The sequence below is a fragment of the Streptomyces sp. NPDC021224 genome (genome assembly GCF_044332905.1).
GTDB lineage: Bacteria > Actinomycetota > Actinomycetes > Streptomycetales > Streptomycetaceae > Actinacidiphila.
Genome location: NZ_JBIRPW010000018.1, coordinates 1 through 56,584, shown reverse-complemented (window position 1 = coordinate 56,584; position 56,584 = coordinate 1). Strand labels below are relative to the sequence as shown.

Sequence of the window (56,584 nt, the reverse complement as noted above, 5' to 3'; positions counted from 1 at the left end):
CCTGGCGACCAGGTCGTGGAGGGCGTCGCTCTTGGGGCCCGCGCTCTCGATGCCGTAGTCGTTGATGAAGAGCTCGGCCTTCGGGTCCGCCTCGTGGGCCCAGGTGAAGGCGTCCTCGATGTAGCCGGGGCCGAGCTTTTGCAGCCACATGTCGCTGCGGTAGGAGCCGTCGTCCGCGAAGGCCTCGTTGACGACGTCCCACTGCCAGATCCGGCCCTTGAAGTGGGTGACCTCGCCGGTGATGTGGTCGTGCAGGATCCGGCGCAGCTCGTCGGCGCCGAAGTCCCCGTGGCTCAGCCAGGAGGGGAGCTGCTGGTACCAGACCAGCGCGTGCCCGCGGACCAGCTGCCCGTGCGCCTCGGCGTACGCCACCAGCGCGTCGGCGCGCGTGTAGTCGTAGCTGCCCCGGGACGGCTCGACGGCCTCCCACTTCATCACGTTCTCCGGCGTGACCGAGGAGAACTCGCTGCCGACCCTGGCCGCGTAGCCCGGCTCGCCCGCCAGCGCGTCGGCGTCGACGGCCGTACCGACGCGGATGCCCGCCTGCTGCGCCAGGACCCGCAGCGGCGGCCCGGCCGCGGTGGCCGCCGGTGACCCCCCGGCGTCGTCGCCCGACCCGGACACCAGGTGCGGCAGGGCGACGGCCAGCACGCCGGCCGTGACCGCGGCGACCGCGCCGGTCACGACGGCGCGGGTCATTCTCCTCATGGGGGTCCTTCGGGCAGGCGGAACGGCGGTGCGCGGGCGGAACGTCTCTCCGAATGTTTCGGAGTCGATCACGCAACTTGCGGACGCAACTTATGGCCTGCTCCCCGGCCGGTCAATATCCCGGACACACCCCTTTTCCGCCGGTCCCCGCGCCGGTACGTCCCGCCGCCCGCTCAGTCCAGGCCGCGGGCCTGCCGGAAGCGGGCCAGACCGTCCGGCAGCTCGACCAGCCGCTCCGGATACCCCTTGCGGTCGGCGGCCGGAAGTTTCCAGGGCTCGTGCACCGCCGGCCCGTCCACCGCGGCCAGCTCCGGCACCCAGCGGCGGACGTAGCCGCCGTCCGGGTCGTAACGGCGGGCCTGGAGCAGCGGGTTGAGGACCCGGTTCGGCCGGGAGTCCGTACCCGTGCCCGCCACCCACTGCCAGTTGAGCTGGTTGTTGGCCACGTCGCCGTCCACCAGCAGGTCCAGGAAGTGCGTCGCGCCCACCCGCCAGTCCACGTACAGCGTCTTCGTCAGGAAGCTCGCGACCAGCAGCCGCGCCCGGTTGTGCATCCAGCCCTCCGCGCGCAGCTGGCGCATCCCGGCGTCCACCACCGGATAGCCGGTCGCGCCCTCCCGCCAGGCCTGCGCGTCCGCCTCGGCCGCCCGGCCGGTACGCCACCGGTCGTTCCGGGTGCGGTAGTCGGCCGCCGACACCTGCGGGCGGACGGCGAGCAGCTGCCGGTTGAAGTCCCGCCAGCACAGCTGCCGGACGAACGCGTCCGCGCCCGGACCGCCCGCCGCCCGCGCCCGGTGCACCGTCTCGACCGCCGACAGCGTCCCGAAGTGCAGATGCGGCGACAGCCGCGAGGTGCGGTCGCCCGCCAGGTCGTCCTGCCCGGTCGCGTAGTCCGCCAGCCCGCCGCGCAGCCACCCCGTCAGCCGCCGCCGGGCCGCCCGCTCACCGCCCTCCGCCGGGCCCGCGGGCACCTCGGGCAGCGCCGCCGAGCCCACCTCCTCCGGCACCGGCACCCGGCGCGGCGCGGGCAGCGTCTCCCGCAGCCGGTAGCCGGACCAGTGCCGGAAGTAGGGGGTGAAGACGGCGAAGTGGTCCGAGTTCTGCGGGGTCAGCGCACCCGGCGGCACCGCGGTGACGACCGTGTCGTGCACGTGCAGCCGGCGCCCGTCCGCCGCCAGCGCCCGCCGCAGCCGGTCCTCCCGGCGCTGCCCGAAACCGCTGTCGGCCGCCGCCAGGTGCACCTCGGCCGCGTCGCACTCGGCGGCCACCGCGCACACCTCGTGCGCCGGGTCGCCCTCGCGCAGCACCAGCCGCCCGCCGCGCTCGCGCAGCCCCGCGTCCAGATCGGCCAGGCACGCCGCGAGGAAGGCCGTCCGGTGCGGGACCGCGAAACCGGCCCGCTCCACCGCCGGGTCCCGCACGAACAGCGGCACCACCTCGTCGGCCGCCGCCAGCGCCGCCCGCAGCGGCGGATGGTCGTGCAGCCGCAGATCACCCGTGAAGAGCACCACCGCGCGCCTCATCCGTCCCCGCCTCCCGCCTTCTCCTGCGCGGCCGAACGCTCCGCCGCCCGCGCGATGTTGCGTGCCATGCCGCCGAAGACGGCGGCGTGGAAGGGCGCGACCCCCCACCAGTACGCGTGGCCCAGCAGCCCGCGCGGCAGGAACACGGCCCGCTGCCGGTAGCGGGTGCGCCCCTCGGCGTCCCGGTCCGCGGACATCTCCAGCCACGCCAGGCCCGGCAGCCGCATCTCGGCCCGCAGTCGCAGCAGCCGCCCGCGCTCGATCTCCTCGACCCGCCAGAAGTCCAGCGAGTCGCCGACCCGCAGCCGGTGCGCGTCCCGCCGCCCGCGCCGCAGCCCGACCCCGCCGAACAGCCGGTCGACCAGCCCGCGCACCGCCCACGCCACACCGAGCGAGTACCAGCCGTGCTCGCCGCCGATGCCCTCGATCACCCGCCACAGCGCTTCGGGACTCGCGTCGACCGGCGCCTGCCGCCGGTCGGTGTAGAGGCTGCCGCCCGCCCAGTCCGGATCCGTCGGCAGCGGGTCGCTGGGCGCGCCGGGAACGGCCGCCGAGGACCAGCGGGTGTCCACCTGCGCCTCGCGCACCCGGCGCAGCGCCAGGGTCAGCGCGCGGTCCACCCCGACCGGGCCGTCCGGCGGGTCCGGGACGTAGGTCCTGATGTCGTGCTCGTGGCAGACCACCTCGTGCCGCAGCGACTCCGCCAGCGGCCGCGCCACCCCCGCCGGGACGGGGGTGACCAGGCCGATCCACAGGCCGGACAGCCGCGGGGTGAGCACCGGAACGGGCAGGATCAGCCGCTTGGGCAGGCCTGCGACCGCCGCGTAGCGCTGCATCAGGTCCCGGTAGCTGAGCACGTCGGGACCGCCCACGTCGAAGCCCCGGCTGACGTCCGCTGGCATCGCGGCGCTGCCGACGAGCAGCCGCAGCACGTCCCGCACCGCCACCGGTTGCAGCCGGGTGCGCACCCAGCTCGGGGTGACCATCACCGGCAGCCGCTCGGTGAGGTAGCGCAGCATCTCGAACGACGCCGAGCCCGAGCCGATGATGACCGCCGCCCGCAGCACCGTCGTCGGCACCCCCGAGGCCAGCAGTACGTCGCCGACCTCGGCGCGCGAGCGCAGATGCGGTGACAGCTCGGCGCGCGGCACCCCGCTCGGGGTGAGGCCGCCGAGGTAGACGACGCGCCGTACTCCGGCCGCCCGCGCCCGCTCGCCGAAGATCCGGGCCGCCCGGCGGTCGGTCGCCTCGAAGTCCCGCCCGCTGCCGAGCGAGTGCACCAGGTAGTACGCGACGTCGGCGCCCGCCATCGCGGCCGCGACCGCTGCCTCGTCCGTCACGTCCCCGGCGACCACCTCGGCGCGGTCCGCCCACGGCTGGTCGCGCAGCTTGACCGGCGTGCGGGCCAGGCAGCGCACCCGGTAGCCCGCGGCCAGCAGTTCGGGGACCAGCCGGCCGCCGATGTAGCCGGTCGCGCCCGTCACCAGGCACAGCCGCCCGGCGCCGGGCCCGGTACCCGCCTCCGCGTCCCGGCCCGTTCCCGTTTGCGCGTCCTGGCCGGTACCCGCACCCGTCTCCGCGTCCCGGTCCGCTCCCGGACCCGCCGGCGCGACGCCCACGTCCGCTCCCGCCTCACGTCGTCGCGGTCGCCGCCGCGCTGTCGGCCCCAGCACACCACGCCGGGCCCGCCGCCGCAGGTCGCTGCGGCGGCAGGTCACCCGAAGCGAGCAACGGCGCGCCCGGCGGAACGGGCGACGGGGAGGCGGGGGGCGGGAGACGGGGGGCGGGGCGTGATGGGCCCGGCTCACACCTCCAGGTCGTTCTCGATGGACTTGAGCTGGTGCCGGGCCATCGCGAGGTTCGCCCGGCCGCGGTCCAGCGCCAGGTAGAGGAACAGCCCGGACTTGCCGCGGCCGTGCAGCAGCCGGATCAGGTGGTACTGCGAGCCCAGGGTGATGAGGATGTCCTCGATCTCGTCCTTGAGGCCGAGCATCTCCATGGTGCGGGCCTTGGCGCGGACCACGTCGGTGTTGCCCGCCGCCGCGACGCTCAGGTCGAGGTCCTTGCCGCCGCCGAGCGTGCCCAGCGCCATGCCGCTGGTGTAGTCGACGAGCGCCACGCCTATGACGCCCTCGATCGAGGTCATCGCGTCCTTGAGGGCGGTTTCGGTGTTGGCCATGATCTTCCTGCTTCCCTTCGACGGTGTGTCAGGTGCTTGCGGTGGGTGGGGGGTCTTCGGTTCCGGGGGCCTGCCCGGCGGCGCCCCGGCTCCCGCGCGGCCTTCCCGGGCGCGCGGCCGGGCGGCCCGGCTCCCGCGCGCCGCCCGCGGCCGCTGCTCGCCGGTCACGGCGCGCCGCCGCCGTCGGCCGGTGCCGCGGTGCCGTCCAGCAGCGCGGCCACCCGGGCGCCGCTGCGGCGGGCCTCCAGGTGGAGCCGGCCGACGTTGGTGTGTGTCCCGGCCAGGAGCAGCAGCACGGCGTCGCGTCCGGCCGGGTAGAGCGCGACGCAGCCGTCGCCGCTGCGGATCAGCAGTTCGCGGAAGGACTCCTGGCCCGCCGCGTCGGTCAGCCGCAGCCCCACGCCGAGGGCGGCGGCGCTCAGGGCCGCGAAGCCCTCGGCCTGCCGGCCGGGCGCGTCGGCGGCGAGCAGCAGGCCGTCGGCGGTCGCGGCGACCGCGCCGGTCAGGTCCGGCAACCGGGCCCGCAGGCCTTCCAACTCGGTACGTATCGCGGCTTCCTGGGCCATCGACCTTCTCCTCTCGGCACGCAGGGCACGCCGCTGCAGCACGCGCTTCACCACCGCGCCCCCCTCACATCCGCTCCAGGGCGACCAGCAGCCGGCGCAGCAGCGCCGCGTCCGGGGTGTCGCCGATGCTGTGCACCCACGCGGGCGCCCGGCCGGGCGGCCGGCTTCCCGCGCGGGGCGTCTCCACCAGGCCGAGCGCTGCCAGCCGGCGGACCTCCACCAGCGCGTGGAAGGCGGGCCGCCCCAGCAGCGCCGCGATGGCCGACGGGGTCCGCACCCCGTCGGCGAGGTCCAGCACCGCGGCCTGACCGCGCGGCAGGTACGGCGGGCGGGCGCCTTCCGCGCGGGCCGCGGGTGCGGGCACCACGGGCGCCGCGTCCAGTTCCGGGTGCGGCCACAGCCGCTCCAGCAGCCGGTGCCGCCGCCGTACCTCGGCCTCCACCGCGGCCACCGGCAGCCCGCCGGGCGCACCGAACCAGTGCCGTACCCCGTGCCGGAAGCGGGTCGGGCCCGCGGCCGGTCCGAGGACGAACCAGGCCGCGTCGTGCAGGGCGCCGAGCCGGCTGATCTCCAGCTCGCCCGCCGCGATCCGGCCGCGTTCGACCAGCCGCCGTCCCACCGCGCCCTCCGCCCCGGCCTCGGCCACCGCCTCCCGCCAGGTCTCCGGGCCGAGCCGCCCGCCCGCGGTGAGCAGCACCTCGATGCCGGGCGCCGCCGGGCTCTCGGCGTGCACCACCGCGCCGTCGGCGAGGTAGAGCGCGCCGGTGTCGCGTAACAGCACGCCGGTCGCGCGCTGTCCGGCGAGCCGGGCGAGCATGGGGGAGTGGCCCGCCTCCCCGCCGCCGCCCGCACCGCGGGCCGTCATGCCACGACCAGCTCCCCGGCGAGTTCCCGCATCCTGCGCAGCGCGAGCGCCAGGTTGGCCTGCGTCCGGTCGAGCCAGACGTAGAGGAAGACCCCGCCCTCGTACGGGGCGTCGAGGAAGCGGATGAGGTGGTAGCCGGTGCGGGTGAGCACCACCGCCTCCTCGGCGGCGGGGCCGGGGCCGGTGTCGCCCGCGGTGAAGACCGGGTGCTCCGCGGTGGCCCGGGCGTAGGCGGCGGTCTCGGCCGCGACGGTCTCGTGGTCGCCCGCCGCCGCCTCGCCGATCACCCCGAGCGCCAGCCCGCTGATCCACTCCACCAGGGCGGCGCCGCGCGCGCCCGGCAGCGCCATCGCCCGCAGCAGGCACTCGTCGATCCCGGACACACGACTCCCCTCGACGCACGCTGCCGCGCGACCGCCTGTCCGGCGGTGACGAGCACGTTACGCACAGTGCCGCCCGTTCCGGGGAGTTCTGGCATTTTCCTGCGGTACATGCGGGCAGCGGGCTTAAGATGCCCCGGACCTGACCGGGGCGGCGCACCCGTACGGCCGCCGCGCACGGGCCGGCGCGCCGTCAGGAGCGGTGCCCCAGCGCGCTGACGCCCAGGTCGAGCAGGCCGTCGAGGACGAGATCGACGCCGACGGCGGCCAGCAGCAGCCCGAGCAGCCGGGCCACCAGCTCGACGACGGTGTGGTGGGTGCGCTGGAGCAGCGGGCCGAGCAGCAGCACACACGCCAGGTCCACCGCGATGACGGTGATGAAGGCCGCGACCACGGTGCCGCGCCAGCCCCAGTCGGTGCGCTCGGCGGTCTCGATGAGCAGACCCGTCATCGCCAGCGGGCTGACCACGTACGGCATCAGCAGCTGCCGCAGCCCGCTGGTCAGGTCCGGCCCGTCGTCGCCCGGCCCCTCGGGCACCGTGTGCAGCCCGAGGACCAGGCCGACCGCGTAGAGGAAGAAGATGATCCCGCCGGCCAGCGCCAGCGCGGGTGTCGAGATGTGGAACAGCTCCAGCAGCCACGGAGACGACAGGCCGGTGGCCACGCCGATCAGCACCGCGCCCGCGGACGACACCAGCGCGATGACGCGCAGATCCCGCCGCGGGTGGTGCTGGGCGAGCCCGGCGAAGGCGAGCAGGACCTTGGGCGGCCCGATCACGGAGAAGAACGTGATGAAGGCGGCGGAGTACGTCAGGCTGATCATAACCGGCATCATGCGCAACAACGGGCCGCATAAAGGGTATTGACGCCTGTGCGTTCGAAGCTTCGGCCGCACGGCAGTATCGTTGCCCAGGGCAAGCAGGATCTGGAGAGAGAGACCCTATGAGCGCCCAAGCAGATGCCGCGCAGACCGGTACGGCCGCACCTCCGACAGGCTACTCGCACCGGCAGATCATGATCATCCTGTCGGGCCTGCTGCTGGCGATGTTCCTCGCCGCACTCGACCAGACGGTGGTCTCCACCGCCATCTACAAGATCGGTGAGAGCCTCAACGGACTGACCGCGCAGGCCTGGGTGACCACCGCCTTCCTCATCACCTCCACCATCGCCACCCCGCTCTACGGCAAGCTGTCCGACCAGTACGGCCGCAAGCCGTTCTTCCTCTTCGCGATATCCGTCTTCATCGTCGGCTCCGCGCTGTGCATGCTCTCCACGTCCATGTACATGCTCGCGGCCTTCCGGGCCTTCCAGGGCATCGGCGCGGGCGGTCTGTTCTCGCTGGCCTTCGCGATCATCGGCGACATCATCCCGCCGCGCGAACGCGCCAAGTACCAGGGCTACTTCATGGCGGTCTTCGGCACCTCCAGCGTGCTCGGACCCGTGATCGGCGGCTCCCTCGCCGGCCAGGACTCGCTGCTCGGCATCGACGGCTGGCGCTGGATCTTCCTGGTCAACGTGCCGATCGGGATCGCCGCGCTCGTCGTCGTCGCCAAGGTGCTGCACATCAAGCAGGACAAGCGCCCGCACAAGGTCGACTCCTTCGGCGCCACCGCCCTCGTCGTCGCGCTGGTGCCGCTGCTGATCGTCGCCGAGCAGGGCCGCGAGTGGGGCTGGGGCAGCGGCCGTTCGCTCGGCTGCTACGTCATCGGCGCCGTCGGCGTGGTCTGCTTCCTGCTCGCCGAGCGCCGCGCGGGCGAGGAGGCGCTGCTGCCGCTGCGGCTCTTCCGCAACGGCGTCTTCGCGCTGGGCTCCGCCCAGTCCGCGATCATCGGCATCGGGATGTTCGGCGGCATCACCCTGATCCCGTTCTACCTCCAGCTGGTCAAGGGCAACTCGCCCACCAAGGCCGGCCTGCTGATGCTGCCGCTGGTGCTGGGCATCATGGTCTTCTCGGCCGTCTCCGGCATCATCACCTCGCGCACCGGCCGCTACAAGATCTTCCCCGTCATCGGCTGCGCCCTGCTCGTCGCGGGCATGCTGATGCTCTGGCAGATCGACGCCGACAGCAGCCTTCTGTACGCGGACGGGGCGATGTTCCTGATCGGCGCGGGCCTCGGCCTGAACTTCCAGACCATCGTGCTGGCCATGCAGAACGCCGTCCCGCCGCAGGACATCGGCGTGGCGACGTCCTCGACGACGTTCTTCCGGCAGATGGGCGGCACCCTCGGCGTCGCCGTCTTCCTGTCCATCGTCTACTCGGTCGTCCCCGGCAAGATCAGCTCCGCCTTCGCCGCCGCCCGCGGCACGCACGACTTCCAGCAGGCCGCGGCCGCGCACCCCGACCAGCTCAAGACGCTGACCAGCGGCGGCTCCGACCGCCTCAACGACACGTCGTTCCTGAACCACTTCGACCCGGTGCTAGGCCACCCCTTCAAGGTGGGCTTCACCGACGCCATGAACGTCGCCTTCCTGGCCTGCGGCGGCGTCCTGGTGATCGCGATGCTGCTGTCCACCCTGCTCAAGGAGGTCCCGCTGCGGACCACCGGAGCGGCCTTCGAGAAGCGTGACGAGCCGGAGCCCGGCGCCGACGAGGCGACCACCGGGGCGGGCGGTGCCGACGGGCCGGCCGCGTAGCGGCGAACACGGCGCGAGGCCGTGGGATCCGAACGGGCCGCCGCCCCGCGGGGCGGCGGCCGGGTGGTCGTCGTGGGCGTGGACGACTCCGACTCCTCCTGGCGCGCCGTCGCCTACGCCGTCGGCCTGGCCCGCCGCCAGGACGCGCTGCTCGTGCTCGTCCACGTACTGCCGCAGCACGCATCCGCGATGTTCGGCGGCGTGGCCTGGATGCTCGCCACCGACGACGTCACACTCGCCGCACACCTGCGCGACCGCATCGCCCTCGGCCTCGGACCCGCCCCCGGACTGCCCGCGCCCCGCTGGGAGTTCCAGCTGCTGCGGTCGGCGAGCGTCGCCGCGGGCCTGGCGGCGACGGCGGACGAGCTGCGCGCCGACACCGTCGTCATCGGCACGTCCCGCGGACTGCGCCACCGGCTGTTCGGCTCGCCGGGCGTCCGCCTCGTCAGAACCCGCCGCTGGCCGGTGATCGTGGTGCCGTGAGCGGCCCCCGGGGGCGCCGCCGCGGGCCGCGCGCCCGGTCGGTGCGCTGGTCGCGGGGCGGGGCGGATGCGCGGGACGTGTGTCGCACCCCGTGACAGCCGGGGCCACGGTTGCTTGAATGCGGGAGGCGCCCGGCCTGCCGCGGCGCCGCCGCTGTCCGCCGACCGCTGGAGCGTCCGCCGTGCAGATGTCCCGCCGTACCCTGCTCTCGACGCTCCCCGCCGGGGCGCTGCTGGCCCTCGCCGGGCGGATACCCGCCGCGTCCGCCGCCGACCCGGACGACGCCGCCCGCGTCGTCGCCAACGCCACCGCCGTCTTCTGCGGCACCGCGGACTCCAACGCCCGCCCCGAGGTGGCCGGCAAGCTCGCCGCGATCCAGTCCGCCGCCACCTCGCACCTCGCCGCCATGGACGCCGCGGGCAGCGGCGAGCTCTTCCACGGCGTGGACCTCGGCACCAGCGACCCGCATCTGAGCACCTCCTTCCAGTACCTCTACGAGATCGCCGTCGCCACCCGCGCCCCCGGCTCCGCGCTGCTCGCCGACACCGCCGTGCAGCAACGCGTCATCGACGGCCTGACCTGGCTCTACGACCACTACTACGGCGACCAGTCGGCCGGCTACTACGGCAACTGGTTCACCTGGGAGATCGGCATCTCCACCTACGCCAGCCGCACCCTGGTGCTGCTCGGCGACACCCTCGCCGCCACCGCGCCCGCGCTGACCGCCACCTATGTCGCCGCGATGGACGCGTACCTGCGCAACGGCAAGAACGGCGACGTCGACCTCGACTCGCGCTTCCACACCGGCGCCAACCTCGCCGACATCACCACCAACCGCGTCCTGCAGGGCGCCGCGCTCGGCGACGCCGCCCGTATCACCAAGGCCGTCACCGACCAGCTCACGGTCTACGCCACCGTCGACCCGTACGCGCTCCGGCACGGCGTCACCGACGGCTTCTACGCGGACGGCTCCTTCCTCCAGCACTCCTCCGTCGCCTACACCGGCTCCTACGGCACCGGGCTGCTCACCCGCGTCACGCAGACCGTCAAACTCCTCGACGGCACCGGCTACGCCCCCGACGGCGGCGGCCTCGCCGACATCGCCGCCGGATGGGTCGCCGACAGCTTCGCGCCGCTGATCGTCGAAGGCTGGATGACCGAGGCGGTCAAGGGCCGCGCCGTCTCCCGGACCGGCACCGGATACGCCGACACCGCCCCCGTCATCGAGGCCGTCACCGACCTGTCCGGCCACGCCACCGGCGAGCGCGCCACCGCCCTCGCCTCGTACGTCAAGCACCTGCGGCAGGTCACCCGGGCGGCGCCCGACCCGGCCGGCTTCGTCTCCCCGGTCAGCGTCGCCGCCTACGCCGCGATCCTCGCCGACCCCGGAGTGCCCGCACGCGACATCAACCCCGCCGCGCTGCACAGCGCCTACCCCGCCATGGACCGCAGCGTCCACCGACGCCCCGGCTGGACCTTCGTGCTCGCCCGCAGCTCCGCGCGCATCAGCGGCTACGAGTACATGAGCGGCGAGAACCTGCTGCCCTGGCACCAGGGCGCCGGCGCCCACTACCTCTACCTCGCCGGGCAGGACCAGACCGCGGCCTTCGGCGTCGACTACTTCACCACCGTGCCGCCCGACCGGCTCGCCGGCGTCACCGCCCCCGACGAACCCCGGCTCAGCGTCCCCGAGCTGTACGGCACCCAGTGGTACGACAACCCCGCCGCCGGATTCACCTCCTCCTCGGAGTCCCAGAACACCTACGTCTACTTCCCGCGCGGCACCAACACCCACTCCGGCGGCGCCGCCCTCGGCCCCTACGGCAGCGCCGCCATGGTCTACGCGCCCGACGCGGCCTGGACCGCAGCGCAGGCGGGCCTGCTCCCCGACGGCTTCACCGCCTACCGCGCCGCCGACGCCACCAGGTCCTGGTTCATGCTCGACGACGAGATCGTGGTGCTCTCCGCCGGGGTCGGCGACCGCGCCGGGCGCGCCGTCACCACGACCGCCGACGCGCGCATCGCCGGGGCGTCCGCCGCGATCGCCCTCACCGGCCGCACCCGCGACGGCGCCCCCGTCACCGGGCCCGGCACCGCGCCGCTGGCGTGGCTGCGGTACGCCGACACCACGCAGGGCACCGCGGTCGGCTACGCCCTCCTCGGCCCGCACCGGCCCGACGCCACGGTGGGACTCGACACCGTCACCCGCAGCCGCCGCTCCGTGCGGCTGACCAACCCCGACACGGCCGTCACCAAGCAGGTCTTCACCCTCACCTTCCACCAGGCCGCGGGCGCCCCGCACACGGCCTTCGCGTACGCCGTCCTCCCCGGCGCGAGCGAGTCCCGGCTGCGGGCGTACGCCGCGGGCGGGCCCGTCTCGGTGCTCGCCAACACCACCGCCGTCCAGGCCGTACGCCACGCCGGACTCGGCCTGCTCGGCGTCAACACCTTCACACCGGGCCGGCACCGGACCGGACGCCTCACCGTCGACGGGGCGGCCTGCGTGCTGGTGCGCGAGGCGCGCGACGGGACGGTGGAGGTGGCCGTCGCCGACCCCACCACCACCCGGGACACGGTGACCGTCCACCTCGCCGGCCGCCCCCTGCGCCCCGTCGCCCCGTCCCCCGGCATCACCGCCCGCGCGGGGGTGGGCGGCACGACGCTGCGGGTGACGACCCGCCACACGTACGGGGCGTCCCTGAGCATGACCTTGCGGTGACCTCGCCGGAGGGGGTGCGCCCCGGGCTGCCCCGGGAGGTGCGTTTCGCGGCCCCACGGCAGCGGACGGTTGCGCGCGCGGTTCCCCGCGCCCCCGAAACGCTCGCCCGTTGCCGCGCGGAGGGGCTCTCGCGTACCGCGCGCAGGGCAACACACCAGGGGCGCGTGCAGGGCCTCCGAGGCGGGATTTCTGGGGGAGAACCGTGCGCGCGACCACCCACGCACCGCATGGTTGCGGGGGCGCCCCGCGGGCCGGGCCCGGGAACCGGAGGAGTTGAGGGGGCGTCACCCCGGGTGGAGGTGACAGGAATGAGCGGACCCCATTTCCTCGCCGTCTACGCGGCGGCGTTCGTCCTCGCCGGCATCGGCACCGCCCTCGTGCGGTCGGCACAGGGCAAACGACTGCGCGCGACGGTGCCGAGCACCGTCGCGCCCGCACCCGACCCGTACACCGTCGCCGTCCTGAGCGGCGGCCGCACCCGCGTCGTGGACACCGCCGTGCACGCGCTCGTCACCGGGGGCGGGCTGCGGGTCGGGCGCGACCACCGGATCACGCCGTGCGGCACTCCCGTGCCCGCCGACGCCGTGGCCGCGGACGTCGTCGCGGCGGTCGGCGGCCCGCACGGCGCCACCCTGTCCGAGGTCCGCTCGCGGGTCGCCGACCGGGCGGCCGCCCGGCAGGTCGCCACGGACGCCACCGCGCGCGGGCTGCTGCTGGCCCCGGGCAAGCGCGCGTCGCTCGCCTTCGCCGCGCTCGCGCCGATGCTCGCGGTCTTCTGCGCCGGGGTGGGCCGGCTCGGCTACGGCGTGCACCGGCACCACCCGGTGGGCCTGCTGCTGGCGGAGCTGGCGGTCAGCGCGATCATCCTGCTCGTCGTCGGCAGCTCCACGCCGCGCCGCACCGCCGCGGCCGAGCGGATGCTGGAGCAGGCCCGCGGCATGGCCCCGTCCGCCGCGGCCCCGGCGCACGCCGGGCAGCCCGCGGTGCTCGCCGACAGCCCGCTGATGCCCGCCGCGGTGATGGGCGTCGCGCTCATCGGCGCCGGGGCGGTCCTGGACGGCGATCTGCGCGACGCGCTCTTCGGCGGCCTGAGCACCGGCTCCTCCGGAGGCGGCGGCAGCGGCTGCGGCACGGACTCGGGCGGGAGCGGCGGCGGTTGCGGCGGCGGAGGGTGCGGGGGAGGCTGCGGCGGGTGCGGGGGATGACGCCCGCCCCGGCCCCCGAACTGGGCTACGGCATCGGGTGGCGCCGCCCCATCGACCTCACCGTCGAACGCCTGCCCGGCGTCGACTTCGTCGAGGTCATCGCGGAGAACCTCGACCCGCGGCGGCTCTTCCCGTCCCTGGAGGCGCTGCGGGAGCGCGCGGTCCCGGTGGTGCCGCACGGCGTCTCGCTGTCGCTGGGCGGCGCGGAGCGCCCCGACCTCGCGCGGCTCGCACACCTGGCCGCCTGCGCGAAGGCGCTGGACGCGCCACTGGTCAGCGAGCACATCGCCTTCACCCGGGCGGGACAGTGGGAGGCCGGGCACCTGATCCCGGTGCCGCGGACACGGGACACCGTCGCCGTCGTCGCCGAGAACGTCAGGATCGCGCAGGACCACCTGCCCGTACCACTCGCGCTGGAGAACATCGCACCGCTGCTCGCCTGGCCCGGCGAGGAGCTGACGGAGGGGCAGTTCCTCACCGAGATCGCGGAGCGCACGGACGCTCTGCTGCTCGTGGACGTGGCCAACCTGCACACCGCCCGGGTGAATCTCGGCATCGACCCACACCGCGTCCTGCGGGAGCTGCCGCTGGAACGCCTGGGGTACGTGCACGTCGCCGGGGGCGTCGAACGCGACGGGGTGTGGCACGACACCCACACCCACCCGGTGCCCGCGCCCGTACTCGACCTGCTCGCCGACCTCGCGGGCCGGGCCCGGCTGCCCGGCGTCCTCCTCGAACGCGACGGCGCCTACCCGACCGACGCCGAACTGGCGGGCGAACTCGCCGCGATCCGCGCGGCCGTCGCGCGCGGGCGCCCCGCATGACCGCGGCCGAGCGGGCCGCCCTGGGCGCGGCCCAGGAAGCGCTGCTCGCCGCGCTCGTGGGCGGCGCGGACGCCCCGCCCGGCTTCGACCCGGAGCGCCTCCGCGTCCAGGCCGCCGTCCTGAGCGCCAAACGCCACCACCACGCCTCGCACGCCGCCGCACCCGTCCCCCGCCCCGGTCTCCTCCACCGCCTGACCGGCCGGGGCACGCCGTAGGGAAACCGGGTGCGCCGGCCACCCGCCGGGCGGAACACTGTGCGGATGAGCTCCGCGGTCTCCCTCACCCCGCAGGAACGGGCACTCGGCCACGTCGCCGGGCTGGCCTCGGGCCCGCCGCTGGACCCCGCGCTGCGGGTGACCCTCAACTTCCACCCGGACCGCACGGTGCGCGGCAGGCCCATCCTGGACGCGATGGCCGAGGACGGCGTCTACCGCTCGCAGTTCGTGACGGGCACGAGCAACGGCGGGCTGACCGCCCACCCCGGCGGCGACCGGTGGCGCTGGGAGAGCCGGATCTTCGCCGGGGCGTACGACGACGCGCCCGCCCACGAGCGGCCCGTCTACGGCGCGCTCAACTTCCGCGGCAAACCCGCCGGCGCCGCGCCGCGGTTCGGCTCCGCCCACTTCCGGCTCACCGCCGAGCCACTGGCACGGACCACCTTCTGCTACCCCGACAGCTTCCACGAGCCCGCCGACTTCGGTGTGGCCGCGCGCATGCCCCTCGTCGCCCTGGCCCTCGCCGACGACCAGGACGACCTCGACGACTACGTAGAGGCCCAGGTCCACGGCCCCGTCCGCCCGGACCGGCACGTGGAGGCGCTCGTCCTCGACCCCTGCTACCGCGGCACCCCCGTCGAGGCCGGGGCGCTGCGCCTGGGCTGCCCTGTCGAATGGCACGGCGGCTTCCGGCTCACCCTCACCGAACTGCGCCGCCACCCCGCCTACCGGGGCCCGCAGTACGTCGACCTCGCCACCCGGATCGCCGTCGACGGCCTCCTCGACCCCCGCATCCTCGGAACCGCCGCAACCTCCGGCACCCACGACCCCCAGGCCCTCAAAAAAATCTGGCACTACCTGGCCCGCTTCGGCCCCCCCACCCCCTGACCACCCCGACAGCGACCCGGTCGACGCCCGACCACAGGTGGCAGGCGGGCTGCCGCTCCTGCGGGTGGGGGTGAGCGCCCCGTCAGGGGCGCGTGGGGGTACCTCCCAGGCGGAGCTCTGGGGGAGAACTGCGCGATCAGCCACGATGGCGGCTCGGTCGGCGTCTTACCGCAGGTGGCAGGCGGGTTGCCGGCGCCCTCGGCCCCGGCAGAGGCCCCCGGGCGGCAGCCCGTTCGCCCCCTAAGCCGCCCGCAGGGACTCGTGGAGGTGCGCCGTGAGCGCCCCCGGAGTGGGGGACGGGAAGCGGGCGGAGAGGTGGCCGTCGGGGCGGACGACGAGGGCCTCGGGCGGCACCGCCCGGTAGGCCCGGCGGAAGGCGGCGTCGCGGTCGTGGACGCGCGGTACCCCGAGCCCGTCGCCGGGCGCGCCGGGCGCGAGGACCGCGAAGACGTTGAGCCGCCCGCGCGCGGCGCTGCGCGCGGCGGTCGCGCAGGCCCGCAGCTCCTGCACGGGGGAGTCCTCGTCGGCGTACAGCAGCAGCGTGTGGTGCGGGCTGCGCAGCAGGTCGAAGAGCCGTACCGGGTAGGCGGCGATGTCGCCGGTGAGCCCGTGGCAGTCGGGCGCCCGGTCACCGGGCCGGGGTCCGTCGCCGCCGGGGTCGGGGGTGACGACGGGGCTGCCCGCGTAGGAGACGAGGAGTTGCGCCTCGCGCAGCACGTCCGCCTCCGCGCCGCCCTGCCGGGCGTGCAGCACCGTCCGTTCCACCACTTCCGCGCCGACCGGCCGCCGCTCCGCGCCGTAGCTGTCGAGCAGCCCGTCCGCCGCGGCGTCCTGCACGGTGAGGGCGAGTTTCCAGGCGAGGTTGTACGCGTCCTGGATGCCGGTGTTCATGCCCTGCGCGCCGGTGGGCGGGTGGATGTGGGCGGCGTCACCGGCGAGGAAAACGCGTCCGGCGCCGTAGCGTTCGGCGAGCCGGTGGCCGATGCGGAAGACGGACGACCAGCGCATCCGCCGCGCGGTGACCTCCCGCGGCGAGAGCCGGTCGAGCACGGCCTGGATGTGCCCCAGCTCCGGCGCCCGCCCGGCTTCCAGGCCGTGCGCGGCCTCCGCGTCCTGCGGCGCGCCGCCCGCCAGTTCGGCGGGCACCCGCATCGACATCCGGTAGCGGCCGCGTCCGGGCAGCGGTACGCACACCAGCAGGTCGTCGATGCCGCCCGCGGCGTCGTGGTGGAGCGAGCGGACGGCGTAGCCGGGCGGCAGGTCCCAGTCGACCTCGACGTCACCGAGCATGTACTCCTCGGGGAAGGCGTCCCCCTCGAAGGCGATGCCCAGCTCGTGCCGGGTGCGGCTGTGGGCGCCGTCGCAGCCGACGAGGTAGCGGGCCCGTACGGTCTCGGCGCCGCCGGGCGCGCCGAGCCGGGCGCGCACCCCGTCGTCGTCCTGTTCGAGGCCGAGCAGTTCGGTGCCGCGTTCGACGCGGCCGCCGTACGCCTCCAGGTGCCGGGTCAGCAGCCGCTCGGTGGCGTCCTGCGGCAGCGCCGCGAAGCCGTACGGCACGTCCGGCGGCAGGTTCAGCTCCACCCGCGGACCTGGGCGGCCGTCGACGAAGACCAGCTGGCCGTACAGCGGTACGGCGGCGTCGAGGGCGTCGCGCACCAGCCCCATCGCGTCCCACACCTCGAAGGTGCGCGGCAGCACCCCGACCGCCCTGGCGTACGGCTGCGGTTCGGTGCGCCGGTCCACGATCCGGCAGCCGACGCCGCGGCGGCGCAGCTCCAGCGCCGTGGTCAGCCCGACCGGGCCCGCGCCCACGACCAGCACCTCGGTCTCGCCCATGCTCGCTCCCCGGCGTCGGGAGGTCCCCCGGGGAGGGCGCGGCACGCGCCGCCACCGCCCCCGGCTGTCACCCGTCCAGCCTGCGCCCGCCCCGCCTGCACCGCATCTTCACCCGTCCGGGGGGAACCGGCGGGCTGTCCCCGGCATCAGATATAAATGGGCCTTCACGCGCTCGGCGGCGCCGGTACGCGCGTACTTTCCGTGGGTGGGGTCCGGATTTCTCGGGGGGATGTGCCATGAGCTGGGGCCAGCAGGGCGACAACGGCGGCGGCTACGGGGGAAGTGGCGGCCACCCGGGCGGAGGTGGCGGCGGTGCCTTCGGCCCGCCCCCGCCGATGCCCCCGACCCCGCCTCCGCCCCCGCCGTTCGGCCCGCCGCCGGTGCCCCCGGCCCCGCCGGTCCCGCCCGCGCCCGCCGACCCGCTGCGCGCCGTGGCCGTGGGCCTGCTCAACCTCAGCGGCCTCGGCCTGGGCTACCTGCTGACGCGCCGCTGGCTCGCCCTCGCGGTGGCGCTCATCGGCACCGGCATATTCCTGGTCACCGTGCTGCCCGCCGACGCGGACGGCGTGTCCGGCGGCATGCTCGTGACGTACCTGGTCTTCCTCGCGCTGACCGCCGTGCACGGCGGTCAGCGCGGACTACGCACCCGGCTGTCCTTCCCGCCGCAGGCGCCGCTGGCCCTGCTGATGGGCCTGGTGCTGCTCGCGGTGCCGGCCGGCGCGGTCGTCTACTACAAGGGCGCCAAGGACGACGCCGTCCAGCAGCAGTTGCTGGACCGGCTCGACAAGGCCGACAAGCTCGTGCAGACGGCCAAGGCCAAACCGTTCGCGTCCGCCAAGAGCGACTTCGACTCCGCCCTCGGCACATACAACGACCTGCACACCAAGCACGCGGACTCCAAGGCCGGCAAGAAGGTGCCGGACCGGATGCAGACCTTCTACACCGCCGTCGGCGGGGCGTACGAGCAGAAGAAGTACTGCGACGCGATAGAGCCGCTCACCTACCTGCGCACGACGGTCCCGCAGCACATCGACGCCAAGGCCGTCGGCACCCTCGCCGGCTGGCCCGACGACAGGCTCGCGACCTCGCTCTACGAATGCGGCTGGACCGAGCTGACGTCCTACACCGACGGCGCCGCGAGCGAGAGCGGCAAGCTCGGCACGCTGCTCACCACCTTCCCCCACTCGCCGCAGGCCGCGAAGGTCGAGCCGGCGCTGCGCGCGGAGATCGACAGCGCCGGCAAGCTCGTCACGGGCAGCGACCCCTGCTCGGCGCTCGACAAGCTGAACACCCTCGGCTCCGACGCCGCCGACCTGCCCGGCGACAAGGCCGGTGTCGCCGGCACGCTCGACGCCGATGTCCGTAAGGCGAACGGCTACTCCGAGACCGGCATGTACAACTGCGGCGTGTCGCAGTACAAGGACGGCAGCTTCGACGACGCGCTGGACACGCTGAACAAGTTCAAGGACAAGTACCCGAAGGACAAGAACCGCGCCTCCGCCCAGAAGATCGCGATCGCCGCGGAGATAGCCACCAAGATCCCCGCGGCGGGCAAGAAGATGCCCGGCAACGGCAGCGGCGGCTCCATCAGCGTGACCTTCACCAACGACAGCCCCGACCCGATCCAGATCCTCTACACGGGCAAGACCACCGGCAGTTTCACCCTCAAGGGGTGCAGCGGGTGCAGCGCCTACCTGAGCGACTCCCTCGCGCAGAGCCTGGCCTGCAAGGACAGCAAGGCGCACTACGCCAAGCACACCCTGCACCTGCCCGCCGGGACGTCGTACATCATGCAGAAGCCGCTCGACGCGAGCGACGACACGACGCCGGTCGCCGACACCCGCAACTTCCAGGGCGGCTACATCTACACCCAGTGCGCGTACGTCCTCCAGTCGTACGGCAGCCTCTGACGTTCCGACGCCCGACCTCTGACGGCGGCACCTGACGGCCGCGCCCCCGGATCTCCGGCGGGCGCGGCCGTCGGCGTGAAACCGGCCGTGGTCCGTCCCCCGGGCGGCCGACCACGGCGCGCGGCCGGGCCGCGCGGGACGCAGTCTGACCGGGAGGCGGCCGCACCGTCGCCACGGCGGGACGAGTGACGACGAGGTGAAGGAGCCCGCGATGCCGAGCCCCGTGCTGGAGTGGACCGCCCGCGTGCTGGCCGCCGCCGGGCTGGCGGTCGACGCGTACGTCCACGCCGACCTCGCCCCGCAGTACGACGCGGTGAAGGCCACCTTCAGCCAGGGCGACCTCTTCCGCATCGAGGCGGCGATCTCCGCGCTGGCCGCCCTTCTCGTCCTGGTATGGCGGCGGCTGCCCTCCGCCGTCTTCGGCTGGCTCGTCGCGGCGGGCGGCTTCGCGCTCATCATGATCTACCGCTACGTGGACGTCGGAAAGCTCGGTCCGGTGCCGGACATGTACGAGCCGGTCTGGTACACGGAGAAATGGGTGGCCGCGGTGGCCCAGCTGGTGGCCGTCGCGGCCTGCCTGGTGCTGATCCCGCTCGACCTGCTGGCGTTGCGCGCCCGGCGGCACCGCAGGTCGGTGCGCTGATCCGCGCACCGCAGGTCGGTGCGCCGATCCGTCAGCGCGGGCCGAGCGAGCCGCCGTGCAGCACCAGCAGGGCCACGGCGGTGACGGCGAGGACCAGCGTCGTCAGGAACGGCAGCCGGCTCGCGGCCGCCGGGCCCGCCGGTGCGGCGGTCGTCACCGCCGCGAGGACGCCGGTCAGGACGAGCGCCGCCCAGCCCGCCGGCCCCACCGGTCCCGGTGGCCCGAACACCAGCACCGCCGACGCGGCGAGCAGCGGCAGCGGGCCCAGCACCCGGCAGCGCCGGGCACCCAGCCGCTGCGGCAGGCCGCGGACCCCCGCGGCCAGATCCGCGTCGATGTCCGGCAGCACGTTCGTGACGTGCGCGCCCACACCGAGCAGCGCGCCCGCCGCGAGCGCCCACCCCGGCGGCCACGGACGCCCCGGCAGGCCCAGCGTCACGAACGCCGGGAGCAGGCCGAAGGCGAGCGCGTACGGCAGCCACGAGGCCGCCGTGCGCTTCACCCCGAGGTTGTACGCCCACGCCGCCGCCACCCCCGTGAGGTGGGCGGCACCGGCGAGGCGGCCCACCGCGAGGGAGAGCGGGACGCACGCGGCGAGCGCGAGGCCCGCGGCGGCGGCGATCGTGCCCCGGGACGCCCCGCCCGCCGCCACCGGTTTGTCGCGGCGGGCGGCCGCGGTGTCCCGCGCGGCGTCCACGGCGTCGTTGCACCAGCCGACCGACAGCTGGCCGCTCAGCACCGCGGCGGCGAGCAGCACGCAGTGGCCGGTGTCCGCGCCGGAAGCCGCCGCGAGGACGCCCATCACACCGGTGACGGCGGCGCACGCCTCCGGATGACTCGCCCTCACCACGCCCCACACCCTCCCCACTTTGCCCCGCCGCTGTCCCCGCCCCCCGCTGCCACGCCGGTCCGCCCCTCCCGGGGGGCGACACGACCGGGTGGCGGGGTAAATCGGGTCAAGTCATACGTATGCTGAGCAAATGACCCGAATCGGCGCCGTCCACACGGCGCTTCCGCCGTACCGGTACGAGCAGTACGAGATCACGGAAGCGCTCGCGAGCATGGCGCCGGACGGCGCGGCAGGGCGGACGCCGCAGGACCGCACCCGCGCACCCGGGCGGGACGTCCTCGCGCGCATGCACGCCGCGTCCGGCGTGCGGACCCGCCACCTCGCCCTCCCCCTCGAGCGCTACGCGCGGCTCACGAGCTTCGGCGAGGCCAACGACCTGTTCATCGAGCAGGCCCAGGTGCTGGGCGGCGAGGCGGTGGCGGGCGCGCTGGACGCGGCCGGTGTCGCGCCGGACGAAGTGGATCTGGTGATCTCCACCTCGGTCACGGGCGTGGCCGCCCCGTCCGTGGAGGCGCGGCTCGCGGGGCGGCTGGGGCTGCGGCCGGACGTGAAGCGGCTGCCGCTGTTCGGGCTGGGGTGCGCGGGCGGGGCCGCGGGCCTCGCGCGGCTGCACGACTACCTCCAGGCGCGCCCGCGCGCGGTGGCCGTGCTGCTGTCGGTGGAACTGTGCTCGCTGACGCTGCAACGCGGCGACACCTCCGCGGCCAACGCCGTGGCGGGCTCGCTGTTCGGTGACGGCGCCGCCGCGGTCGTCGCGGTGGGACGGGACCGCGCGGCGTCCGGGCCGGAGGTGGTGGCGGCCCGCAGCAGGCTCTACCCGGACACCGGGGACCTGCTCGGCTGGCACATCGGCGCGGGCGGCTTCCGTATCGTGCTGGGCGGCGAGCTGCCCCGCCTGGTGCGCCGTCATGTGGGGCCGGAGGTCGAGGACTTCCTCGCCGGGCACGGGCTGAAGCCGCGGGACGTGACCGGCTGGGTGTGCCATCCGGGCGGCCCGCGCGTGCTGGAGGCGGTGCGCGAGGCACTGGACCTGCCGGCCCGCGCGCTGGAGGCGTCCTGGCGCTCGCTCGCCGAGGTCGGCAACCTCTCCTCGGCGTCGGTGCTGCACATCCTGCGGGACGTGCTCGCGGGGGAGCGCCCGCTGCCCGGCAGCCCGGGGCTGGTGCTGGCGATGGGGCCGGGCTTCTGCTCCGAGACCGTCCTGCTGCGCTGGTAGCCGCCGATGTCCGGGTACACCCTGCTGGTGCTGACGGTCGCCGCCGAGCGGCTGCTCGAACTGGCCGCGGCGCGCCGCGGTGCGCGCTGGAGCTTCGCGCGCGGCGGCACGGAGTACGGCGCCGGGCACTACCCGGTGATGGTGCTGCTGCACACCGGGCTGCTGGCCGGCTGCCTGGCCGAGGTCCACGCCATGGGACGGCCCTTCGTCCCCGCGCTGGGCTGGCCGATGCTGGGGCTCGCGCTCGGCGCGCAGGCGCTGCGGTGGTGGTGCATCGGCACGCTGGGGCCGCGCTGGAACACCCGGGTGATCGTCGTCCCCGGCCTGCCGCTCGTGGACCGCGGGCCGTACCGGGTGCTGCGGCACCCCAACTACCTGGCCGTGGTGGTGGAGGGCGCGGCGCTGCCGCTGGTGCACGGGGCGTGGCTGACGGCGCTGTGCTTCGGCCTGGCGAACACCGCGCTGCTCGCGGTGCGGCTGCGGTGCGAGAACGCCGCGCTCGCGGCGGCGGCCCCCGCGTGATCGACCTGCTGGTGGCGGGCGGCGGCCCGGCGGGCCTGGCCACCGCGATCCACGCCGCCCGTGCGGGCCTCGACGTGGTCGTCGCGGAGCCCCGGCCGGGGCCGGTGGACAAGGCGTGCGGGGAGGGCCTGATGCCCTCGGCGGTACGGCGGCTGGCCGCGCTGGGTGTGGACGTGCCCGGAGCCCCGCTGCACGGCATCGCCTACCTCGACGGGCGGCACCGCGCCGAGGCCCGCTTCCGCGGCACGCCCGGCCGGGGCGTGCGCCGCACCGCGCTGCACAGCGCGCTCGCGGCCACCGCGGCGGGCCTCGGCGTACCTGTCCTGCCGCTGCGGGTCGACGGAGTGCGGCAGGACGCCCGCAGCGTCACCGCCGCCGGGATCACCGCCCGCTACCTGGCCGCGGCCGACGGCCTGCACTCGCCGCTGCGGCGCGCGCTGCGGCTCGGCGCGGACACCGGCCCGGCGGCGCCGGGGGAGCGGCCCGCCCGCTACGGGCTGCGCCGGCACTTCGCGGTGCCGCCGTGGAGCGACGTCGTCGAGGTGCACTGGTCGGCGCGCGCCGAGGCGTACGTGACGCCGGTCGGGCCGGACCTGGTGGGCGTCGCGGTGCTGACCGCCGACCGCGGCCCGTTCGCCGCGCAGCTCGCCGCCTTCCCCCGGCTGCTGGAGCGGCTGCCCGCGCAGGCCGCGACCGCCGCCCGCGGCGCGGGTCCGCTGCGGCAGCGGGTACGGGCCCGGGCGGCGGGCCGGGTCCTGCTGGTCGGCGACGCGGCGGGCTACGTCGACGCGCTGACCGGCGAGGGCATCGCGGTCGCCCTGGCGGCGGCCGAGCAGCTGGTGTCCTGCGTGCTGGCGGACCGCCCGCAGGACTACGACGCGGCGTGGCGCCGCGTCTCCCGCGACTACCGGATGCTGACCGGCTCCCTGCTGTGGCTGCGCGCCCGCCCGTGGTCGGCCCGCCGCATCGTCCCGGCCGCCGCCCGCTGCCCGGCCCTGTTCACCTCCGCGGTCAACCGGCTGTCCTGAGCCCGCCGCGCGGGGTCCGGTGCCGGGGACGCCCCCCTCAAGGCGTCCCCGGCGGTGGCGCCGTACGCCCGGCCCACGCGCCGGGCGTACGGCTCTCCCTCCCCGCACCGGCGGCGGGGTCCATGGGGGGAGTGGCTATCCGGCCGCGGGGCCGTAGCGGAACCAGTCGTAGTCGGCGTGGCCCGTGCCGCCCGCGGGGCCGGTCGCGTACGGGCCGAGGTAGACGCCGGTGAAGCCGCCGGCCACCTGGCTGCTGAGGAAGCGGCCGTCGACGGTGCCGACGTCGCGGCGGCCGTCGGGGGACTGGGTGACGGAGAAGGTGTAGTGCTGTCCGCGGGTGCGCAGGCCCAGCCGCAACGGACCCGGGCCGACCGGGAGTTCGCCGCGTACCGTGCCGGTGCCGGCGTTGTGCTCGGTGAGCCGCACCACCGTGCCCCCGTCCGCGGCGGTCGTGACCAGCAGCGTGATGTGGTGGGTGTCGTTCTGGAGCACCGCGAGCCCGGCGGCCTCGCCGGGCTCGCCCGGCGTGAAGTCCAGCTCGGTCTCGGCGGCGCAGTCGATGTGCTGCTGGCGGCGCCCGGCGAAGGCGGGGGTGCTGCGTTCGGCGAGGGTCTGCGGGAGCAGCCGCAGCCGCAGGTGGCCGGGCCGCTCGGTGAGGCTGTACGCGTCGGTGGCGGGGCCGCGCAGCAGGTTCCAGACGGCGGTGTCGAGCGTGCCGGCGTCGAAGTGGTCGGTGGTGTCCGGCACCGGCCAGGGGTGCGCGGACAGCGCGACCTCGACGTGGTCGGTGAGCCGTCCCTCGCCGGGGTTGAAGACCGGCCAGCCGTGCTCCCACTCGACGCGGGCCAGGAACGTCTCGCGGCCCAGGTTGGAGTGCGGGCCGCCGTAGACGCGGGAGGCGAGCGCCAGCGCGTACCAGTCGCCGGCCGGGGTCTGCACGAGGTCGGCGTGGCCCACGCCGGACACCGGGTAGGAGCGGCCGAGGTGGCGGTGGGTGAGCACCGGGTTGCCGGGGTGGTTCTCGTACGGGCCGGTCAGCTCGCTGCTGCGGGCCACGGTCACGGCGTGCTCGTGCTCGGTGCCGCCTTCCGCGAGCAGCAGCACGTACCGGCCGTCGACCTTGTACAGGTGCGGGCCCTCGGCCCAGCGGGCGTCGACCAGGGCGCCCCGGAAGAGCACGTGCTCGGGGCCGGTGAGCTTGCCGGCCTCCAGGTCCAGGGCGCGCAGCCAGATCTCGGTGCGGCCGCCGGTGCCCGGGATCTCGCGGGTGCCGAGCAGATGGGCCGAGCCGTCGTCGTCGAAGAAGAGCGAGGGGTCGAAGCCGGGGGCCTCGGGCAGCCACACCGGGTCGGACCAGTCGCCCGCCGGGTCGTCGGCGCTGAGCAGGAAGTTGCCGGAGGCGCCGCGCCCGCCGACGACCGTGCAGACCAGGTGGAAGCGCCCGTCGGCGTACCGCAGGGTCGGCGCGTAGATGCCGCCGCTCGCCCGGATGCCGCCGAGGTCGATCTGGTCGGCGCGGTCGACGGCGTGACCGATCGGCCGCCAGTGGACGAGGTCGCGGCTGTGGTGCAGCGGGATGGCGGGGTGGTAGGCGAAGGACGAGCTGGCCAGGTAGTAGTCCTGCCCGACGCGGACGACCGAGGGGTCGGGGAAGCAGCCGGGGAGGACCGGGTTGGTCGCCGTGAGGGTCATGGGTGATGCGTGTCCTTCGCTGGCCGAAACGTTTCGGGCGCACAGCGCAGACCGCGCCAGGTCTGCGGCCGGGTCGCCGGAGACCCGGTCAACGCTCTCGTGGTCATCGGCGCTGACCACGAGAACGCCGCCGTGCCCGCCGCGGCGGGCGGGAAGGTGCCCGCGCGGAGGTCTGGTGGGACGCCCCGGAGCGTCGAAACTTGCGAAATGCTTTCGGAAGTTTCAGCGTGACGTTAGAAGCGAGGACCGGTCCCGTCAACCCTCCCGCCGCAACTCGCCCGCGCCGCGGGCCCGTCCGTCCGCCGTACGGCCGCGACCGGGCCCGCGTCCGCCGCGCACCCGTGCTGCGGGCCCTGGGCGTTGCCTATGCTGGGAGCCCACCTGCGACAGGAGGCACCGGTGGCGGCAGACAGCGCGGGCCGGGTCACGATCGCCGACATCGCCCGCGAGGCCGGGGTGTCCCTGCCCACGGTCTCCCGGGTGCTCAACGGGCGCAGCGACGTGGCCGCGGCGACCCGGCGCCGTATCGAGGACCTGCTGGCCGAACACGGCTACCGGCGCCGCGCCGGCAGCGGCACCGGCCGCGCCAACCTCGTCGACCTGGTGTTCAACGACCTCGACAGCCCCTGGGCGGTGGAGATCCTGCGCGGTGTGGAGAAGGTCGCGCACGCCGCCGGGGTCGGCGCGGTGGTCTCCGCGGTGCACCACCACGCGGCCTCCATGCAGCAGTGGCTGGTCGGGGTGCGCTCGCGCAACTCCGACGGCGCGATCCTCGTCACCTCGCAGCCTGCGCCGCAGCTGAACGCCGAGCTGCGGCGGCTCGGCATGCCGCTGGTGGTGATCGACCCCGCCGGTGTGCCGACCTTCGACATCCCGACCATCGGCGCCACCAACTGGGCCGGCGGCCGCAGCGCGGTGCTGCACCTGCTGGGCCTGGGCCACCGCCGGATCGGCATCATCACCGGGCCGCCCGCCCTGCTGTGCAGCCGGGCCCGGCTGGACGGCTACCGCGCCGCCCTGGAGTCGGCGGGCGCCGAGGTGGACGACGCCCTGGTGCGGGAGGGGGACTTCTCGCACGAGTCGGGCTTCGCCCTCGGCGCCGAGCTGCTGGCCGCCGACCGCCCGCCGACCGCCGTCTTCGCCTCCAGCGACCAGATGGCGCTGGGCGTCTACGAGGCGGCCCGGCAGCGCGGGCTGCGGGTGCCGGACGACCTGAGCGTGGTCGGCTTCGACGACCTCCCGCAGGCCCGCTGGTCGCCGCCGCCGCTGACGACGGTGCGGCAGCCGCTCGCCGAGATGGGCGCGGCCGCCGCCGACATGCTGCTGCAGCTCGTCCAGGGCCGTACCCCCGACGTGCTGCGGGTGGAGCTGTCCACGTCCCTGGTGGTCCGGGACAGCTCCGCCGCGCCGCGTCAGGACTCCGACGCCGGCACCCGGCCCGGCGGCTCGGGCTCGGCGGTGGGCAGGAACCGCCCCACGAAGATCTTGTAGATCGCCCCGCCCAGCACCCCGCCGACCAGCGGGCCGACGATCGGCACCCACCAGTAGAGATTGCCCCATTGGTCCCGCCAGGCGGTGTGGTAGCCGGTGATGAAGCTGGCCAGCCGGGGGCCGAGGTCACGGGCCGGGTTGATGGCGTAGCCCGCGTTGGCGCCGTAGGCCATGCCGATCGCCACCACGATCAGGCCGATGATGAAGGCGCCGAGGTTGGCGCCCGGCGGGGTGTTGAGCACGTCGGTGACGGCCAGGATCAGGATCAGCAGGATCGCGGTGCCGATCACCTGGTCGCGGAAGGCGCCCCACTCGTGGACCCCGGCGTTCAGCGAGCCGTTGCCCGGCAGCGTGGAGAAGACGATCTGCGTCTTGAAGGTGTGCCCGGGGTCGGCGTGCCCGAGGATCTCGCTGTAGTTCCAGCGCACGATCAGCGCCGCGACGAAGGCGCCCGCGGTCTGCGCGAGCGCGTACGGCAGCACCTTGCGCCAGGGGAAGCCCTTGAAGGTCGCGAGCGCCACCGTCACCGCGGGGTTGAGGTGCGCGCCGCTGAGCCGGGCGGCCACGTACACGCCCAGCGTCACGCCCAGGCCCCAGGCCCAGGCGATCGCGTCGTGGCCGCCGAGGCCGCCCTTGGGCTGGGTCAGCTCGCCGCCCGCGACCACCTGGGCGACCACCCCGGCGCCGATCAGCAGCAGGATCATCGTCCCGGCGAATTCCGCCGCCAGCTCGCCGACCAGTCCTGAGCCCCGTGCACGTGACGCCATGGCTACCGCTTCCCGCCGGCCCCCGCGGGCCGACTGTGGTCGCTGTCGGTGCGCGCACCGCTCCGGTGCGTGAGGGCTCCACCGAAACACGGTCGCGGCGCGCGGGCGCGCGGGATTAGCCCGTCCGGTCGGAGCGCGGCCGGGTCGTGTGGGCGGACGAGGGGGCGCGCCGGCGCGGGTGCGCCCCCTCGTCGTGCTCCCGACGGCAACGGGATATCTTGATATCAAGCAATGTTCTCGAAGCCGGCAACGTAGTGCTGGAAACTGGAGCGGAGTAACCGGTGGCTGACTCGACCATCATCTATACGCACACCGACGAGGCGCCGGCCCTGGCGACGTATTCGTTCCTGCCGGTGATCGAGGCCTACGCCTCGACGGCCGGCGTCACGGTCGAGAGCCGTGACATCTCGCTCGCGGGCCGGATCATCGCTGCCTTCCCGGAGTACCTCCAGGAGGAGCAGCGGATCGACGACGCGCTGGCGGAGCTGGGCCGGCTGGCCCGCACCCCGGGTGCCAACATCATCAAGCTGCCGAACGTCTCGGCGTCCATCCCGCAGCTCAAGGCCGCCGTCGCCGAGCTCCAGCAGCAGGGCTACGCGCTGCCCGACTACCCGGACGACCCGGCGTCGGACGAGGCGCGCGACATCCGCGCCCGCTACGACAAGGTCAAGGGCAGCGCCGTCAACCCGGTGCTGCGCGAGGGCAACTCCGACCGCCGCGCCCCCGCCTCGGTCAAGAACTACGCCAAGGCCCACCCGCACCGCATGGGCGCGTGGACGCCGGAGTCCAGGACCAACGTGGCGACCATGTCGGCCGACGACTTCCGCAGCACCGAGAAGTCCGCGGTGATCGCCGCCGACGGCGCCCTGCGCATCGAGCTGGCCGGTGACGACGGCAGCACCACCGTGCTGCGCGAATCGGTGCCGGTGCTGGCCGGCGAGGTCGTCGACGCCTCCGTGATGCGGGTCGCCGCGCTGCGCGAGTTCCTGGCCGCCCAGGTCGCCCGCGCCGAGGCCGAGGGCGTGCTGTTCTCGGTGCACCTGAAGGCCACCATGATGAAGGTCTCCGACCCGATCATCTTCGGCCACGTCGTCCGCGCCTTCTTCCCGAAGACCTTCGCCGAGTACGGGGCGGCGCTCGCCTCCGCCGGGCTCACCCCGAACGACGGCCTCGGCGGCATCCTCAAGGGCCTGGAGTCGCTGCCCGAGGGGGACAGGGTCAAGGCGTCCTTCGAGGCCGAGCTCGCCGCCGGCCCGCGGCTGGCCATGGTCGACTCCGACCGCGGCATCACCAACCTGCACGTGCCCAGCGACGTCATCGTGGACGCCTCGATGCCGGCCATGATCCGCACCTCCGGCCACATGTGGGGCCCGGACGGCAACGAGGCCGACACCCTCGCGGTCATCCCGGACAGCAGCTACTCCGGCGTCTACCAGACCGTCATCGACGACTGCCGCGCGCACGGTGCCTTCGACCCGGCCACCATGGGCTCGGTGCCGAACGTCGGCCTGATGGCGCAGGCCGCCGAGGAGTACGGCAGCCACGACAAGACCTTCGAGATCCCCGTCACCGGCACCGTCCGGGTCCTGGACGGCAGCGGCGAGGCGGTCCTGGAGCAGGTCGTCAGCGCCGGCGACATCTTCCGGATGTGCCAGACCAAGGACGTGCCGATCCGCGACTGGGTCAAGCTCGCCGTCACCCGGGCCCGCGCCACCGGCGTCCCGGCGGTCTTCTGGCTGGACGAGACCCGCGCGCACGACGCCAACCTGATCGCCAAGGTCCGCGCGTACCTGCCCGAGCACGACACCGACGGCCTCACGATCGAGATCATGACGCCGCAGGCCGCCACCGCCTACTCGCTGGAGCGCATCCGCCGAGGCGAGGACACCATCTCGGTGACCGGCAACGTGCTGCGCGACTACCTGACCGACCTCTTCCCGATCCTGGAGCTGGGCACCAGCGCCAAGATGCTCTCGGTCGTCCCGCTCATCAACGGCGGCGGCCTGTTCGAGACCGGCGCCGGCGGCTCCGCGCCCAAGCACGTCCAGCAGCTGGTCAAGGAGAACTACCTGCGCTGGGACAGCCTGGGCGAGTTCTTCGCGCTCGCCGCGAGCTTCGAGCACCTGGCGAACGCCACCGGCAACGCCAGGGCGCAGATCCTCGCCGACACCCTGGACCGCGCGACCGGCACCTTCCTCAACGAGGACAAGTCGCCGAGCCGCCGCCTCGGCGGTATCGACAACCGCGGCAGCCACTTCTACCTCGCCCTGTACTGGGCGCAGGAGCTGGCGTCGCAGTCCGACGACCCGGCTCTCGCGGCTGCCTTCGAGGGGCTCGCGAAGACCCTCGCGGAGCAGGAGGAGGCCATCGTTACCGAATTGATCGCTGTCCAGGGCGAGCCCGCGGACATCGGCGGCTACTACCAGCCCGACCCCGCGAAGGCGGCCGCCGTGATGCGCCCGTCGGCCACGTTCAACCAGGCCATCGCCTCCCTGGGCTGATCTAACGCCCTTTCGGACACCTGTCCGCAACACCCCCGTCACCCCGGCCGGTCGTCACCGAGCCGGGGTGACGCGTCTCGGTGCGTTATCCCTCCGATGATTTACTTCTTGACGCGCGGCCAGGGTGCCGAGTTGACTTCGCGGCACATGGGCCGCGTCGTGGCGGCCTTATCAGGGGAGGCACCGCCGCAATGAACACGACTGCCCGCCGAATAGTCGTAGGAACCGCAGTGGCCGCGCTGGCGCTCACCATGGGCGCGTGTGGCAAGGCCGGTGACAAGAAGTCCGACAGCAAGGACAGCAGCAGCTCCAGCAGTGACGGCGGCGGCAACAAGTCGATCGGTCTGCTCCTGCCGGACACCGTCACGGCCCGCTACGAGAAGTTCGACAAGCCGCTCATCGAGCAGAAGATCCAGGAGCTGTGCTCCGACTGCCACGTGGAGTACGCCAACGCGGGCGGCGACCCGGCCAAGCAGGCGCAGCAGGTAAGCGCGATGATCGCGAAGGGCGTCAAGGTGCTGATCCTCGACGCGCAGGACTACGTCGGCATCAAGTCCTCGGTCCAGGCGGCGGTGGACAAGGGCATCAAGGTCGTCGCGTACGACCGTCTCGCGCAGGGCCCGGTGTCGGCCTACGTCTCCTACGACAACGAGAAGGTCGGCGAGCTCCAGGGCCAGGCGCTGCTGGACGCGATGGGCGCGAGTGCCACCCCGCAGTCCAAGATCATCATGATCAACGGCGACGACGCCGACCCCAACGCGGCGGAGTTCAAGCAGGGCGCGCACAAGGTCCTGGACGGCAAGGTGACCGTCGCCTACGAGCAGACGGGCCTGTGGAAGGGTGACGTCGCCAACCAGAAGGTCACCGCGGCGATCCAGTCCGTCGGCAAGAAGAACGTCAAGGGCGTCTACTCGGCCAACGACACGATGGCCGGCGGTATTGCCACCGCCCTGCACGCCGCGGGTATCAGCGTGCCGCTGACCGGCCAGGACGCCGACCTCGCCGCGATCCAGCGGATCCTGGTGGGCACCCAGACCTCCACGGTCTACAAGGCCGCCAAGCCGGAGGCCTTCGCGACCGCCGAGATCGCGGTGGACCTGCTCCAGGGCAAGGACTTCAAGTCCGTCGCCGACACCACCAAGAAGAGCGGGTCCGGCGAGATGGTGCCGGCCAAGCTGCTCGACGCGGTCTCGGTGACCAAGACCAACATCAAGGACACCGTGCTCGCCGACGGCACCTATACCGCCGCGCAGATCTGCACCGGTGACGCCGCCTCCGCCTGCGCCGCGGCCGGCATCAAGTAACCCCACCGCACCGCCGTACCACCGCACCACCCGAGCGGGATTCACGCGTTCAGCGCGTGAATCCCGCTCTTCTTCTTGACGGCATGCCATGGGTCCCTTGACACTGCCTTACGGATTCAGGGGTTCTCCTATCCGCAGACTGAGAGCGTTTTCAACCAGCTGAATCCAAGGGTCATGGTCGTTCCGTGACCTGAAATGCGCAGTGCTGAGCGCGATTTACCCCCACACCCGCGCTGACCTGGCGTTCACTTCACGAAGCCAGGGAAAGGACCCCCACCATGCGCAGAACCCTCCCACCGGGCCCGTCCCGGCAGCGCTCCTACCGGCGCCCCGTCGCACTGCTGGCCGCGCTGGTCCTCGCCCTCGCCGGGCTGCTGGGCCTGATCGGCACCGCAGGAAGCGCCTCGGCGGCCGACGACTACACCCAGAGCGTGTCCGAACCCTCCTCCACGCAGGCGAAGTTCACCTTCACACCCACCTCGCCCGCGAGCTACGTGATCATCCACTACCAGGTCGGCACCGCCGGCCAGCAGAACGTCCAGATGGCCGCCTCCGGCAGCAGCTGGACGTACACCGTCTCGCCGGTGTCCGTCGGCACCGTCGTGACGTACTCGTTCACGTACACCAAGAACGGCCCGCAGTACGACAGCCCGCAGTTCACCCACACCCAGGGCAGCGGCGGCGCCACCAGCACGGGCACGAGCACCGGCACCAGCACGGGGACCAGCACCGGCACGAGCACCGGGACGAGCACCGGCACGAGCACCGGGACCAGCGGCGGCAGCACCGGCGGCACGACGCCGCCCACGGGCAACTGCACCGGGCAGTCCGACACCCCGAACTTCGGGCCCAACGTGCACGTCTTCGACCCGTCGATGGGCAACGCCGCCATCCAGGCGCAGCTGGACGCGCAGTTCAGCCAGATGAAGGACACCAACACCGCGCAGTTCAGCGAGAACCGGGTCGCCGACCTGTTCAAGCCGGGCACCTACAACGTCGAGGACAACGTCGGCTTCTACACCTCCGTCGCGGGCCTGGGCCAGAACCCCGACCAGGTCACCATCAACGGCGACGTCACCGTCGACGCCTTCAACGCCTCCGACGCGGGCAACGCCACCCAGAACTTCTGGCGCAGCGCGGAGAACCTGGCGATCAACCCCTCCAGCGGCACCAACCGCTGGGCCGTCGCGCAGGCCGCGCCCTTCCGCCGGATCGACGTGCACGGCAACCTCGCCCTCTACCCGGCCAGTTACGGCTGGGCCAGCGGCGGCTACATCGCCGACACCAAGGTCACCGGCCAGACCGCGTCGATCTCCCAGCAGCAGTGGTACACCCGGGACAGCAACCTGGGCAGCTGGGACGGCGGTGTGTGGAACATGGTCTTCTCCGGGGTGACCGGCGCGCCCGGCAACACCTTCCCCAACCCGCCCGAGACCACGCTCGGCACCACCCCCGTCTCGCGCGACGTGCCCTACCTCTACCTCGACGGCAGCGGCAAGTACCGCGTCTTCCTGCCCTCGCTGCGGCAGAACGCGTCCGGCGCGAGCTGGGCGAACGGCTCCACCCCGGGCAGCTCGCTGCCGATGAGCCAGTTCTACGTGGTCAAGGCCGGCGACACCGCCGCGACCATCAACAGCGCGCTGGCCGCCGGGTGCAACCTGTTCGTCACGCCCGGCGTGTACCACCTGAACCAGACGCTCCAGGTCAACCGGGCGGACACCGTGGTGCTCGGCATCGGGTACCCGACCTTCGTCCCGGACAACGGGGTCAACGCCATGCAGGTCGCCGACGTCGACGGGGTCCGGCTCAAGGGCCTGCTCTTTGACGCGGGCACCACCAACTCGCAGGCGCTGCTGACGATCGGCCCGTCCGGCTCGGCCGCGAGCCACGCGAGCGACCCGACCAGCATCCAGGACGTCTTCTTCCGGATCGGCGGCGAGCGCGCGGGCAAGGCCACCACCTCGCTCGTCGTCAACAGCGACAACACGCTCATCGACCACATCTGGGCCTGGCGCGCCGACCACGGCAACGCCGGCACCGTCGGCTGGGGCACCAACACCGCCGACACCGGCCTGATCGTCAACGGCGACAACGTCCTGGCGACCGGCCTGTTCGTGGAGCACTACCAGAAGTACGAGGTGATCTGGAACGGCAACGGCGGCCGCACGATCTTCTTCCAGAACGAGAACCCGTACGACCCGCCCAACCAGGCCGCCTGGACCAACCCCAACGGCCGCAACGGCTACGCCGCCTACAAGGTCGCCGACAACGTGACCAGCCACGAGGCCTGGGGCCTGGGCAGCTACTGCTACTTCAACGTCAACCCCGCGGTGAACAACTACCACGCCTTCGAGGTGCCCAACGCTTCCGGCGTGCGCTTCCACTCGGTGCTCACCGTCTCGCTCGGCAATGTCGGCACCATCAGCCACGTCATCAACGACACCGGCGCCGTCACCCCGACGAACACCACGCCCGTCAACGTCGTCAACTTCCCCTGACCGGCGGCGTTCCCCGAAAGGCGCCGGGTCCCCGCAGCACGCGGGGGCCCGGCGCCCGGCGCCGGGGAAGAGCAGGGGGAGAGCGGGGGCGCGCGGGGGGAGCGCGATCCGCACGGAATCCGCCCCGACCGCACCCGTGACGTGATCGCGCCGCGGGCCGATAATTCCGCTCATGACGTCGGCGATCACCTGGGTGTCCGTCACGCTGGTGATCACCGGCGCGGCCGCCGCGCTCTTCTGGCTGGTCCGCGGGCGCCGCGCCTTCGGCACGCCGGTCGAGCGCGCCGCCTTCGCCGCGCTGCACGAGGCCTCGCTCGCCGCTCCGCTGCTGCGCGACGGGCTCAATCCCGAGTCGGCCCGCAAGGCCGCGCGCCATCTGCGGGCGCTGCTGGCCACCCCGGCGCTCGCCGTGGTCGCCGACGGCGAGCTGCTGGCGTGGGACGGCGCCGGGCGCCGGCACGCGGCGCAGGCCGTCGCCCACACCGCCGACGCGATGGAGGCCGGCCGGCCGTGGCTGGTGCCGGTCGGCGCGATCGACTGCGCCGACCTCGACTGCCCGGTGCGCTCCGCGGTCGTGGTGCCGCTCGTCGTGGACGGCCTGGTGGTCGGCGCCCTCACCGTCTACGCCCGGCAGGTCTCCGCGGGGCTGGTACGGGCCGCGGGCGAGGTCGCGCACTGGGTCATCGCCCAGCTGGAACTGGCCGAACTCGACCGCTCCCGCACCCGTATGGTCGAGGCCGAACTGCGCGCGCTGCGCGCCCAGATATCCCCGCACTTCGTCTACAACTCGCTCACCGCCATCGCGTCCTTCGTGCGCACCGACCCGGCCAGGGCCCGCGAGCTGCTGCTGGAGTTCGCCGAGCTGACCCGATACAGCCTGCGCAAGCACGGTGAGTTCAGTACCCTCGCCGAGGAACTGCGGTCGGTGGACCGGTATCTGCGGCTGGAACGCGCCCGGTTCGGCGCCCGGCTGCGGGTCGACCTGCTGATCGCCCCCGAGGTCCTGCCCGTCGCGGTGCCCTTCCTGTGCCTCCAGCCGATCGTGGAGAACGCGGTACGGCACGGCCTGGGACCCAAGGCGACCCCGGGGCTCATCACCATCAGGGCCGAGGACGCCGGCGCGGAGTGCCGGATCAGCGTGGAGGACGACGGCGTGGGCATGGACCCCGAGGAGGTGCGGCTCCAGCTCGCGGGCGAGGCGGAGGGCGACTCGCTGGGCCTGGGCAACGTCGACGAGCGGCTGCGCGCGGTCTTCGGCGACGACTACGGGCTCGTTGTGGAGACCGCGCCGGGCGCCGGGACCAAGGTCAACGTCCGGGTGCCGAAATACCGGAACGGAGTGCACGCCTCATGAGACCCCTGCGGATCCTCGCGGTGGACGACGAGCCGCCCGCCCTGGACGACCTCAGCTACCTGCTGCGCGGCGACCACCGGGTCGGCCGGGTGCTGGCCGCCGACAGCAGCGCCGCGGCGCTGCGGCTGCTGGAGGCCGAACCCGTGGACGCGGTCTTCTGCGACATCCGCATGCCCGGCCTGGACGGCCTCGACCTGGTCCGGGTGCTCGGCCGCTTCGCCCGCCCGCCCGCGGTCGTCTTCGTCACCGCCTACGAGGACTTCGCCGTGGACGCCTTCGCCCTCAAGGCCTGCGACTACCTCCTCAAACCCGTCGGCGGCGAGCGCCTGGCCGAGGCGGTGCGGCGGGTCGCCGCGCTGCTGGACGCGCCCGCGGAGCCGCGCGACGAGCCCCGCGAGGAGCGGAGCGCCGAGCGCCGCGCCCCCGGGCCCGAGCGCATACCCGTCGACCTCGGCGGGGTCACCCGCTTCGTCTCCCGCGACGACGTCGCCTACGTCGAGGCCCAGGGCGACTACGTCCGGCTGCACACCGCCGGGCGCGCGCCGCTGGTCCGGGTGCCGCTCGCGGTGCTCGCCGAGCGCTGGGAACCGCACGGCTTCCTGCGCATCCACCGCAGCTTCCTGGTCTCGCTGCGGCACGTCGAGGAGCTGCGCTCGGACGCCGGGCACTGGACGGTGCGCGTCGCGGGCACCGAACTGCCCGTCAGCCGCCGCCACACCCGGCAACTGCGGGACGTGCTGGTGCGCTGGGCGCCCGCGTCCGGACCGGACACCGTATGACCGGCGGGCCGGGCGAAACACCCCAGGCGGCGCGCCGGGTCGCCGTCACCGCGCCGCGCCGGCACCGCGCGGGCGGCTACTCCGCGCGCGCCCGCGCCGCCGACCTGCACGCCCAGCCGCAGCTCGGCCAGGTCTACGTGCGCTCCCTGGTGCGCAACCAGCTGCGGCTCGCCCTCGGTGTGCTGGCCGTGCTGGGCGCGGTGCTCGGCGGGCTGCCCGCCGCCTTCGCCCTGCTGCCCGGGCTGCGTACCGCCACCGTGCTGGGGATCCGGCTGCCCTGGCTGCTGCTGGGCGTGGTGGCCTACCCGCTGCTGGTGGGCGCGGCCGCCTTCCACGTCCGGCACGCCGAACGCGTCGAGCGGGACTTCACCGATCTGCTGGGCGGCCCGGACGCCGCCGAGGCCGCCCGCACCGAGGCCCCGCCCGCGGACGGGGACCGCCCGCGGGAGCCGGACGGAGCCCGGGAGCCGGGCGACGGCCCGCAGCCGCCGCAGCCGCCGCACCGGCCCCCGCGTGCCGCCCGGTGAACCCCGGCCTGGGCCTGGCCGCCCTCGCCGTCGTCCTGGTCGCCACCGCCGCCTTCGGCGTCTACGGCCTGCGGCTGTCACGCGCCACCTCCGACTTCTACGTCGCCTCCCGCGAGGTCTCCCCGCTGTGGAACGCCGCGGCGATCGGCGGCGAGTACCTCTCGGCGGCCTCCTTCCTCGGCGTCGCCGGGCTCGTCATGGCCTACGGCGTGGACATGCTGGCCTACCCGGTCGGCTACACCGCCGGATACCTGGTGCTGCTCCTGCTGGTCGCCGCCCCGCTGCGGCGCTCGGGCGCGTACACCCTGCCGGACTTCGCCGAGGAGCGGCTCGGCTCGGTCGCGGTGCGCCGGGTGGCCGCGGTGCTGGTCGCCGTCATCGCGTGGCTCTACCTGGTGCCGCAGCTCCAGGGCGCGGGCCTGACGCTGGAGACGGTGACCGGCGCGCCGCGCTGGACCGGGGCGCTCGTCGTCGCCGTGGTGGTGGTCGGGGTCGCGGCGGCGGGCGGCATGCGCTCGGTCACGCTCGTGCAGGGCTTCCAGTTCTGGCTGAAACTCACCGCCATCGCCGTGCCCGTCGTCTTCCTGGTGCTGGCCTGGCGCTCGGCCGGTGCGCCCGCCCTCACCGGCCCCGACGTCCCGCGCTTCCACGGCACCACCGTCGTACGCCTCCAGGACGCGGTGCGCTTCGACGTCACCGCCCCGGTCACGGTCCGCGTCTCCGGCACGCTCGACGGCCGGGCGTACGCCGCCGAACCCGCGGCCCCCGGCGGCCCCGGCAGCGTGACGCTCGGCAGGGGCGAGCACACCGCCGCCGGCGGCACCGCGCTGACCTTCCCCGGCGGCGCCGCCGTCCCGCACCGCCACGGGCTGACCCCCGCCACCGGCGCGAACTGGGCCAACCCGCTGTCCGGCGCGGGCGGCCGATCCCACCCGCTGTACGCGCTCTACTCGATCCTGCTCGCCACGCTGCTGGGCACGATGGGCCTGCCGCACGTCCTGGTCCGCTTCTACACCAACCCCGACGGGCGCGCCGCACGCCGCACCACCGTGCTGGTGCTCGTCCTGCTCAGCGCCTTCTACCTGCTGCCGACCGTCTACGGGGCGCTCGGCCGGGTGCTGGCGCCGCAACTGCTGCTCACCGGGCAGACCGACACCGCGGTGCTGGTGCTGCCGCAGCTCACCCAGGCCGGGGAGGGCGGCCGGCTGCTGGCCGCGCTCGTCACCGCGGGCGCCTTCGCCGCCTTCGTCTCGACCGCCTCGGGCCTGACCGTGTCGGTGGCCGGTGTGGTGTCGCAGGACCTGCTGCGCGGCTCCAAACGCGGCTTCCGCTGGGCGTCGCTGGTCGCGGGAGTGCCGCCGCTGGTGATGGCCACCGCGACCGACGGGCTGCCGGTCGCCGACGCGATCGGGCTGGCCTTCGCGGTGGCCGCGTCGTCCTTCTGCCCGCTGCTGGTGCTGGGCATCTGGTGGCGCGGCCTGACCGACCGCGGGGCGCTGTTCGGGCTCGTCGCCGGGGGCGGGCTCGCCGCGGTCGCGGTGGTGCTCACCAGCGTGCGCGGGCCCGGCAGCGGCTGGAGCGCGGCCCTGCTGGAGCAGCCCGCCGCCTGGACGGTGCCGGTCGCCTTCGCCGTGATGGTCACGGTGTCGCTGCTGACCCGGCACCGCCTCTCACCGGCCGCGGTGGACCGGGTGATGCTGCGGATGCACCTCCCGGAAGAGGTCGGCTCGGGACCCGCGCCGCTGCCCGGCCCCCGGTCGTCCGCCGCCGAACGCGCCTGAGCGGTACGCGGGCCCGGCGGCCGTACCGCCCGTACCCGCCGACCGCTCGGCGCGCGGGCCGACCGTCCGGCGCGCCGGACCGACCGTTCACCGACTGCTCACCGACCGCTGAACGCACCGGACATACCGCCCGTCGTGCCGGGCGCACCGCTGGGCGAATGTCACCGACCGTAGCCTGCCCGGCCGTTCCCCCGCGGACCTACGGTGTGCCGCGACCCGAAACGGTCCTTTCCCCACCGCCCTGCCGTTCCTCGATGAGGAGGGAATCCGCAGATGAGCACTTCTGCGCCCGCGCCCACCATTGCCGACCCCGGCCCGCTCGGGCTGGCCGGCTTCGCCGCCACCACGTTCGTCCTCAGCTCCTTCAACGCCAACCTGATCGACGCGAGCCTGGAAGCCGTCGTGCTGCCGCTCGCGCTCTTCTACGGCGGGCTGGTCCAGCTGCTGGCCGGCATGTGGGAATTCCGCAAGGGCAACACCTTCGGGGCGACCGCCTTCTGCTCCTACGGCGCCTTCTGGCTGTCCTACGCCGGGTACGCGAAGTTCGTCGCGGGCGGCCTGCCCGCCGACACCGCGCACCAGGCGACCGGACTCTTCCTGCTCATCTGGGCGATATTCACCGTCTACATGACCGTGGCCGCACTGCGCACCAACGGCGCCCTGCTCGCCGTCTTCGTCGCACTGTCCGCGACCTTCATCCTGCTGACCGTCGCGGAGTTCGCCGAGTCGTCGGGCATCACCAAGGTCGGCGGCTGGCTCGGCCTGGTCACCGCCGTCCTCGCCTGGTACGCGTCCTTCGCCGTCGTCACCAACAGCACCTGGAAGCGCGGGGTGCTGCCGCTGTTCGCGGCGGCCGAGGGCGCGCAGGGCGGGCCGGTCGAGGGCGCGCACTGATGTCCGACGAGACACTGTCGAACCTGCTCAGGGAGGACCGGCGGTTCCCGCCGCCGGCCGCCCTGGCGGAGCACGCGAACGTCACGGCCGCGGCCTACGACGCGGCCGCCGCGGACGACGAGGCCTTCTGGGCCGAGCAGGCCGCGCGGCTGGACTGGGCCGAGCCCTGGACCCAGGTGCTGGACTGGAGCCGCGCGCCCTTCGCCCGCTGGTTCACCGGCGGCCGGCTCAACGTCGCCGAGAACTGCCTGGACCGGCACGTGGCGGCCGGTCTCGGCGACCGCGTCGCCTTCCACTGGGAGGGCGAGCCCGGCGACACCCGCACCCTGACCTACGCGGGCCTGAAGGACGAGGTCTGCCGCGCCGCCAACGCGCTGCTGTCGCTCGGCGTGCAGGCCGGCGACCGGGTCGCGATCTACATGCCGATGATCCCCGAGACCGTGGTGGCGATGCTGGCCTGCGCCCGTATCGGCGCCCCCCACACGGTCGTCTTCGGCGGCTTCTCCGCCGAGGCGCTGGCCAGCCGGATCCTGGACTGCGACGCCCATGTGGTGATCACCGCCGACGGCGGCTACCGCAAGGGCGCCGCCTCCGCGCTCAAGCCCGCCGTGGACGAGGCGCTGGAGCAGTGCCCCGACGTGCACAGCGTGCTCGTCGTCCGGCGCACCGGCCAGGAGGTCGGCTGGACCGAGGGGCGCGACACCTGGTGGCACGACCTGGTCGACGCGCAGTCCGCCGAGCACACCCCCGAGGCGTTCGACAGCGAACACCCGCTCTACATCATGTACACCTCGGGCACCACCGCCCGCCCCAAGGGCATCCTGCACACCACCGGCGGCTACCTCACCCAGGTCGCGTGGTCGCACTGGGCGGTCTTCGACATCAAGCCCGAACGGGACGTCTACTGGACGGCCGCCGACATCGGCTGGGTCACCGGGCACTCGTACATCGTCTACGGCCCGCTCGCCAACGCCACCACGTCCGTGCTGTACGAGGGCACCCCCGACTCCCCGCACCAGGGCCGCTGGTGGGAGATCGTGCAGAAGTACAAGGTGACGATCCTCTACTGCGCCCCCACCGCGATCCGCACCTTCATGAAGTGGGGCGACGCGATCCCGGCCGGCTACGACCTGACGTCGCTGCGGCTGCTCGGCTCGGTGGGCGAGCCCATCAACCCCGAGGCGTGGGTCTGGTACCGCAGGGCCATCGGCGGCGACCGCACCCCGGTCGTCGACACCTGGTGGCAGACCGAGACCGGCGCGCACATGATCAGCCCGCTGCCCGGCGCGAGCACCTGCAAGCCCGGCTCCGCGCTGCGGGCGCTGCCCGGGGTGTCCGCGGAGGTCGTGGACGACCGGGGCGAGCCGGTGCCCGACGGATCGGGCGGCTACCTGGTGCTCACCCGCCCGTGGCCGTCGATGCTGCGCACCATCTGGGGCGACGAGCAGCGCTACGTCGACACCTACTGGTCGCGTTTCCCCGGCCGCTACTTCGCCGGTGACGGGGCCAAGAAGGACGAGGACGGCGACATCTGGCTGCTCGGCCGGGTGGACGACGTCATGAACGTCTCCGGCCACCGCATCTCCACCACCGAGGTCGAATCGGCCCTGGTCTCGCACCCGCTGGTCGCCGAGGCCGCCGTCGTCGGCGCCGCCGACGCGACGACCGGGCAGGGCATCGTCGCCTTCGTGATCCTGCGCGGCGACGCGGGACCGGGCGCCGCGGACGACCCCGCGGCCGAACTGCGGGCGCACGTCGGCCGGGAGATCGGGCCGATCGCCCGGCCGCGGCAGATCCTGGTCGTCGCCGAACTGCCCAAGACCCGCTCCGGCAAGATCATGCGCCGCCTGCTCCGGGACATCGCGGAGAACCGCGAACTCGGTGACGTGACGACGCTGACCGACTCCTCGGTGATGGACGCCATCCGGGAGCGGCTGCCGGACACATCCGACGGCTCCTGACCCCTTCCCCGCGTCACCCGGGAGCCGTGGCCCCCCGGGCGGACCCGTACGGGGCTCGCCCGGGGAAGAGGCGCGGGATGCCGGCCCGTTACGGGGGCGGGCCGGCCTCCCGCGCCTTCGCGCGTACCGCGTCAGCAGCCGATCGGCGAGGTGCCCACGGCGACGTCGTCGAACCACAGCGTGTCGTCACCGGTGCCGTAGCTCTCCCAGCCGAAGCGCAGCGCGGTGGGCCGCGGCGGCGTGGTGCGCGACAGCCACTGCTGGTCGATGTCCGCGGTCGGCACGCCGTCCACCCGCAGGCCCGCCACGTCCTGGTCGTTCAGCCAGGTCTCCAGGTCGGGCGAGGTGGTGCCGATGGCGAACCGCAGGCACTGCCAGCTGCCGGTCGGCAGCGGGGTGCTGAGCGCCACGCCCGCCGGGCTCTGCGCGGGCAGCGTCGCGTCGTCCGACTCGCGGTTCCACTGCAGGGCGCCGTTCTGGCCGCCGATCCGCAGCGCCTTCCCGGACTGCGAGGAGTCCGGCATCGAGATGAAGGCGACGTGCGCGGCCGGCAGCGCGGTGGTGTGCCGCACCCACATCCGCACGTAGACGCGCGGGCCGACCGAGGACAGGTCCTGGGTGCTCGCGACGAAGACGTGGTTGCAGTAGCCGGCGTGGCCGTCCACCCGGATCGAGCGGCTGCCGCTGTGCGCGACCGAGGTGTCGACGGTCGCGGTGCCGCTGCCCGAGCAGTCCGGCGCTGCGGTCGTCCACCCGCCGGACGGAGTGCTGCCCGTCTGGTCCTCGAAGCCCGAGCAGATCACCGCGCCCGAGCAGCCGGCCGGCGGTGCGGTGGTCGGCGGCGTGGTGGGCGGGGTCGTCGGGGGAGTGGTCGGAGGGGTCGTGGGCGGGGTGGTGGGGGGTGTCGTCGGCGGCGTGGTGGGCGGCTGGGTCGGCGGCGTGCCGTCGGCCGTGCACGCGGTGCCGTTGAAGGTGATCACCGTCGGCGACGGGTCGGCGGAGCTCCAGGTGCCCTGCACCCCGAAGTCGGCGTGGCCGTTCGCCGGGACCGACGCGTTGTAGCCGGCGTCCTTCGCGGTGACGGCCGCGCCGCTCTGCGAGACGGTGGCGTTCCAGCCCGAGGTGATGTGCTGGTCGCCCTGGTAGCTCCAGGTCGCGGTCCAGCCGTTGACGGCCGGGCCGAGGTTGGTGATCGAGATCTGCGCGGTGAAGCCGCCGGCCCACTCGTTGACGGTGTACGTCATCGAGCAGCCGGCCGCGGCGCCGTGGGCGGCGGGCAGCGCCACCAGGGCGGGCAGCAGCAGTGCGACCGCAGCCACCGGCCACAGCCACGGTCTGACGAGTAACCGACGCGAGGATGCGCGCACGGGGGACCTCCTGGACATGTGGGGGGATTCGCCGCTCGCCGGAGGACGTCCGCGTGCCGGTAGGGCACTCGGATGCCGCATGGGAGCGCTCCCACACTATGGAAGGGGTCCAACACCCTGTCAATGCCGCGTGCGCGGGCGCCCGTCCCGCCGGACGGGCACCCGCGCACGCGGTCGGCCCCTGCTCCTCGCGCCCGTCAGCCCTTGCTGGACCCCAGCGACAGACCGGCGATGAACTGCTTCTGGAGGCAGATGTAGACCACCAGGGTCGGCACGGCGGCGATGAGCGCCGCCGCAGCGATCATGTTCTGGTTGCTGACGAACTGCCCCTGGAGATTGGCCAGCGCCGAGGTCACCGGCCGCTTGTCGCCCGACGACATCAGGGTGATCGCCCAGAAGAAGTCGTTGTAGATCCAGGTGGTCAGCAGCGTCGCGAGCGCCGCGAGCGCCGGACGGCACAGCGGCAGCGTCAGCCGCCAGAAGCGCGTCCACAGCGAGGCGCCGTCCACCAGCGCGGCCTCGTACATCTCGTCGGGCACCGCGCGCATGTAGTTGCTCAGCACGAAGACGCAGAAGCCCAGCTGGAAGGCCACGTTGATGGCGACCAGGCCGAAGACCGAGTTGTACATCAGACCGCTGTCGCTCAGGAAGTGCGGCAGCGTGATCTTCAGGTACATCCGGTACAGCGGGGTGATGATGACCTGCTGCGGCAGCAGGTTGCCGGCCGTGAACAGGATCAGGAGCGCGATGTTGACCTTGACGTTGATCTTGCTCAGCACGAAGGCCACGCCCGACGCCAGGGCCAGCACGATGATCACCGAGGGGACGGTGATCAGCACCGAGTTCCAGAAGAAGTGCAGCATGTCCGACTGGGTCCACGCGTCACTGAAGTTCTTGAACGTCAGGTGGTGCGGCATCGAGACATAGCCGTACTTGCGGGTGTCGGAGTACGGCCGGACCGCCACGTACAGCGCGAACGCGATCGGCAGCAGCCACAGCACGCAGGACACGATGAGGAAGACCTGCGAGGCCGCCTGGCCCCACGGCCGGGTCCTCCGGCGGCCGGGCGCGGACGGGCGGACCGCCTTGGCCGGCCGGGTGAGGGCTTCGGTCGTCATGGTGCTTCCTCCCGGCGGAACGTCTGGTAAAGGAACACCGAGATCGGCACCAGCGAGATGACCAGCAGCACGACACCCAGCGCGGAGCCGAAGCCGACCCGCTGGGTCTCGCCGACGATGTTCGAGGTGACCAGCACCGACAGCAGTTCGAGGCCGTTGATGCCCTTGTTGGTGATGTAGACCAGGTCGAAGGCGCGCAGCGACTCGATGACCGTGACCACCATGACCACGATGTTGATCGGTTTCATCACCGGGAAGACCACCCGCCAGAAGGTCTGCCAGGCGTTGGCGCCGTCCATCCGCGCGGCTTCGCGCAGCGTCGGGTCGACCGCCTTGAGCCCTGCCAGGTAGAGCACCATCACGTACCCGGCCTGCCGCCAGGTCGCCTCCACCAGCACCGCCCACAGGTTCAGATGCGGGTTTCCGAGCCAGTCGATGGCGTTGTCGTTGCCGTTGCGCCCGATGACGGTGTTGATCAGCCCGAAGTTCTGCGAGTAGATGAACTCCCAGATGATGCCGACCAGCGCGAGCGACAGCATCACCGGCAGGAACAGGATGCTCTGGTACATCCGGCTGCCCTTGATGCCGCGGTCGATGACCACGGCGAACAGCATGCCCAGCGGGGTCGCGATGAGCACGAAGACCGCCAGCCAGATGAGGTTGTGGCGGACCGCGGGCCAGAACTCCGGGTAGATCGTGGTGGCCTGGTGGTAGTTCTGGATGCCGTACCAGCAGCCGTTGTTGAGGATCGACGGCACATTCGGCTTGCACGTCTCGCTGTGCAGGCTGCCCACGCCGTTCCACTTGGTGAACGACAGCAGCACGGTGCCGATCGCCGGGAACCACACGAAGGCCAGGTCCAGCAGCAGCGGGATGCCCAGCAGCAGCGCGACCACCACGCGGTCGCGCCGGGTGAGTTTGCGGACGCCGCCGCGGCGGCGGCGCGGGGACGGGGCGGCGGCGGCCCCGTCCCGCACCGCTGCCGCGGTGTCCGCAGCGGACGTCTCGGTCATGAGGTGTAGATCGACTTCGCCTGGGCCTCGGCACTCTTCTGGAGGGTGGCGATGTTACCGGTGCTCGGGTCGTCGATGAACTTCTGGATGATCGAGATCATCGCGTTGGCCATCGCCGGGTCGGAGTCGCGGTCCATGAACTGGGCGACCGACTTGCACTTGCCGATGACCTCGACCGACTTCTTCTGGATGGCGTTGTACGTCGGCACCTGGAGGCCGTTGGCCAGGCCGACGTCCCACTGGTCGGTCTTGAGGTACGCGGCCTCGGCCGGGCCGGTGCCGATGTACTCCAGGATCGCCTTCGCGGCCTCGGGGTTCTTGGCCTTCTTGCTGAGCATGAAGCCGTCGGTGGGGGCGTCCATGTAGTCCTGGCCCCACTTGGGGTTCACCGAGGGGAAGGCGAAGAAGTCCAGGTCGTCCAGGTTGGCCTTGTCGGTCACGTACTGCGCGGCGACCTGGTTGGTGCCCTGGAACATCATGCCGGCCTGCTTGGTCTCCAGCGTCTTGGCCGCGTCCTGCCAGATCCGGCCGTTGGCGCCGGACTGGAGGTAGGGCATCAGCTCGGCCCAGTGCTGGAAGACGGTGGTGACGCCCGCGTCGGTCCAGGGGATCTCGTGCTTCATCAGCTTGATGTGGTAGTCGTACCCGTTGATGCGCATGTTGAGGATGTCGAAGGTCCCCAGCGCGGGCCAGCCGTCCTTGTCGCCGAAGGCGATCGGCACCAGGCCGTCCGTCTTCATCTTCTTGGCGAGCGCGATGTAGTCGTCCCACGTGGTGGGCACGGTGTAGCCGCGCTTGGTGAACTCGCTCTTGTTGTAGAAGACCACCCAGGGGTAGTTGTAGAGCGGCACCAGGTACTTCTTGCCGTCCAGGCCGGTGGACAGCTGCTTGGCGGAGTCGCTGAAGTTGCCGCCGATCTTGTCCCAGACGTCGTCGAGCGGCTGGGCGAGGCCCTGCGCCGCGAAGTACTGCATGCGGTAGCCGGCGAACCAGGTGAACAGGTCGTCCGGGGTGCCCTGCAGGTAGCTGGTGATGTTCTGCTGGAAGGTGTTGTGGTCGACCGTGTTGATCTTGACCTTCACCTGCGAGGACGCCGTGGCCGCGGCCGTGAGGGCGGCGAACGCGGTCTTGGCGGCCGGGTCGGAGTAGTTCGACCCGAAAGTGACGGTGCTGCCCGCGACCGGCTTGCCGGAGTCGCCGCTCTTGCTGCTGCTGTCGTCAGAGGAGTCGGAGCTGCTGCACGCCGTCAGCAGCCCGCCGGACACAGCCGCGAGCCCCGCGGCGCCGGCCACGCCCCTGAGCAGGTTCCTCCGCGTCGGGGACGGGCTGCTGCCCGCATCGGTACCCGACGTCTCGACGTCCGACATGGTGCCTCCATGTGTGTGTGGGCGCTTATAGGGGACTTGTGGGAGAGCTGAAGGCGAAATGCTGACGGAGCGGAGGCTCTCGCGGGTCCATAGGCCCGAGCCGTTTCCAACAGAAGTCACCAAGATGAAACGCCATCGCAACTGCAGGGTAGTTCTACGCCACATGCAGAAGGCCGTCAACGCCTAATTCCTGATGCGTTGCCGGACCGTGATGTCCCCAGGGTGTTGAAACATGTTCGCTTCGGTTGGCATTGCCGGCGCCGCACACGACGGCCGCCGTACACCCCCTGCGGGGCCTACGGCGGCCTGCCCGAGACGTGCCCGGGTCCGGCGGGCTCCGGGGTGCCGGGACCCCCTCAGCCGCGCCGCTGCGGCGCCGCGGCCGGCCGCACCACGAGCAGGTCGGCGGTGCGGCTGCCGAGGGTGGTGCCGCCCTGGCCGAGGGTCACCGTCAGCCGCAGCCGGTCCGCCGTGCAGCCGGGAAGGACGAGGTAGCCGGTCGTGGAGGTCAGCGACGCGCCGGGGGCGAGGGTGACCGGGCGCGGCAGCGGGTCGATCACCGGGCAGCCCGCCGGGAGGCCCGCCGAGCCGTCGGAGAGGAAGCGCCCGTACCAGGTCTCGCCGACGGTCTGCGGCTGGCCGGTGCAGTTCGTCACGGTCAGGGACGCGGAGGAGGCGCCGCCGGGGGCCACCGATGGAGGGGAGAAGGTGAGGTCGCCCGCCACCACCGCGGGGGTGCACGCGGCTGGGGGAGCGGTGTCCGCGGCGGCCGGGCCGGCGGCGGCGAACACGGCGGCCGCGGCGAGGGCGGCGGCCGGCAGGGCGGGAAGTCTGCGCAGCATGACGGGTCCCTGACTCTCGGCGGGCGGGCGGGGCCGCCCGGTCGCGGAACTGACGGCTCCACCGTGCGGGCCGCCCGGCGGTGTTGGCAATGGCCGCGGCGGGCCGCGCTGGCGGCTCCGGCGCGAACCGGCCGGTCGGGCAGGGCACATGGGCGGCGGACCGGCGGGGCGGGTGGCCGGCGTTCGTCCCCGCGATCTACGCGCGCCATAGAATAGGACGCGGCGGCCGGCGGCGGGCGCTGCGACCGCGGAGACCACACCCCGGTACCGTGATCCGATCCGTACCGGCCTACCGGCCTGAAAGGCTCACATGAAAGCTGAGATCGCGGTGTCCGCCGGTGCGCGGCACGCCCGGATCCTCGGAGTGGGCGCCTACCGCCCGCGCCGGATCGTCGACAACGACGAGGTGTGCGCGCACATCGACTCGACCGACGAGTGGATCCGCTCCAGGACCGGCATCGTCACCCGCCGCTGGGCCGGACCGGACGAGACCCTCGGCGTCATGGCCGAGCAGGCCGCGAGCAAGGCGATCGCGGCGGCCGGCATCACCCCCGCCGACATCGGCCTGGTGATCGCCGCGACCTTCACGCACCTGAAGCAGACGCCCGCGATCGCCACCGAGATCGGCCACCGGATCGGCGCGGTCGGCGCGGCCGGCTTCGACATCTCGGCGGGCTGCGCCGGGTTCGTGCACGGCCTCGCGCTCGCCGCGGACGCGGTGCGCTCCCGCGGCGGCCACGTGCTGGTCGTCGGCGTCGAGCGGATGACCGACATCCTCGACCTGACCGACCGCTCCACCGCGTTCATCTTCGGCGACGGCGCCGGGGCGTGCGTCGTCGGCCCCTCCGACACCCCCGGTATCGGTCCTGTGGTGTGGGGCGCGGACGGCTCGCAGGCCGACGCCATCACCCAGAGCGTGCCGTGGGACGCGCTGCGCACCGACCCGCAGCAGCCGTTCCCCGCGCTGCGCCAGGAGGGCCAGCGGGTCTTCCGCTGGGCGGTGTACGAGGTGTCGAAGGTCGCGGTGCGCGGGCTGGAGGCGGCCGGTCTGACCGTGGACGACCTCGACGCGTTCGTCCCGCACCAGGCCAACGAGCGCATCATCGACGCCATGACCCGCTCCATCGGTCTGCCCGCCCGGGTCGCCGTCGCCAAGGACATCGTCACCACCGGCAACACCTCGGGCGCGTCCATCCCGCTGGCCATGGACGCCCTGCTCGCCTCGGGCCGGGCCGTCTCCGGCGGCACCGCGCTGCTGCTCGGCTACGGCTCGGGCCTGTCGTACGCGGCCCTGGTCGCCGAACTGCCCTGACGGCCCAGGGGGGTACGGGGCGCCCGCCCCGTACCCCCCTACGTCTCAGCTCCCCGCCGTGACCGCGTCGAGCGCCGCCGTCAGCCGGGGGCCGGCGAAGTCCCGTACCCACACCAGGTGCTCGCCGGCCGTGCTGCGGGGCACCACCTCGATCAGCATGATCAGGTAGAGGTAGCACCGGTAGAGCGCCAGCCGCACGCGCGCCGCGGCGTCGAACGAGGTGCGCCCGCCCGCCGCGCCGTATCCGGCGAGGAAGGCCGGGTCGTCCTCCAGGTGGCCGAAGAACAGCGACAGCGACGGGAAGTCCGCGAGCGGGTCGCCCCAGAACATCCGTTCGCCGTCGATCAGCCCGCCGACCGTGCGCTTCCCCGGTTCGCCGTCCAGCAGCACGTTGCCCGACCACAGGTCGAAGTGCACCAGCGCCGGCCGCGTCACCTCGGCCAGCGCGGGTGCGCCGCCCGCGAGGACCGCGCGGATCTGCGCGGCGGGGCGTGGCAGCCACGGGCGGTACTCCTCGGCGTCCGTCAGCAGCGCGTCCGTCATCGCGGCGAAGGCCTGCGGCCAGCCCGCGGCGAACGGTGCGACGCGCTGGGCCGGGTAGCCGAAGCCGTCGCCGCCCCGCACCGCGTGCAGCCGGCCCACCAGGCCGCCCAGCTCGGTCAGCAGCCGCTCGTGCTCCTCGGGCGCCATCGCCTCGGCGACCTCGTTCCACGGCACACCGGGGGAGTGCGTCATCACCAGGAAGGGCGCGGCGCCCGTGCCCTCGCGCCACTCGCTGTGCACCACGCGGGGCGCGGGGACACCCGCCGCGGCGGCCCGCTCGTAGAAGAGCGCCTCGCCGCACAGCAGTTCCGCCTCGTAGCGTAGCCGCGGGGTGCCCTCGGGCGGCGGCACCTTCAGTACCAGCCGGTCGCCGCCGGTCAGGCCGACCGAGAAGAGCGCGTTGTACGAGCCGCCGGGTATCCGCTCGCGCGAGGCGACCTGCCCCGCTCCGATCCCGGCGCGGGCCAGCAGCCCGTCCACCGCCTCGTCCGTCACCGTGTGCGCGGCCGTCATGTGGCCCCCTCCTTCGTCGCCGAGGGAACCTTACGGCGGTCCGCGCCGCCGCAGGCACACAGCCCCTCCCGGCCGGGGCGTACCGCCGCCCGGGTGCTTGTGGCGCCGCGGGCGATTGGTCACCGTATCGGCGGGAACGTCAGATGAACGCCAGGATCGGGGCGCAGGGGGCGACGCGGACGGAGGACCGGAGCGGATGAGCCAGCAGACCACCGAGCCGCGGCCCGATGACCCGGGCGATCCCGGCGGGCCCGCTCCCGGGCCCGGCTCCGCGTCCGGGAAGCCGGGGCGCCCCCGCAGGCGGCTGCTGCCGTGGAAGCACCGGCGCGACCTGACGCCCGGCCAGCTGCGCCGCCGCAGGCTCGTCACCCGCGGTCTGACCGGGACGTGCCTGGTCTGCGCCGGCTGGCTCGGCTGGTCCGTCGGCCACGCCCTCACCTATCCCGGCAAGGACAGCACCACCGCCCGGCTCGCGGAGTGGGCGCGCGACCACGAACTCGGCTTCGTCGTCGACCGGCTGGAGGACGTGCAGTACCGCATGCACCCGCCCAAGGTCGGCGGCGACCTGCCCGCCGACGCGCTGGCCCGGATGCGGGCCACGCAGCCGGCCGTACCCACTCCGGCGCACCTGCCCACCCAGCCCCTCGTCCCGCTGCGCGCCCCGATGCGGCCGCCGGTCGGCCCCGCGCTGCCCGGCGAGGGCGTCTACCGCACCCTCGCCACCGCCCGCGGCGAGCCGATCGTGCAGGGCACCTACGTCCGGCCGGACGCCGAGCACACCTCGTACGAGGCGGCCGTCGCCTGGATCAGCGGCAAGCACGGCCGCTTCCAGCTGCATCCGGGCTTCCGCGAGCCCGGCGGCACCTTCGACGTGCCGCCCACCGTCCCCGAGGGGCAGCGCACCGGCCTGGTCGCCACCTGGAACGGCGGCTTCCGCATCACCGACGGCGGCTCGCGCGGCGGCTTCTACCTCGACGGCCGCACCGCGGGCGAGCTGCGCGACGGCGCCGCCTCCGAGGTCTTCTACCGCGACGGCAGCATGCGCATCGGCGTCTGGGGCCGCGACGTGACGATGACGCCCGAGGTCGTCGGCGTGCGCCAGTGCCTGGAGCTGATGGTCGACGACGGCCGCGTCGTCCCGGACATCGGCGACGACTCCAAGTGGGGCGTCAGCGACCAGAGCCGGATGTTCGTCCCCCGCTCCGGCGTCGGCGTCACCGCCGAGGGCGACATCGTCATGGTCGTCGGCCAGGCCCTCTCCGCCCGCACCCTCGCCGAACTGATGCAGCGCGCCGGCGCGGTCCGCGCGATGCCCCTCGACATGAACCGCGCCTGGCCCTCCTTCATGTCCTACGACGGCACCCGCACCCCATCGAACCCGAAACCCACCAACATCCTCGACTTCGAGGACCCCCCGGACCGCTACTACGCCCAGGCCACCCGCGACTTCGTCGCCGTCTACGCCCGCTGACCCGTCCCGCCGCTCACGGTGTCACGATCGCGAAGTCCGGGTCCGGGTCGGTGAGGTGGGCCAGGAGGTCGGTGAGGGCGGTGAGGTCGCCGGTCACCGTCACGGAATCGCGGGCGGGGAGGTCGGCGGGGGAGAGGGTGCCCAGGAGGAGGGCGCGCAGGTCGGGTTCGGGGAGGGTGATCTCCAGCCGGGGAGCGGGGGCGGCCGGGCCGGTGGCGGGGGTGCGGGTCAGGACGCCGTTGTGCAGGTGCAGGGTCACCGGGTCGTGGCCCTCGACGTTCCAGCGGACGGCGATGTCGGCGTCCCACGCACGGGGGCCGTCCACACGGATGGCGAGGGCGTCGAAGAGCTGGTCCGCCGTCAGGGCGGCGAGCAGGTCGGGGGCGGCGGCGACGGTGGGCGTGCCCACGGCGCCGTGCCGCAGCTCCAGCGCGCCGGTGAGGTAGAAGTTGCGCCAGGTGCCGTTCTCGCTGCCGTAGCCGAGCTGCTCGAAGGCGTCCGCCTGGAGCTCGCGCGCGGCGGCGTGGTCCGGCTCGGCGAACAGCACATGGCCCACGACCTGGACGACCCAGCGCAGGTCGCCGTCGGCGAAGGACTGCCGGGCGCGCCGCACGACCTCGTCGGCGCCGCCCATGAAGTCCACGTAGCGGCGTGCGGCCTCGGCCGGCGGGTGCTCCCACAGATGGGCCGGGTTGCCGTCGAACCAGCCGAGGTAGAGCTGGTAGACCGCCTTGGTGTTGTGGCTGACCGAGCCGTAGTAGCCGTGCGTGTGCCAGGCCCGCTCCAGCGCGGGCGGCAGCTGCATCTGCTCGGCGATCTCCGAGCCGGTCAGGCCCTGGTTGAGCATCCGCAGCGTCTGGTCGTGCAGGTACGCGTACAGGTCGCGCTGCTCGCCCAGGAAGCGGACGAGCCGCTCGCGCCCCCACACCGGCCAGTGGTGCGAGGCGAAGGCGACGTCGGTGGAGGCGGCGAACAGGTCGATCGCCTCGGTGAGGTAGGCCGCCCACACCCGCGGGTCGCGCACCACCGCGCCGCGCAGCGTCAGCAGGTTGTGCAGGTTGTGGGTGGCGTTCTCGGCCATGCACAGCGCGGAGCGGTCCGGGAAGTGGATGTTCAGCTCGGCGGGCGCCTCGGTGCCCGGGGTGAGCTGGAAGACCATCCGGATGCCGTCCACGGTTTCGGTCTGCCCGGTGCGGGTGACGTCCAGCGTCGGCGGGATCAGGCCGACCGAGCCGGTGGAGGTCGTCTGGCCCAGGCCCGTGCCGATCTGGCCGCGCTCCCCCTTGGACAGCGCGGCCCCGTACATGTAGGCGGCCCGGCGGCCCATGGCGGTGCCGGCGTAGACGTTCTCGCTGACGGCGTGCTCCAGGAAGCCCTCGGGCGCGAGCACCGGGACACCGCCGCGCACGTCCTCCTCGCTCACCACCCCGCGCACCCCGCCGAAGTGGTCGACGTGGCTGTGGGTGTAGAGCACGCCGGTGACCGGCCGGTCGCCGCGGTGCTCCCGGTAGAGGGCGAGGGCCGCGGCGGCGGTCTCGGCGGAGATCAGCGGGTCGATCACCAGCACTCCGCGCTCGCCCTCGACGACCGTCATGTTGGACAGGTCGAAGCCGCGGATCTGGTAGATGCCCTCGGTGACCTCGAACAGCCCGTGCAGCGCGCACAGTCTGCCCTGCCGCCACAGGCTGGGGTTGGCGGTGTCGGGGCAGTCGTCCCCGAGGAAGCCGTACGCGTCCAGGTCCCACACCGGCCGCCCGGCGCCGTCCCGGACGGCCGGGTCGGCCGCGGAGCCCAGGAAGCCCCGCTCGGCGTCGTCGAAGTCCTGGGCGTCGCGGAACGGGAAGCGCTCGCCCACCGCGCGGTTGGCCTCGGCGACCGCCGGGTGCGCGGGCCTGGCGTCATGGCTGCTGCGGGACGTCTCCGGCACGGTGCTCTCCCTCGCTCGCGGCCCCCGGCCCTGCAAAGCCTTCCGCCCCGGCTCCGCGGCCACGACCGGGGCTGCGCCGTCCGTGGGCGCGCCGCGGCCAGGACCCGGTTTGACGTGCGGGAATCGGCCGTGCATGATTCCACTACTTGAGTAGTGGAATGAAAGGTGCGGCGGTGACGTTCGCCTTCCGGATCGACCGGCACAGCGGGGTCGCCAGCTATCTGCAGATCGTCCAGCAGGTGCAGCAGGCGCTCCGGCTGGGCCTGCTGGCACCGGGCGACCGGCTCCCCACCGCGCAGGCGGTGGTCGAGGCGACCGCGCTGAACCCCAACACCGTACTCAAGGCCTACCGCGAACTGGAGGCCCAGGGCCTGGTCGAGTCCCGGCGCAGGCACGGGACCTTCGTGACCGGCACCCTCGGCGCCTCCGCCGCCGACTCGCCCGTACGGGACGACCTCGCGGAGGCGGTCACCCGCGCCCGCGCGGCCGGACTCGAACGCGACGACGTCGCCGCGCTCTTCACCGCCGTGCTCGACGATCTCTACCCCCGGAAAGAACCCGATGTTGTCCTCCCCGAGCAGCACTGACACCGCCCTCACCGTCCGCGGCGTCACCCGGCGGCACCGGCGCTCCGGCCCGGACGTCCTGGCCGGCTGCGCCTTCAGCCTCCCCGCCGGGGCCGTCTGCGCCCTCGTCGGCCCCAACGGCGCGGGCAAGACGACCCTGCTGGAACTGGCCGCCGGCCTCCAGCGGCCCACCTCCGGCGAGGTCGAGGTCTTCGGCGGGCCCGCGGCGGCCGGCCACCCGCGGGTCGCGTACCTGGCCCAGGACCGTCCCCTGCCCCCGCGGCTCACCGTCGCCCAGACGCTGCGCTACGGCGCCCGCGCCAACCCCGCCGGATGGGACGCCGAGCTGGCCGCGCGTGCCGGGACCGACCGCTTCCGCCGCCGCGACCGCATCCGCGACCTCTCCGGCGGCCAGCGCACCCGGATCGCCCTGGCGCTGGCCCTGGGCAAGGGCGCCGACCTGCTGCTGCTCGACGAGCCGACCGCCGACCTCGACCCGCTCGCCCGGCAGGAGCTGATGGGCCTGGTGCTGGCGCACGCCGCCGGAACGGGCGCCACCGTCGTGATGTCCTCGCACATCGTCTCCGAGCTGGCCGACGCCTGCGACCACCTGCTGCTGCTCGACGCCGGGCGGGCCCGGCTCGCGGGCGGCATCGACGACCTCCTCGCCGCCCACGCCGTCGTGACCTTCCCCGGCGGCGCCGACCGGCTGGCCGGTCACACCGTCGTCGAGTCCCGCCCCGCAGGGCGCGGCACCAGCGCCCTGATCCGCCCTGCCGCTCCGCTGCCCGCCGACTGGGAGGTGCGGCCCCCGTCGCTGGAGGAGCTGGTGCTCGCCCACCTCGCGCTCCCCGCCGCACCGCCCGCCGGGCCGGGCGTCCCCGACCTCGCCCTCACCCCGGAGCCCGCCGTCACCTTGCACAAGGGCCGCCCGGAGAACACGGAGCACGCCGCATGACCACCGCCACCACCGGCCCCCGGCCCCTGGCCGGGCCCCGCCCGGCCCTGCGGGACCGGCTGCCGCTCACCCGCATCGTCGCCCGGCAGCTGCGCCTGCCCGCCCTGCTGCTGTTCCTGTGCGCGCTCCCCACCGCCGCCGTGTTCGTCGCCCGCTACCGGCAGTGGTCGCACGCCGAGGACACCCGCGCGCACTTCGGCGCCTACGCCTACCACTTCGGACGGCACCCCTACGACGCCCACACCATGACCGAGCGGCTGCTCGCGGACGGGACGCGGATCGTCCTCCTGCCCGCCCTGGCCGCCGCCGTGATCGCCGCCGTCGTGACCGCGCGCGAGTGGGAGTCGCGCCGCTTCGCCCTCACCCTGAGCCAGTCGGTCACCCCGGCCCGCTGGTTCACCGCCCGCTGGTCGGGCCTGGCGGTGCTGCTCGGCGGGCTGCTGATCCCGCTGGTGGTCCTCTACCGGATCGACGTCGTGCACGCCGTGCACGCCGACCTGATGACCCAGGGCATCGACCGGCAGACCGCGTACCTCACCATCGGCCCGGTCACGGTCGCCTACGTGCTGCTGGGGATCGCGGCCGGGGCGCTGGCCGGCATGCTGCTGCGCCGCACCCTGCCCGCCGCCGTCGCCGCCCCCGCGCTGACCTGGCTGCTGGTCGCGCTGCTGGTACGCTCCCGGGCCGCGCTGCTGCTGGACTTCCCGGCCTGGTCGAAGGTCCACGGCTTCCACCCCGGGGGCGTCCTGGGCCTCCAGTTCTACGACGTGCTGCCGCAGGACTCCTACGTCGTCGACGCGCTGGACACCGGCGACTACTGGCCCTACCAGCTCGCCCAGACCGCCCTCGTCCTGGGGCTCGCCGCCCTGCTCGTGCTGGCCGCGCTGCGCCTGCTGCACCGCCGCGTCGCGCGGCCCTGAGCGGCCGTCAGACCGGCGGGGCGAGGAAGCCCGCGATCCGCCGCCAGGCGTCCTCGGCCTGCGCGGGGCGGTAGGTGTCGCGCTCGTCGGCGAGGAAACCGTGCGGGGTGCCGGGATAGACCACGACCTCGTGCGGCACCCCCGCCGCGGCCAGGCGCTCACGGACCCGCACGGTCTGCTGCGGCGTGGCCACGTGGTCGTCGGCCCCGGCCAGGTAGAGCACCCGGCAGCCGCCCGGTCCGGTGCTCCGCGGGGCCAGGTCGAGCAGCGCGTCCGGGCGGCTCAGCGCGGTGCCGGGGGTGTCCAGCCAGCCGGGGTACACCGCGGCGACGGCCGCGAGGGGGATCCGCGTCGCCGCGAACCAGGCCAGGTGCCCGCCGAGGCTGAAGCCGGCCATCGACGGGCGGCCCGCGGTGTCGGGCCGCTGCTCCAGATGGGCGAGCACCGCCTCCAGGTCGGCGCCCACCTCCTCCCGGGTGAGCCGGCCGATCAGTTCCAGGCCCCGCTCGCGCCCCTGCGCGTCGGCCGCGCCGCAGTGGCCCGGAGCGGTGCGGTGGTAGAAGTCCGGTACGACGGCGAGCAGGCCGAGCCCCGCGAGCCGGTCGGCCACCCGGCGGATGTACGGGGTCGTCCCGAACATCTCGAAGCCCACCACCACCGCGGGCCACGGCCCCTCACCCGCGGGCCGGGCGACGTACACGCCCATCGGCTCCGCCGCCCCCGGCACGGCGACGGTCACGCTCGCGCCGCCGACACCCCCCGGCCCCGCGGCGACCCGCTGCTCCACGGCTGCTTCCCGCTCCATCTGCTGCTCCATGACGGCGACACTCCTCGCGCGGGCGGATCCCGCTGACACCTGCGAGTCTGCGGGCGGCCCCGGTGCCCGGTCCAAGACCCGTTCTGCCCGCGGCGATACCCTCGGGGCATCGCCGCGGGCGGAACGCGGACGGGGGAGAGGCGGGGGCCGTGGATCTCGACCTGCGCAAGGTGCGCTACTTCGTGGCCGTGGCCGAACGGCTGCACTTCGGCCGCGCCGCCGAGGACCTGCTCATCGCGCAGCCCGCGCTCAGTCGGCAGATCCGCGCGCTGGAGCGGGAGCTCGGCGCCGAGCTGTTCGTCCGCGACAGCCACCGGGTACGGCTCACCGCCGCGGGCGAGCGGCTGCTCGACGACGCACGGCCGCTGCTCGCCGCGGCGGACGCCGCCCGCCGCCGGGTCGGGCGGGCGGCGCAGGGCGCGGGCCGCTTCGTGGTGGGATTCCGCAGCGGCGTCCGGGTGACCGAGGCGGTGCGCGGCTTCGGCGCCGCGCACCCGCAGATCGCCGTGGAGGTGCGCCGGGTCGACTGGGACGACCAGGCCGCGGCCGTGCTGGACGGGCGGGTCGACGTGGCGTACGTCCGGCTGCCGGTCGTCGAGCCCGGCCTCGACCTGACCCCGCTCTACGGCGAGCCGCGCATGGCGGCGCTGCCCGCCGGGCACCCGCTGGCGGGGTGCACGGAGCTGACGGCCGCGCAGTGCGCGGCGCAGACCGAGATCCTGCACCTGTGCACCAACACCGAGGCGTCCGGCCCCGGGCAGCCCCCCGCGGTGCGCACGGTCGAGGAGAAGCTGGAGTACGTGGCGGCCGGCCGCGGGCTGACGTACCTGCCGCGCTCCACCGCCCTGCTCCACCGCCGCCCCGACGTCGTCTACCGCCCGGTCGCCGACCTGCCCGAGGACCGGGTGGCGCTGGCCCGCCCGGCGGGGGAGCCGACGCGGCTCGCGGCCGCCTTCACAGCGGCGGCCCTGCGGGCGGCCGCCGCCTCCCCCGTCGGGGACTTCGCGGACACGCCCTAGTCTTCTGAGTCAGGAATTTCGTTCATATCTGTAGACTTGGCCTGTGGCACGGACGGGTCGGCCGAAGGCCGAGTTGGTGTTGTCGGTT

48 protein-coding genes (1 of these 48 cut by a window edge) are annotated in these 56,584 nt (G+C 74.0%); 28 read left to right on the top strand and 20 right to left on the bottom strand.

From position 1 onward, the window contains the following. The 8 genes from ACH4PY_RS31375 to ACH4PY_RS31340 form a co-directional block, all read right to left on the bottom strand. Nucleotides 1–708, bottom strand: partial view of an endo-1,4-beta-xylanase gene (locus tag ACH4PY_RS31375; protein WP_398190679.1) — the 5' portion only. Its footprint begins 390 nt before the window's first position; only the first 708 of its 1,098 coding nucleotides appear in the window; its start codon is at nucleotides 706–708; the stop codon falls past the left edge of the window. A gap of 173 nt (nucleotides 709–881) precedes the next feature. Continuing rightward, a complete protein-coding gene (locus ACH4PY_RS31370) occupies nucleotides 882–2,231 on the bottom strand; it encodes a cryptochrome/photolyase family protein (RefSeq protein WP_398190676.1) in 1,350 nt (449 codons plus the stop codon). Further along, on the bottom strand, nucleotides 2,228–3,724 hold the full coding sequence (locus tag ACH4PY_RS31365) for an SDR family oxidoreductase (RefSeq protein ID WP_398190917.1): 1,497 nt from the start codon (nucleotides 3,722–3,724) through the stop codon (nucleotides 2,228–2,230). The genes ACH4PY_RS31370 and ACH4PY_RS31365 overlap by 4 nt, the downstream gene beginning before the upstream one ends. A 311-nt stretch (nucleotides 3,725–4,035) precedes the next feature. Next, nucleotides 4,036–4,410: a hypothetical protein gene (locus ACH4PY_RS31360; protein WP_398190673.1), complete on the bottom strand. Its 375-nt coding sequence runs from the start codon at nucleotides 4,408–4,410 to the stop codon at nucleotides 4,036–4,038. A gap of 164 nt (nucleotides 4,411–4,574) precedes the next feature. Next, nucleotides 4,575–4,976: a roadblock/LC7 domain-containing protein gene (locus ACH4PY_RS31355; protein WP_398190670.1), complete on the bottom strand. Its 402-nt coding sequence runs from the start codon at nucleotides 4,974–4,976 to the stop codon at nucleotides 4,575–4,577. A 64-nt stretch (nucleotides 4,977–5,040) separates the two neighbouring features. Beyond that, complete coding sequence (locus ACH4PY_RS31350) at nucleotides 5,041–5,841, bottom strand: transcriptional regulator (protein WP_398190667.1); 801 nt, start codon at nucleotides 5,839–5,841, stop codon at nucleotides 5,041–5,043. After that, the gene (locus tag ACH4PY_RS31345; protein ID WP_398190664.1) at nucleotides 5,838–6,224 is read right to left on the bottom strand and encodes a hypothetical protein; all 387 of its coding nucleotides are present in this window, start codon (nucleotides 6,222–6,224) and stop codon (nucleotides 5,838–5,840) included. The genes ACH4PY_RS31350 and ACH4PY_RS31345 overlap by 4 nt, the downstream gene beginning before the upstream one ends. A 190-nt stretch (nucleotides 6,225–6,414) precedes the next feature. After that, a complete protein-coding gene (locus tag ACH4PY_RS31340; protein ID WP_398190661.1) occupies nucleotides 6,415–7,044 on the bottom strand; it encodes a MarC family protein in 630 nt (209 codons plus the stop codon). A gap of 119 nt (nucleotides 7,045–7,163) precedes the next feature. Between ACH4PY_RS31340 and ACH4PY_RS31335 the strand changes: the two genes are divergently transcribed. From ACH4PY_RS31335 to ACH4PY_RS31305, 7 genes are all read left to right on the top strand, one after another. Next, the gene (locus ACH4PY_RS31335) at nucleotides 7,164–8,855 is read left to right on the top strand and encodes an MDR family MFS transporter (RefSeq protein ID WP_398190658.1); all 1,692 of its coding nucleotides are present in this window, start codon (nucleotides 7,164–7,166) and stop codon (nucleotides 8,853–8,855) included. Nucleotides 8,856–8,876: 21 nt separating this feature from the next. Further along, the gene (locus tag ACH4PY_RS31330; protein WP_398190655.1) at nucleotides 8,877–9,338 is read left to right on the top strand and encodes a universal stress protein; all 462 of its coding nucleotides are present in this window, start codon (nucleotides 8,877–8,879) and stop codon (nucleotides 9,336–9,338) included. Nucleotides 9,339–9,519: 181 nt separating this feature from the next. Beyond that, the gene (locus tag ACH4PY_RS31325; protein ID WP_398190652.1) at nucleotides 9,520–12,057 is read left to right on the top strand and encodes a polysaccharide lyase family 8 super-sandwich domain-containing protein; all 2,538 of its coding nucleotides are present in this window, start codon (nucleotides 9,520–9,522) and stop codon (nucleotides 12,055–12,057) included. 308 nt (nucleotides 12,058–12,365) lie between these two features. Next, entirely contained in the window at nucleotides 12,366–13,262 is an 897-nt protein-coding gene (locus ACH4PY_RS31320) for a TIGR04222 domain-containing membrane protein (protein WP_398190649.1), read from the top strand. Next, nucleotides 13,259–14,086: a DUF692 domain-containing protein gene (locus tag ACH4PY_RS31315; RefSeq protein ID WP_398190646.1), complete on the top strand. Its 828-nt coding sequence runs from the start codon at nucleotides 13,259–13,261 to the stop codon at nucleotides 14,084–14,086. Before ACH4PY_RS31320 ends, ACH4PY_RS31315 begins: the two co-directional genes overlap by 4 nt. Next, nucleotides 14,083–14,301 (top strand): hypothetical protein, encoded by a 219-nt coding sequence (locus ACH4PY_RS31310; protein WP_398190643.1) that lies wholly within the window; start codon nucleotides 14,083–14,085, stop codon nucleotides 14,299–14,301. Before ACH4PY_RS31315 ends, ACH4PY_RS31310 begins: the two co-directional genes overlap by 4 nt. A 45-nt stretch (nucleotides 14,302–14,346) precedes the next feature. Next, nucleotides 14,347–15,189: a DUF3626 domain-containing protein gene (locus tag ACH4PY_RS31305; RefSeq protein WP_398190640.1), complete on the top strand. Its 843-nt coding sequence runs from the start codon at nucleotides 14,347–14,349 to the stop codon at nucleotides 15,187–15,189. 240 nt (nucleotides 15,190–15,429) lie between these two features. On the opposite strand, the gene ACH4PY_RS31300 is transcribed toward ACH4PY_RS31305, so the two are convergent. Next, nucleotides 15,430–17,025: an FAD-dependent monooxygenase gene (locus ACH4PY_RS31300; protein WP_398190637.1), complete on the bottom strand. Its 1,596-nt coding sequence runs from the start codon at nucleotides 17,023–17,025 to the stop codon at nucleotides 15,430–15,432. A 236-nt stretch (nucleotides 17,026–17,261) separates the two neighbouring features. Here ACH4PY_RS31300 and ACH4PY_RS31295 point away from each other — a divergent pair, with 236 nt between their 5' ends. Both ACH4PY_RS31295 and ACH4PY_RS31290 read left to right on the top strand, forming a co-directional pair. Continuing rightward, nucleotides 17,262–18,935 carry a hypothetical protein gene (locus ACH4PY_RS31295; protein ID WP_398190634.1) on the top strand — a complete coding sequence of 558 codons (1,674 nt, stop codon included), beginning with the start codon at nucleotides 17,262–17,264 and terminating at the stop codon, nucleotides 18,933–18,935. 211 nt (nucleotides 18,936–19,146) lie between these two features. Further along, complete coding sequence (locus tag ACH4PY_RS31290) at nucleotides 19,147–19,578, top strand: hypothetical protein (RefSeq protein ID WP_398190631.1); 432 nt, start codon at nucleotides 19,147–19,149, stop codon at nucleotides 19,576–19,578. 31 nt (nucleotides 19,579–19,609) lie between these two features. Here the strand turns inward: ACH4PY_RS31290 and ACH4PY_RS31285 are convergent, their stop codons facing one another. After that, entirely contained in the window at nucleotides 19,610–20,428 is an 819-nt protein-coding gene (locus tag ACH4PY_RS31285; protein WP_398190628.1) for a UbiA family prenyltransferase, read from the bottom strand. 130 nt (nucleotides 20,429–20,558) lie between these two features. On the opposite strand from ACH4PY_RS31285, the gene ACH4PY_RS31280 reads away from it, so the two are divergent. The 3 genes from ACH4PY_RS31280 to ACH4PY_RS31270 are packed head-to-tail and all read left to right on the top strand — an operon-like array spanning nucleotide 20,559 to nucleotide 23,194. Continuing rightward, complete coding sequence (locus ACH4PY_RS31280) at nucleotides 20,559–21,644, top strand: type III polyketide synthase (RefSeq protein WP_398190625.1); 1,086 nt, start codon at nucleotides 20,559–20,561, stop codon at nucleotides 21,642–21,644. A gap of 6 nt (nucleotides 21,645–21,650) precedes the next feature. Next, complete coding sequence (locus tag ACH4PY_RS31275; RefSeq protein WP_398190622.1) at nucleotides 21,651–22,166, top strand: isoprenylcysteine carboxyl methyltransferase family protein; 516 nt, start codon at nucleotides 21,651–21,653, stop codon at nucleotides 22,164–22,166. Continuing rightward, complete coding sequence (locus ACH4PY_RS31270; RefSeq protein ID WP_398190619.1) at nucleotides 22,163–23,194, top strand: NAD(P)/FAD-dependent oxidoreductase; 1,032 nt, start codon at nucleotides 22,163–22,165, stop codon at nucleotides 23,192–23,194. Before ACH4PY_RS31275 ends, ACH4PY_RS31270 begins: the two co-directional genes overlap by 4 nt. A 135-nt stretch (nucleotides 23,195–23,329) precedes the next feature. Here ACH4PY_RS31270 and ACH4PY_RS31265 read toward each other — a convergent pair whose 3' ends face one another. Then, nucleotides 23,330–24,886: a glycoside hydrolase family 43 protein gene (locus ACH4PY_RS31265; protein ID WP_398190616.1), complete on the bottom strand. Its 1,557-nt coding sequence runs from the start codon at nucleotides 24,884–24,886 to the stop codon at nucleotides 23,330–23,332. A gap of 366 nt (nucleotides 24,887–25,252) precedes the next feature. On the opposite strand from ACH4PY_RS31265, the gene ACH4PY_RS31260 reads away from it, so the two are divergent. After that, nucleotides 25,253–26,377 (top strand): LacI family DNA-binding transcriptional regulator, encoded by a 1,125-nt coding sequence (locus ACH4PY_RS31260; protein WP_398190613.1) that lies wholly within the window; start codon nucleotides 25,253–25,255, stop codon nucleotides 26,375–26,377. Here ACH4PY_RS31260 and ACH4PY_RS31255 read toward each other — a convergent pair. Beyond that, on the bottom strand, nucleotides 26,299–27,144 hold the full coding sequence (locus tag ACH4PY_RS31255; RefSeq protein WP_398190610.1) for an MIP/aquaporin family protein: 846 nt from the start codon (nucleotides 27,142–27,144) through the stop codon (nucleotides 26,299–26,301). The genes ACH4PY_RS31260 and ACH4PY_RS31255 overlap by 79 nt on opposite strands. A gap of 281 nt (nucleotides 27,145–27,425) precedes the next feature. Between ACH4PY_RS31255 and ACH4PY_RS31250 the strand changes: the two genes are divergently transcribed. The 9 genes from ACH4PY_RS31250 (at nucleotide 27,426) to acs (ending at nucleotide 40,743) form a co-directional block, all read left to right on the top strand. After that, nucleotides 27,426–29,645: an NADP-dependent isocitrate dehydrogenase gene (locus ACH4PY_RS31250; RefSeq protein WP_398190607.1), complete on the top strand. Its 2,220-nt coding sequence runs from the start codon at nucleotides 27,426–27,428 to the stop codon at nucleotides 29,643–29,645. A 191-nt stretch (nucleotides 29,646–29,836) separates the two neighbouring features. Further along, on the top strand, nucleotides 29,837–30,949 hold the full coding sequence (locus ACH4PY_RS31245; RefSeq protein ID WP_398190604.1) for a sugar ABC transporter substrate-binding protein: 1,113 nt from the start codon (nucleotides 29,837–29,839) through the stop codon (nucleotides 30,947–30,949). Between the two features lie 278 nt (nucleotides 30,950–31,227). Next, entirely contained in the window at nucleotides 31,228–33,447 is a 2,220-nt protein-coding gene (locus ACH4PY_RS31240; RefSeq protein ID WP_398190601.1) for a hypothetical protein, read from the top strand. A gap of 172 nt (nucleotides 33,448–33,619) precedes the next feature. Next, a complete protein-coding gene (locus ACH4PY_RS31235) occupies nucleotides 33,620–34,801 on the top strand; it encodes a sensor histidine kinase (protein ID WP_398190598.1) in 1,182 nt (393 codons plus the stop codon). Beyond that, on the top strand, nucleotides 34,798–35,580 hold the full coding sequence (locus ACH4PY_RS31230; protein WP_398190595.1) for a LytR/AlgR family response regulator transcription factor: 783 nt from the start codon (nucleotides 34,798–34,800) through the stop codon (nucleotides 35,578–35,580). The genes ACH4PY_RS31235 and ACH4PY_RS31230 overlap by 4 nt, the downstream gene beginning before the upstream one ends. Continuing rightward, on the top strand, nucleotides 35,577–36,107 hold the full coding sequence (locus ACH4PY_RS31225; protein ID WP_398190593.1) for a hypothetical protein: 531 nt from the start codon (nucleotides 35,577–35,579) through the stop codon (nucleotides 36,105–36,107). The genes ACH4PY_RS31230 and ACH4PY_RS31225 overlap by 4 nt, the downstream gene beginning before the upstream one ends. Next, nucleotides 36,104–37,888 (top strand): cation acetate symporter, encoded by a 1,785-nt coding sequence (locus ACH4PY_RS31220; RefSeq protein WP_398190590.1) that lies wholly within the window; start codon nucleotides 36,104–36,106, stop codon nucleotides 37,886–37,888. The genes ACH4PY_RS31225 and ACH4PY_RS31220 overlap by 4 nt, the downstream gene beginning before the upstream one ends. A gap of 273 nt (nucleotides 37,889–38,161) precedes the next feature. Further along, entirely contained in the window at nucleotides 38,162–38,782 is a 621-nt protein-coding gene (locus tag ACH4PY_RS31215; protein WP_398190588.1) for an acetate uptake transporter, read from the top strand. Next, a complete protein-coding gene (gene acs / locus ACH4PY_RS31210) occupies nucleotides 38,782–40,743 on the top strand; it encodes an acetate--CoA ligase (protein WP_398190585.1) in 1,962 nt (653 codons plus the stop codon). The genes ACH4PY_RS31215 and acs overlap by 1 nt, the downstream gene beginning before the upstream one ends. Before the next feature lie 131 nt (nucleotides 40,744–40,874). On the opposite strand, the gene ACH4PY_RS31205 is transcribed toward acs, so the two are convergent. The 5 genes from ACH4PY_RS31205 to ACH4PY_RS31185 all read right to left on the bottom strand — a co-directional run bounded on the left by ACH4PY_RS31205 (nucleotide 40,875) and on the right by ACH4PY_RS31185 (nucleotide 46,450). Next, a complete protein-coding gene (locus tag ACH4PY_RS31205; protein ID WP_398190582.1) occupies nucleotides 40,875–42,110 on the bottom strand; it encodes a cellulose binding domain-containing protein in 1,236 nt (411 codons plus the stop codon). A gap of 197 nt (nucleotides 42,111–42,307) precedes the next feature. Further along, nucleotides 42,308–43,228, bottom strand: a complete 921-nt coding sequence (locus ACH4PY_RS31200) for a carbohydrate ABC transporter permease (protein WP_398190579.1) — start codon at nucleotides 43,226–43,228, stop codon at nucleotides 42,308–42,310. Continuing rightward, nucleotides 43,225–44,241, bottom strand: coding sequence for a carbohydrate ABC transporter permease (locus ACH4PY_RS31195; protein WP_398190576.1), 1,017 nt, complete (start codon nucleotides 44,239–44,241; stop codon nucleotides 43,225–43,227). Before ACH4PY_RS31195 ends, ACH4PY_RS31200 begins: the two co-directional genes overlap by 4 nt. Continuing rightward, a complete protein-coding gene (locus ACH4PY_RS31190) occupies nucleotides 44,238–45,608 on the bottom strand; it encodes an ABC transporter substrate-binding protein (RefSeq protein ID WP_398190573.1) in 1,371 nt (456 codons plus the stop codon). The genes ACH4PY_RS31195 and ACH4PY_RS31190 overlap by 4 nt, the downstream gene beginning before the upstream one ends. A 356-nt stretch (nucleotides 45,609–45,964) precedes the next feature. Beyond that, nucleotides 45,965–46,450 carry a hypothetical protein gene (locus ACH4PY_RS31185; protein WP_398190570.1) on the bottom strand — a complete coding sequence of 162 codons (486 nt, stop codon included), beginning with the start codon at nucleotides 46,448–46,450 and terminating at the stop codon, nucleotides 45,965–45,967. Nucleotides 46,451–46,760: 310 nt separating this feature from the next. Between ACH4PY_RS31185 and ACH4PY_RS31180 the strand changes: the two genes are divergently transcribed. Then, the gene (locus ACH4PY_RS31180) at nucleotides 46,761–47,762 is read left to right on the top strand and encodes a beta-ketoacyl-ACP synthase III (RefSeq protein WP_398190567.1); all 1,002 of its coding nucleotides are present in this window, start codon (nucleotides 46,761–46,763) and stop codon (nucleotides 47,760–47,762) included. A 45-nt stretch (nucleotides 47,763–47,807) separates the two neighbouring features. On the opposite strand, the gene ACH4PY_RS31175 is transcribed toward ACH4PY_RS31180, so the two are convergent. Further along, entirely contained in the window at nucleotides 47,808–48,818 is a 1,011-nt protein-coding gene (locus ACH4PY_RS31175) for a phosphotransferase family protein (protein ID WP_398190564.1), read from the bottom strand. A gap of 196 nt (nucleotides 48,819–49,014) precedes the next feature. Here ACH4PY_RS31175 and ACH4PY_RS31170 point away from each other — a divergent pair, with 196 nt between their 5' ends. Then, entirely contained in the window at nucleotides 49,015–50,289 is a 1,275-nt protein-coding gene (locus tag ACH4PY_RS31170; protein WP_398190561.1) for a phosphodiester glycosidase family protein, read from the top strand. Nucleotides 50,290–50,302: 13 nt separating this feature from the next. Here the strand turns inward: ACH4PY_RS31170 and ACH4PY_RS31165 are convergent, their stop codons facing one another. Next, a complete protein-coding gene (locus tag ACH4PY_RS31165; protein ID WP_398190558.1) occupies nucleotides 50,303–52,216 on the bottom strand; it encodes an alkyl/aryl-sulfatase in 1,914 nt (637 codons plus the stop codon). 173 nt (nucleotides 52,217–52,389) lie between these two features. Between ACH4PY_RS31165 and ACH4PY_RS31160 the strand changes: the two genes are divergently transcribed. The 3 genes from ACH4PY_RS31160 to ACH4PY_RS31150 are packed head-to-tail and all read left to right on the top strand — an operon-like array spanning nucleotide 52,390 to nucleotide 54,660. After that, complete coding sequence (locus tag ACH4PY_RS31160; RefSeq protein ID WP_398190555.1) at nucleotides 52,390–52,803, top strand: GntR family transcriptional regulator; 414 nt, start codon at nucleotides 52,390–52,392, stop codon at nucleotides 52,801–52,803. Then, nucleotides 52,778–53,740 carry an ABC transporter ATP-binding protein gene (locus ACH4PY_RS31155; RefSeq protein ID WP_398190552.1) on the top strand — a complete coding sequence of 321 codons (963 nt, stop codon included), beginning with the start codon at nucleotides 52,778–52,780 and terminating at the stop codon, nucleotides 53,738–53,740. Before ACH4PY_RS31160 ends, ACH4PY_RS31155 begins: the two co-directional genes overlap by 26 nt. Continuing rightward, nucleotides 53,737–54,660, top strand: coding sequence for a hypothetical protein (locus ACH4PY_RS31150; protein ID WP_398190550.1), 924 nt, complete (start codon nucleotides 53,737–53,739; stop codon nucleotides 54,658–54,660). Before ACH4PY_RS31155 ends, ACH4PY_RS31150 begins: the two co-directional genes overlap by 4 nt. Before the next feature lie 7 nt (nucleotides 54,661–54,667). Here the strand turns inward: ACH4PY_RS31150 and ACH4PY_RS31145 are convergent, their stop codons facing one another. After that, on the bottom strand, nucleotides 54,668–55,477 hold the full coding sequence (locus ACH4PY_RS31145) for a dienelactone hydrolase family protein (protein WP_398190547.1): 810 nt from the start codon (nucleotides 55,475–55,477) through the stop codon (nucleotides 54,668–54,670). 149 nt (nucleotides 55,478–55,626) lie between these two features. On the opposite strand from ACH4PY_RS31145, the gene ACH4PY_RS31140 reads away from it, so the two are divergent. After that, a complete protein-coding gene (locus ACH4PY_RS31140) occupies nucleotides 55,627–56,496 on the top strand; it encodes a LysR family transcriptional regulator (RefSeq protein WP_398190544.1) in 870 nt (289 codons plus the stop codon). Nucleotides 56,497–56,584 lie beyond the last annotated feature (88 nt).

Bases quoted from the DNA above. Each gene is read 5' to 3' on its own strand.
- ACH4PY_RS31370 (WP_398190676.1), bottom strand. From the start codon at position 2,231: ATGAGGCGCGCGGTGGTGCTCTTCACGGGTGATCTGCGGCTGCACGAC.
- ACH4PY_RS31360 (WP_398190673.1), bottom strand. From the start codon at position 4,410: ATGGCCAACACCGAAACCGCCCTCAAGGACGCGATGACCTCGATCGAG.
- ACH4PY_RS31355 (WP_398190670.1), bottom strand. From the start codon at position 4,976: ATGGCCCAGGAAGCCGCGATACGTACCGAGTTGGAAGGCCTGCGGGCC.
- ACH4PY_RS31350 (WP_398190667.1), bottom strand. From the start codon at position 5,841: ATGACGGCCCGCGGTGCGGGCGGCGGCGGGGAGGCGGGCCACTCCCCC.
- ACH4PY_RS31340 (WP_398190661.1), bottom strand. From the start codon at position 7,044: ATGATCAGCCTGACGTACTCCGCCGCCTTCATCACGTTCTTCTCCGTG.
- ACH4PY_RS31335 (WP_398190658.1), top strand. From the start codon at position 7,164: ATGAGCGCCCAAGCAGATGCCGCGCAGACCGGTACGGCCGCACCTCCG.
- ACH4PY_RS31320 (WP_398190649.1), top strand. From the start codon at position 12,366: ATGAGCGGACCCCATTTCCTCGCCGTCTACGCGGCGGCGTTCGTCCTC.
- ACH4PY_RS31315 (WP_398190646.1), top strand. From the start codon at position 13,259: ATGACGCCCGCCCCGGCCCCCGAACTGGGCTACGGCATCGGGTGGCGC.
- ACH4PY_RS31310 (WP_398190643.1), top strand. From the start codon at position 14,083: ATGACCGCGGCCGAGCGGGCCGCCCTGGGCGCGGCCCAGGAAGCGCTG.
- ACH4PY_RS31305 (WP_398190640.1), top strand. From the start codon at position 14,347: ATGAGCTCCGCGGTCTCCCTCACCCCGCAGGAACGGGCACTCGGCCAC.
- ACH4PY_RS31300 (WP_398190637.1), bottom strand. From the start codon at position 17,025: ATGGGCGAGACCGAGGTGCTGGTCGTGGGCGCGGGCCCGGTCGGGCTG.
- ACH4PY_RS31295 (WP_398190634.1), top strand. From the start codon at position 17,262: ATGAGCTGGGGCCAGCAGGGCGACAACGGCGGCGGCTACGGGGGAAGT.
- ACH4PY_RS31290 (WP_398190631.1), top strand. From the start codon at position 19,147: ATGCCGAGCCCCGTGCTGGAGTGGACCGCCCGCGTGCTGGCCGCCGCC.
- ACH4PY_RS31280 (WP_398190625.1), top strand. From the start codon at position 20,559: ATGACCCGAATCGGCGCCGTCCACACGGCGCTTCCGCCGTACCGGTAC.
- ACH4PY_RS31275 (WP_398190622.1), top strand. From the start codon at position 21,651: ATGTCCGGGTACACCCTGCTGGTGCTGACGGTCGCCGCCGAGCGGCTG.
- ACH4PY_RS31265 (WP_398190616.1), bottom strand. From the start codon at position 24,886: ATGACCCTCACGGCGACCAACCCGGTCCTCCCCGGCTGCTTCCCCGAC.
- ACH4PY_RS31260 (WP_398190613.1), top strand. From the start codon at position 25,253: ATGCTGGGAGCCCACCTGCGACAGGAGGCACCGGTGGCGGCAGACAGC.
- ACH4PY_RS31255 (WP_398190610.1), bottom strand. From the start codon at position 27,144: ATGGCGTCACGTGCACGGGGCTCAGGACTGGTCGGCGAGCTGGCGGCG.
- ACH4PY_RS31245 (WP_398190604.1), top strand. From the start codon at position 29,837: ATGAACACGACTGCCCGCCGAATAGTCGTAGGAACCGCAGTGGCCGCG.
- ACH4PY_RS31240 (WP_398190601.1), top strand. From the start codon at position 31,228: ATGCGCAGAACCCTCCCACCGGGCCCGTCCCGGCAGCGCTCCTACCGG.
- ACH4PY_RS31235 (WP_398190598.1), top strand. From the start codon at position 33,620: ATGACGTCGGCGATCACCTGGGTGTCCGTCACGCTGGTGATCACCGGC.
- ACH4PY_RS31230 (WP_398190595.1), top strand. From the start codon at position 34,798: ATGAGACCCCTGCGGATCCTCGCGGTGGACGACGAGCCGCCCGCCCTG.
- ACH4PY_RS31225 (WP_398190593.1), top strand. From the start codon at position 35,577: ATGACCGGCGGGCCGGGCGAAACACCCCAGGCGGCGCGCCGGGTCGCC.
- ACH4PY_RS31215 (WP_398190588.1), top strand. From the start codon at position 38,162: ATGAGCACTTCTGCGCCCGCGCCCACCATTGCCGACCCCGGCCCGCTC.
- acs (WP_398190585.1), top strand. From the start codon at position 38,782: ATGTCCGACGAGACACTGTCGAACCTGCTCAGGGAGGACCGGCGGTTC.
- ACH4PY_RS31200 (WP_398190579.1), bottom strand. From the start codon at position 43,228: ATGACGACCGAAGCCCTCACCCGGCCGGCCAAGGCGGTCCGCCCGTCC.
- ACH4PY_RS31195 (WP_398190576.1), bottom strand. From the start codon at position 44,241: ATGACCGAGACGTCCGCTGCGGACACCGCGGCAGCGGTGCGGGACGGG.
- ACH4PY_RS31190 (WP_398190573.1), bottom strand. From the start codon at position 45,608: ATGTCGGACGTCGAGACGTCGGGTACCGATGCGGGCAGCAGCCCGTCC.
- ACH4PY_RS31185 (WP_398190570.1), bottom strand. From the start codon at position 46,450: ATGCTGCGCAGACTTCCCGCCCTGCCGGCCGCCGCCCTCGCCGCGGCC.
- ACH4PY_RS31180 (WP_398190567.1), top strand. From the start codon at position 46,761: ATGAAAGCTGAGATCGCGGTGTCCGCCGGTGCGCGGCACGCCCGGATC.
- ACH4PY_RS31175 (WP_398190564.1), bottom strand. From the start codon at position 48,818: ATGACGGCCGCGCACACGGTGACGGACGAGGCGGTGGACGGGCTGCTG.
- ACH4PY_RS31170 (WP_398190561.1), top strand. From the start codon at position 49,015: ATGAGCCAGCAGACCACCGAGCCGCGGCCCGATGACCCGGGCGATCCC.
- ACH4PY_RS31155 (WP_398190552.1), top strand. From the start codon at position 52,778: ATGTTGTCCTCCCCGAGCAGCACTGACACCGCCCTCACCGTCCGCGGC.
- ACH4PY_RS31150 (WP_398190550.1), top strand. From the start codon at position 53,737: ATGACCACCGCCACCACCGGCCCCCGGCCCCTGGCCGGGCCCCGCCCG.
- ACH4PY_RS31145 (WP_398190547.1), bottom strand. From the start codon at position 55,477: ATGGAGCAGCAGATGGAGCGGGAAGCAGCCGTGGAGCAGCGGGTCGCC.